Source organism: Frondihabitans peucedani, from assembly GCF_039537585.1.
Classification (GTDB): domain Bacteria; phylum Actinomycetota; class Actinomycetes; order Actinomycetales; family Microbacteriaceae; genus Frondihabitans; species Frondihabitans peucedani.
Map to the genome: position 1 here is coordinate 280,528 of NZ_BAABAU010000003.1, position 57,671 is coordinate 338,198.

Genomic DNA, 57,671 nt, shown 5'->3' on the forward strand with positions numbered 1-57,671 from the left:
GGAACGCGATGTCGATGCTGACGAACACCGGCACCGCCATGCCGAGGAACCCGATGAAGAACAGCGCCGTGCCCGTGATCCACTGGGTCATGATGACGCGGGTGAACCCGAGCTGCTGGTACCACAGGTAGTCGGTCGCGAGGCCCGCGAAGATGAAGAACAGGATGACGAGCGCGGCGAGGATGCCGATCGTCACGAGGATGGGGACGCGCGGCGACCGTCGACCCGGGCGGACCGGACCAGACGACGCTGTGGCAGAGGAAGTCAAGAGGCTGCTCCTGGCTCGGGGAGAGGTGGAACCGCCATCCTATGTGTCGAACCTCCACGGTCCGGCCCCGGTGATCAAGCCTGTGGACAACCTAAGCGGATGGTGAGTGTCAGTTCGACTGGCAGGTCGGGAGCGACGACACGTCGCCCTTCGAGGCGACCGTGTCGAGGACCGTGACCGACTGGTCGAGCGTGCTCACGGCGTACACCGACAGGCCGGACGGGATGTGTCCGGTCACCTCGTTGCAGTTGCTCGCCGGCGCCAGGAAGACCGTCGCACCGGCCGCTCTCGCCCCGTACATCTTCTGCCGGATGCCGCCGATCGCGCCGATGGTGCCGTTGGCGGTGATCGTCCCGGTGCCGGCGACCCTCTTGCCGCCGTTGAGCTCGCCCGGCGTGATCTTGTCGATGATCCCGAGCGCGAACATCTGCCCGGCACTCGGTCCGCCGACGTCGGCGAGCTTGAGCGAGACCGAGAACGGGAAGTCGTACGAGACGCTCGCTCCGATGCCGAGCAGGTACGCGGTCTGCCCGTTGCCCGTCACCTTCTGCGGCGTGATGGTCGCGACCCGGGTCGGGCCGCCCTGGGCCTCCGAGTCGCCGGACCGCGAGTACCGTACCGTCGCCGGCTTCGAGCCGTTCTTCGTCACCAGGGCGCGCAGGGTGTCGACGTCGCTGTTCTGACGGAGATCGACTCCGTTGATCGAGTCGATGACGTCGCCCTTGGCCAGCTTGCCGGAGGCGGGGCTGTCCTTCTCGACGGCGCTGACGGTGATCGAGGTGCCGACGTCGTATCCCTCGTGGTCGAGTGCCGCCGTCACCGCCGACTTCTGGCTCTGCTCCATGTCGAGGGTGTTCTGCTGGTCGACCTGCTTGTTCGAGACGCCCGTCGGGTAGATCTCGTCGACCGGGATGACGGCCTTGGAGGGGTCGAACCAGGCGCCGACGATCTCGGCCCAGTTGGGGCGCTGCGTCTGGTTGCCGACGACGCTCACCGTCAGCAGGTCGAGCGACCCGGCGGTGGCGTAGGTCGGGTGGCCCTCGATCGAGATCAGGGGGGTCTGCTTGCCGTCGAACTCGTTGGTGCCGAGGGTGTCGAAGACCGGGCCGGGCTGCTCGATCAGATACGGGGCGGGCAGGATCGACAGGACGATCCCGATCACGACGGCGACCGCGAGGAACACGAGGCCGACGGTGCTGCGACGCCGCCGCGGCGGAGGGGTCGAGCGCTCGGGAGCGGTGAACAGAGTCACGGGGAGACTGCCTTTCAAGGGGCGTCACGAGGCCGCGCGCCGATCGGAACCACGCTCTTCTGGCCGACCGACGGGAGTGTTCGCCGTGGGCGCAGTGGAGGACCCCCGAGAAGTGGTCGAATCCCAGACTGTTCGAGTGGCCACCGGCTAGCGTAGTTGCCATGTCTGAAGATTCGCAGCCCGGCCCGGAAGACGAGTTCCGCGACATGCTGCGGCAGTTCCTGTCCGGCGACTCCGAGATCGATCCGTCGAAGCTCGTCGGCGCAGCCGGTCTGCCGAACGACCCGGCCTTCATGGCCCGTCTGATGAGCCAGCTGCAGAACGCGGTCAACCGCTCGGGCGACGGGATCGACTGGTCGCTCGCCACCGAGCAGGCGACCAGCATCGGCAACCAGTCCGCCCTGGTCACTCCCCCGGCGAAGGTGAGCTCGCTCGAGCAGGCCTTCCACGTCGCGGCCCTGTGGCTCGACGAGGTCGCGCACGTCGCCGAGCTCACCGTCGAGCCCCGGCTGATGACCCGCGCCGAGTGGGCCCGCGCGAGCATGCCCGTCTGGACCCAGCTCGCCGAGCCCGTCGCCGCGTCGATCGCCGACTCCCTCACGCGCGTCCTCAGCGAGCAGGCTCCGGAGGAGATGCGCGGCATGCTCGCCGAGGCGAGCGAGGTGATGCGCAGCGTCGGCGGCGCCCTGTTCGCCATGCAGCTCGGGCAGGTCGTCGGACAGCTCTCGACCGAGGTCGTCTCCGGCGGCGACGTCGGCATCCCGCTCCTCGACGAGCAGCAGGCCGCCCTCGTCCCTCAGAACGTCGCCGCGTTCGGTGAGGGCCTCGACATCGACGCCGACCAGATCCAGCTCTACCTCGCCGTCCGGGAGCTCGCGCACGCCCGCCTGTTCCGGCACGCCCGCTGGCTCCGCCTGCACCTCATCACGTCGATCCGCGAGTTCTCGCAGGGCATCTCCATCGACACCAGTGCGCTCGAAGAGCTGGCGGTCGACTTCGATCCTGCGAATCCGGAGCAGCTCCAGGACGCCATGCGGAGCGGAGCGCTCATCCCTCCGAAGAGCGACGAGCAGCTCGCAGCGCTCGCCCGCCTCGAGACGACGCTCGCCCTCATCGAGGGCTGGGTCGACGTCGTCACCGCCGCGGCCACCGAGCGCCTCCCGAAGTCGGGCGCCATCGCCGAGATGGTCCGGCGCCGTCGTGCGGCGGGCGGTCCGGCCGAGTCGGCCTTCGCGACCCTGGTCGGTCTCGAACTGCGCCCGCGGCGACTCCGCGAGGCCGCGGCGATGTGGCAGGCCGTGCACGACGCCGTGGGCGGCGAGCAGCGCGACGCGCTCTGGGCCCACCCCGACATCGTCCCGACGAGCGAGGACATCGACGACCCTCAGGCCCTGATCGCGCGACTGACCGCCGGCGAGCCCGAGCTCGACGACGTCGACCGCGCCATCGCCGACCTGCTGAGCGACGACAGCGACGACCGGCCTCACGAGGCGGGAGACGGCTCGGCGGAGGAGCCCCGGGCCTGATCCTGCAGTCCGACGGGGGCGTTCTCTGCCGGGCCGCTTTCACACCGCCTCGGGGGAACGACGAGAGGGCCTGTGGACAACGTCTGCAGGCCTTCCGCCGTTCGGGCATCCTCTCGGCATGGACATCCGATTCGATCCCCGGCTCCCCTTCGTCTGGCGCGACCCGACCGCCCTGCAGGTGGGGGTCGACCGGGTCGTCGCCGTCCTCGACGGCGTCACGGCGAAGCACGAGAGGATCATCTCGGCCATCGCGTCCGGCCACGGGCGAGCGGGTGTCGGCCCCGTGGCGCAGCGGGCCGGCTGCAGTCCGGCCGAGGTCACGGCCCTCGTCGACCGCCTGACCCCGGCGCTGATCCGGCCGCGCGATCCGACGGCCCCGACCGTCCACGTCTCGGGCACGACGGTCCTCGCCGGGGAGGTGCGCGAGCTCGTCGCCTCCCTCGGCGTCGTGGTCGAGCCCACGGACGGCGAGAGCGCCCTGGCCGGCCCGGCGCCGTCGTTCGGCATCGCCGTCGCCGACCACGTGCACGATCCTGTGCTCGCACGGGTGTGGCTCGGCCGCGACGTCCCGCACCTGCAGGTGGTCACGGGCGACCGGACCATCAGGATCGGGCCCGTCGTCCGGCCCGGCCTCACCGCCTGCGCGCACTGCCTCGACCTGCACCGCGCCGACCACGACTCCTCCTGGGGAGTCCTCGCCGCCCAGCTCTGGGGGCGGCGCCAGATCGTCCCGACGCTCCTGGCCGTCCGCGAGGCGGCGACCCGCATCGCCCGACGCGCGATCGTGTCGGCGACGACGCCCGCAGGCTCGGCCGACGACAGCGTCGTCGACCTGATCGACGTCGACACCGGCGAGGTCATGCGGTCGACGACCCGACCGCATCCCGACTGCGGATGCGCAGTTCTTCCACGAACCGGCTCGGTCGGCGATCCGACTGCCCCCGACCCTGGCCCTGGTGGCTCCACGACAGATGCAGCCGTCGCCGTGCCCGCGTGATCCCGACGTAGAGGAGGCGGCGCTCCTCGTCGACGGCCTCGAAGGTCTGCGCGTAGCTGATCGGCAGCAGTCCCTCGCTGAGGCCGACGATATAGACGCTCTCCCACTCGAGGCCCTTGGCGGAGTGGAGGGTGGCGATTGTGACCGCCGACATGGTGGGCTCGTGCTGCCCGGCCTGGCGCGCGAACAGCTCGGCCACGAAGTCGCGGAGCGTCGTCTCGGGCGGCGCCTGCTCGGCCAGGCCCATCAGCGCGTTCAGCGACTCCCACCGGTCGCGCACCGCGCCGCGCTGCTCGGGGGCCTCCTGCGTCCAGCCGAGCGAGCGGAGCACGTCGCTGACGGTCTTGAAGAGGGGCTCGCCGACGATGCTGACGGCCGCGCCCTTCAGCATCATGAGCGCCTGCTTGACCTCGCGCAGCTCGAAGAACCTGGCTGCTCCGTGCAGGCGCGTGCTGATCCCGAGGTCGTCGAGCGCGCGCTCGAGCGCCGCGACCTGCACGTTGACGCGCACCAGGACGGCGATGTCCTCCGGCTTCGCTCCCTGCCGGATCTCCGCCGCGACGCTCTCGGCGACCGCCCGCGCCTCCGCGGAGTCCGAGACGTGGTCGGTCACCTTCGGCTGCGGCCCCGGCACCTGCTCGACCGGGTGGAGGTGGAGCGCACCGGGGCGGCCCCTCATGAGCTCGTTCGCCGTCTCGACGATCGGACGGGCCGACCGGTAGTTCTGCTCGAGACGCAGCACGGTGGCGTCGTCGTAGCGGGAGCCGAACCCGAGGAGGAAGTCTGCCGACGCCCCCGCGAACGAGTAGATTGTCTGGCTCGCATCGCCGACCACGCACACGTCGTTCCGGTCGCCGAGCCAGAGGTCGAGGAGATCCTGCTGGAGGGGCGAGACGTCCTGGTACTCGTCGACGACGAAGAAGCGGTACTGCTCGCGCACCTGCTGTGCGACGCGCGGCTCGAGCTCGAGCATGCCCGCCGTCGCCAGCAGGACGTCCTCGAAGTCGAGCTGACGCCGCGAGTCCTTGATGTCCTCGTAGGCCCGGTGCAGGTCGATCGCCTGCTCGGGCGTGATGCTCTGCGGGAGCGACCGGCTCGGGAGCGCAGCGGCGTACTCCTCGAGGGTGAGCCTCGACACCTTCCGCCACTCGATCTCGGCCGACAGGTCGCGGAGGCTCGGGGTGTCGAGCCGCAGCCGGAGGTTCTCGGCGGCGTGCGCCACGACCTTCGCCTTGCCGTCGAGCAGCCGGGGCATCGTTCCGCCCATCGTCTGGGGCCAGAAGTACGACAGCTGCGAGAGCGCTGCCGCGTGGAACGTCTTCGCCGACACTCCCCCGGCACCGAGCGCTCGGAGCCTGCTGCGGAGCTCCGCGGCGGCCCGCGACGTGAACGTGAGCGCCATGACGCGGTTCGGCGCGTAGACGCCGGTCGCCACACCGTAGGCGATGCGGTGCGTGATGGCGCGGGTCTTGCCCGTGCCGGCACCGGCGAGGAGGCAGACCGGGCCCAGGAGGGTCTGGGCGGCCCGTCGCTGCTGCTCGTCGAGGCCAGCGATCAGATCGGCGGCCTCCACGTCAGTCGGCGATCTCGGAGCCGTACCAGTCCTCGATGATCGCCCTGGCGATCGACGAACGGCCGGGCAGGATCACGGTGTCGCCGGCCTCCGCGGCCAGCTCCTCGCGGGTGAACCAGCGGAGGTCGATGATCTCGGCGCCGTCGGGCTCCAGGGTGCCGGGGTCGACGTCGTCGACGCGGGCGCGGAAGCCGACCATGAGCGACGCCGGGAACGGCCACGGCTGCGAGCCGAGGTACTCCGCGTCGGTGACCCGGACGCCCGACTCCTCGAAGATCTCGCGCTCGACGGCCTGCTCGAGCGACTCGCCCGGCTCGACGAAGCCCGCCAGGAGCGAGTAGCGGTTCTTCTCCCAGAGCGCGTTCGAGCCGAGCAGGAGGCGGTCGTCGGCGTCCGTGACGCCGACGATGATCGCCGGGTCGGTCCGCGGGAAGATCTCGTGGCCGTCGTCGGTGTCGACGCGGACCCAGCCGCCCTTGACGGAGCGGAGCGGCCGGCCGGTGCGGGGAGAGAAGCGGTGGGAGGCGTGCCAGTTGGCGATGGCGAGCGCCTCGGTGGCAAGGCCGGCGTCGCGGTCGCTCAGGCCGGTGGCGAACATGCGGAGGTTGCCCCACTGCTCGTCCGTCGCGACCTCGGACGCCTGCTCGTCGGTGAGGAGGGCGGCCAGGATGGGCGTGCCCACCGGCTCGTCGGCGTCGTCGGCGAGCGACAGGCCGAGGTACACCAGCTCGGCCTGCGGCGGGATCGCCGACGGCGGCAGCAGCTGGAGGCTCGTGTCGGTGCGAAACAGCGCGCGCCCCTTCGACACCGGCAGGATGCGGGTGCTCTCGTCTCCGAGGAGGGCCGGGAAGAGGTCTTCACGCTCTCGTGCCAGGTAGTCGCGGTCGACCTGATGACGCGAGAGCGGCAGCTTGGCGGAGAAGGAGGCCCGGTTTTCGGAGGGACGAGCAGGCATCCGACCACCAATCGTCGTGAGTATTCAGCGTGGCGCACGGCGGGTGGCCGTGATGGGCGGCCTACCCTTGGGGACATGGCCAGAACCCACCTAACTCTAGCCGCGCTGGCGACGGCCGCCGTCGCCGACCTCGACGTCCGACAGGTCGGCCCGCACGGCCGGCTCGGTGCCGGCGACTTCGACTCCGCGCGGCTCGCCGGCCCTCAGGGCGAGCGGTGGATCATCCGCGTCCCGCGCACCCAGCGGGCCGAGGCGCAGCAGTCGGCCGACCTCGTGGCGATCCGCGCGCTCAGCGCCGGCGTCCGCAGCAGGCTCTCGTTCACGGTGCCGTCCTACCGCGGTCAGGCCCCCATCGCCGAGACCCGGGCGATCGTGTACGACTACGTCGAGGGCTCGCCCCTCCGCGCGACCGACGTGCTCGCCGGCACCGGACTCCCCTCCGCCGTGGGTGCGGCCGTCGCTGCGATCCACTCGCTGCCGACGAGCTTCGTCACCGACGCCGGGCTCACGAGCCACACGCCCTTCGAGGCCATGCGCTCCTCGGCGAGCGTCGTCGACCGCGCCGCCGCGACCGGCCTTCTCCCGGCCGCGCTCCTCGAGCGCTGGGAGACCGCCATCCAGGACAGCCTGCTCTGGCAGTTCCAGCCGACCGTCGTCAATGGCTCCCTCGAGGCCGAGTCGCTGCTCGTGACCGGCGACGAGATCAGCGGTGTGATCGGGTGGCACGACCTGCAGATCGCTGATCCTGCGCGGGATCTCGCCTGGGTGCTCGGAGCCCCGACGCCCGACAGCATCGACGCCGTGTTCGAGGCGTACAACGTGGCGCGCGGCACGAGCGACCGGCAGCTGCGGCACCGCGCGACGCTCTACCACGAGCTCGATCTGGCGAAGTACCTCCTGCACGGCACGCACACGAAGAACACCGAGGTCGTCGACGACGCGGTCGCCATGATGTCGAGGCTCGTCGACGCCGTCCAGCTGCACGACGAGCGGCCGCTCGTGGTCGGCACCACCGAGGCGCTCGACCTCGACGGCGTCGAGGACCTCCTCGCGTCGACGGAGCGGCACCGGCCCTAGCGCGTCGGCGTCGCCCGGGCCCTGTCTCGCTCGCCCGGCCCGGCCCGGCCCGGCTCGCCCGACTCACCCAGCCCGACCCGCTCAGCCGCTCGCACCGCCGCTCGACGCGACTCCAGAGCCCTCCACGCCGGCCCAGAGCCGCTCGAGCTCGGCGCGGTCGCTGACGTGCACCGGGCGCAGGATCACGTCGTCGGCCACGAAGTAGAACACGGCGTCGATGCGCTCGGGGTCGATCCCGCGGTAGGCCGAGTAGGCCTCCCGGTAGAGCGCGAGCTGCAGCTGCTTCAGCTCGAGGTCGCGGTCGTCGCGGGGTGCCTTGCCGGTCTTCCAGTCGACCACCTGGTAGCCGCCGTCGCGCTCGAAGACGGCGTCGATCTTGCAGATGACCGTCCGTTCGCCGAGCGGCAGGTGGATCTCGAGCTCGACGTCGACCGCCTCGAGGTCGGCCCACTCCGATGCCTCGAAGGTCGTCTGGAGCTCGGCCAGGCGCCTCGCGTCGTCGGCGTCGACCGGAGCGTCACCGAGACCGAGAGCAGGAGCGCCCGACCCGGCGGTCCCCTCGTCGTCCGCGTCGAAGTCGAGCTCGAAGGGGCTGGCGTCGAGGGTCTCGATCTGTCCGCTCGGTCGGAAGCGCGACTCGACCCAGGCGTGGAAGAGGGTGCCGAGGCGGGTCGCCCGGTACGGCCGCTCGGGGAGCGGGCGCCGGAGCGAGGCCACGACCGCCGCTGGATCGTCGACGTAGTCTTTGAAACGAGACGCGGGGATGCGCTGGGGCAGCCCGACGGCGCCCGAGCGGTCGCGGAGGGCCGCGCTCTCGCGCAGCAGCAGCTCGATGTCGTCCGACCAGCGGCCGGCCTCGCGGGAGCCCGACTCGAGGGCACGCCTGACCGCGTCGGCCGCCTCGTGGACGACTCCCCGGCGCGCGCCCAGCGGATCGAAGGGCCAGGCCGGCGTGCGGTACTCCGCTGCGAGCGGGTTCTCGTCGGACTCGGGCGCCTCAGGCAGCGCCTCGGCGGGGATGAGCCCGGCTTCGGCGAGTTCGGCGAGGTAGGCGCTCGGTCGCCGCGGCCGCTTCTGCGTGGCCCAGAACGAGCCGGTCAGGAGCAGTGCGTCGCGAGCGCGCGTCAGAGCGACGTAGCCGAGCCGGCGCTCCTCGGCGAGGTGCCGGCGCTTCAGCTCGTCGCGGAAGACCTCGACGGCTTCGTGGAACTCGTTCTGATCGTCGGCGCCGCGCCACGCCAGCATCGGGAGCTCGGACGCGTCGCCGCGGAACTCGTAGGGCAGCTCGCCGAAGGCCACCCAGCCGTTGCCGTCGCGGGAGGTTCCCGGGAGCTCGCCCTCCACGAGGCGCGGCACGGCGACGAGCTGCCACTCGAGCCCCTTCGCCCCGTGGATCGTCAGGAGCTGGACGACCCCTGCTTCGCTCGCCTCCGAGCGCGGGCCCATGTCGTCGCGCCGCTCGGCGGCCGACAGCCAGCCGAGGAACCCCGCCAGGCTCGCGTTCTCGTCGGTCGCGACATAGCCGGCGACCTCGTCGTCGAAGGCCTGCAGATAGGCGCCGCCGTGCAGCGACCCGTTGACGGCCGCGACCTCGATGTCGAGGAGCATCTCCTGCTGCACGAGCGCGACGAGGTCGACGAGGTCGAGGCCGATCCTGTTGCGGAGCGATGCCAACTGCCGCGCCAGTCGGCGCAGCCGGTCGAGCCCCTCGGGACTGAACCCGCGGAGCTGCGAGTGCGTGACCGGAGCGGCACCGACGAAGTCGAGCGCGTCGACGATGGAGCCGTCCTCTCCGGCGGCCACCGACGCCCGGAGCCGTTCGCGCACCTGGTCGGGGAGCTTCTGCTGCGCGTGATCGTGCTGGAACAGCCACGACGACACCTCGCGGAGCACCTTGATGTCGTGGAGCCCGACGCGCCACCGGGCACCGGCCAGCAGCCGGATCAGCTCGGAACCCGCGGCGGGATCGTGCAGCACCCGGAGGCAACTGACGAGGTCGACGATCTCGGGTCGCGACAGCAGCCCGCCGACGCCCAGGACGTGGAAGGGCACCCCCCGGGCACGCAGCGCCTCGGCGAAGACCTGCACGTTCTTCTTCGAGCGGAACAGCAGAGCGGCGGTCCGCTTCGACCCGTCGTCGTTCGTCGTGGCGAGGCCGCGCTCGAGCCACTCGGCCACGGCCGCGGCCTCCTCGGGCAGGGTCTCGGGGAACGCCACCTCGACGTGGCCCTCCGGCGCGGACGGACGCGGCCGGAGGCGCCCGACCTCGACCAGGGACGCCCGCGAGAGCTCGTCGACGACGACGTTGGCCGCGTCGAGGACGCGGACGGGGTTCCGCCAGCTCGTCGACAGCGTGTACGACGACTGGTCGCCGGCCCCGAAGTCGCCGGGGAACCGGCCCAGGTTCGCAGCGCTGGCTCCCCGGAACCCGTAGATCGACTGGTGCGGGTCGCCGACCGCCATCACGGCCGTGCCGCCGAACAGCCGCGCCAGCAGGCGGGTCTGCACGACGCTCGTGTCCTGGTACTCGTCGAGCAGGATCACGCGGTACCGGTCTCGGTACTCGGCCACCACCGCCGCGTCGGTCTCGCACACCTCGAGCGCGAGAGCGACCTGGTCGGAGAACTCGACGAAGCCGCGCCGCGCCTTCTCGGCGCTGAACGCGGTGGCCAGGTCGAGGAGCGCCGGCAGCGACGCGACGGCTCCGGTCGCCCGGGTGACGTGCGGGCGGTGAGCCCGACCGGTGAAGGGCAGGGACGCGACGTCGAGGAAGCGCTCGGCCATCCTCGCGACCTCGCCCGCGTCGGCGACGTTCTCGCCGAGAGCGTGGCTCAGCGACAGGACGGCCTCGGTGATCTGGTCGACCGACTTGCCCATCTCGGCCAGTCTGTCGTCGTCGCTCCGCACCACGAGGGAGCGGGCCAGCTGCCAGGCAGACGCCTCGCCGAGGAGCTGCGACTCGCTCTCGCGGCCGACGAGCAGCGCATGATCGCGGAAGATGGCGTTGGCGAAGGCGTTGTAGGTCGAGACGGTCGGCGCGTCGAACGGGTCGAGAGCCACGTCGAGCAACCCCTTGTCGGTCAGGAGATCGATGCGCTTCGCGATGCGCTCGCCGAGCTCGCCCGCCGCCTTGCGCGTGAAAGTCAGGCCCAGGATCTCGGGCACCCGGACGTGCCCGTTCGCGAGCAGCCAGACGACGCGGCTCGCCATCGTCTCGGTCTTGCCGCTGCCTGCTCCGGCGACGACGAGCGCGGGTTCGAGCGGGGCCTCGATGACCCTCTGCTGCTCGGCAGTCGGCTCGGGCAGGCCGAGGACGGCTGCGATGTCGGTCGCCGAGTAGTGCCTGGTGGTGGTCTCGGTCTCGCTCACTGGGTCACCTCTCCGACGACGTGGATCCGGCAGCTGCCGCCGCCCCTCTGCAGGCAGTGCTCGTCGATCCTGGCCTCGAACACGCGACCGGCCATCCCGACGGCGTCGGCGCGGACCCTCTCTCGGAAGGCGTCGACCGCCTGGTCGTCGAAGGGCGCCTGGACCCGCTCGGAGTAGGCCTTCCTGGCCGTCCGCACCGCGACGAACAGCAGCTTGGCACCGCCGCGGGGCGACCCGGCGGGAGCAGCCTCGAGCGCGCCGTCGACGAGAGCGAGCTGGTAGCTGCCGAGCTGCGGGTTCTTCTCCGCCTCGGAACCGGACGGGGCGTACTTGCCGGTCTTGAGGTCGACGATGACCACGCTGCCGTCGGCCTGACGCTCGACCCGGTCGATCTTGCCTCGGAGGGCGGCCTGCCCGACGTCGAGCTCGAAGCCCGACTCGGCGCCGAGGAGGGTCGCCTGGGAGGCCACGAAGTCGGCGAGGTACGCCGCGAGGCTCTCGGTCATGGCGCGGGCGCGCCTCTTCTCGGACGCCGCGATCCAGTCGGACTCGAACTCGAGCTCGCCCCAGCGGGCCTCGACGCCGCGCCAGAGCGACTCGACGTCGATCTCGACGGCGTTCTCCATCACGTCGTGGATGACGGTGCCGAGCCCCATTGCGGTGCTCGAGGCGGATCCGCCGAACCTCTCGACGAACCAGTGCAGCGGGCACTCCTCGAAGGTGCCCATCGACGACGGCGAGACCGCCACGCGGGCCCCGGGGTCGGTGAGGTCGACCAGGTCGTCGGTGGTCGACGGCTCGAGGAGGCCGTACCACTCGTCAGGCGACGCCCCGGCGACACCGGCCTCGGCCAGGCGGGCGAGGCCTCCGGCGGCGTCCGCCGCGTCGAGAGGACCCCGGCCGGCGACCTGGGCGTTGCGGAGGTGGCCGACGAGACCTCGGAGAGACAGGGGCGGCCGGACGTCGACGACCGGGGCGGTCGGCGGCACCAGCCTCAGGAACATCGACGGCGACTCGTCGTCGTTGGAGGTGCACGAGAGGACGACCTGGCGCGTGGCGCGGGAGGCGGCCAGCGCCAGGATCCGGAGCTCGTCGGACAGCACGCCCGCGCGACGCCCGACCGCGGTGTCGGCCGCTCCCCCGGGCGCCGCCGCCTGCGGGCCGTTCTCGAGCGCCTCGACGAGGGCGTCGGGCGCGAGCAGCCCGCCGCGGACCCGCAGGTTCGGCCAGACGCCGTCCTGGAGGCGCGCGATCACGACGACGTCGACCTCGGCTCCGATCGCGGCGGACGGCGTGCACACGAGGACGGACTCGGCGAGCGCCTGCGGCGACAGCGTGTCTTCGGGCACGTCCGCCCCGAGCATCGCGTCGAGGAAGACCACGGCCGACGCCTCGGGCGTCCGTTCGACGAAGCGCTTGGCCGCCGTGAAGAGGGCGACGACGCCGTCGAGGTGCCGGTCGGCCTCGGCCGCGACGATGCCGTGGCCGCGGGACTGCCCGCTCCACTCGTCGGCCAGGCCGCTCCGCTCCCAGAGCCCCCAGAGGACCTCCTCGATGCTGAGACCCGCGGCGGCGTCGACTCGCGCCTGCTCGAGGCTCTTCGAGAACCGGCCCGCCCTCGCCGCGAAGCGGGCGTCGATCGTCGCGAAGCGGCCTGCCCCCGAGAGCGCCTCGACGAGCAGGTCGTCGGCGGAGCGGCTCCCGTCGCCGGCCAGCTCCTCAGCGCGGAGGGCCAGCCGCAGCCGACGCAGGGAGAGCGAGTCGAAACCGGCCAGCGGGCCGCCGAGCAGCTCGGTCGCGACCTCCGCGGTCAGCGGCTCGCGGCCCGTGGCGACCGAGGCGGCCAGGAGAAGATGCCGGGCCCCGAACTCGTCGCGGACGGCGCGGCCGCCGATCGGGGTGCGGGTGGGCACCTCCGCGAGCTGGAGCGAGCGGGCGACGCTCGGGACGAGGGCGCCGTTCCGCACCACGACCATCATCCTCGACCAGGGGATGCCGCCGAACAGGTGGTGCTCTCGGAGGGATCTCGCCACGGCGGCGAGCTCGTGCGCGGGGCTGTCGGACTCGATCCGGAGGAGCGGAGGCAGAGAGGCGTCGTCGTCGGTCGTCGAGCCGGCGGCGTGCTGGCGGCCCGCGCCCGCAGCGCCGATCCGCTCGGAGATGCCGCGGACGAACGACCGCACGGCAGGACCGTGCCGGTGCACGGACTCGAGGTGGACGGTCTCGACGGAGGGGAGGTCGAGGCGGAGGCCCAGCCGCCCGAGCACGTCGGGCGAGCCCCCTCGGAACGCGTTCGTCGCGAGATCGGGGTCGCCGAAGGCGACGATGTCGATGCCCCGCCGGGCGAGCGCACGCAGGAGGGCGAGGGTCGACTCGGTGGCCTCCTGGGCGTCGTCGACGACGACGACCCGGAGCCCCTCGAGCAGCGGCGAGGTCTCGCCGCGGTCGAGCGCGGCCACGGCGTAGTCGACGAGCTCGGCCGAGTCGAGCACGCCGGCCCGCAGACCGTCGACGACCTCGCGGTACTCGTCGATGAAGTCGGCGGCCGCCTGCCATTCGGGACGCTCGGCGGCGACGCCGAGGCTCCGCAGGAGGGACGTGGAGACGGAGTGCTCGGTCGCCCGCATCATCAGCTCGCGGAGCTCGGTGCGGAACCCGCGCAGGCTGCGGACGGCGGGCCCCAGGTTCTCGGGCCACGCCGGACCGGTGCCGTCGTCGAGGTGGCCCTGCAGGAGGTCGCGGATCACGGCGTCCTGCTCGCCGCCGGTGAGGAGCACGGGAGGAGCGCTCGACGACGCGCGAGCCGAGTGGCCGGTGATGTCGAAGGCGAGCGAGGCGATGGTCCGGGCGAGGGGCCCGGGCGTCGGGAGGTCGAGTCGAGCCGCCAGGACGTCGCGGAGGGCGGTCGCCGTCGCCCGCGTCGGCGTCAGCGCCATGACCGAGGTCGGACCCCAGCCCCGCCGGTGCACGCGGTCGAGCACGAAGGAGATCAGAGCCTCGGTCTTGCCGGAGCCGGGCGCGCCGATGACGGCGGCGGAGCGGCCGTCGGCGAGCGCGAGGACGGCCCGCTGCGACGGGTCGAGCGACCCGGGCCCGCGGAGGGCAGGACGGACCGCCGGAGAGGACGACGCGGTGCTGGATGCTGTGGTGACCACGGGACGACGGTAGCGGGTGCCTCCGACAACGGGGGTCGGATCCTGCGCCCCCTCCGCCCTTCGAGACTGCCGCTTCTGCCGACAGTGAACGCGGGACTCCGACGCGTGGGAAGTCGGTTATCGTCGTCCTCGTGGACATTCGCATCGGTATAGCCAACAGCCCCCGTGAGATCTCGTTCGAGTCGGCCGAGACGCCGGCCGACGTCGAGAAGGTCGTCGCCGACGCACTCGACGGCGGCAAGAGCTACTTCACCCTGAAAGACACCAAGGGCAAGGTCTTCCTGGTCCCCACCGCAGGCCTCGCCTACGTGGAGGTCGGCTCCGAGGAGCGCGGCCGCGTCGGCTTCGTCAGCTAGCCGTGGAGCTCCTGTTCGCCGCCCTGGGCGGCGCTCTGATCGGGCTGGTCCTGCACTTCGCGCTGCCCGGCGCCGACACCCGCGGTCTCGTCTGGCTCGCAGGATGGGGCGCGGCCTCGGCCATCGTGGTCTGGGAGCTGTTGACCTGGCTCGAGTGGAAGTCCGACTCCGGCTGGATCTGGGCCGTGACGCTCATCGTCGCGGGCCTCACCGCCGCCGCGGTGGGTCGACTCGGAACGGTGCGCCGGCGCGAGGCGGACAGGGAGCAGCTCGACCGGCTGATCCGGGGCGCTGCGGCCTGAGATCGGCCTTGTCCTGCTGACGCAGGCCTTCTCCTCCTGAGTGGCAGCAGGCGGTCGTGGGGTCAGGCGGTCAGCCCGAGGGCGTCCATCCTGCGCGTGTGGGCGGCGATCAACTCGGTGAACACCGGCTCGAGACGCTCATCGTCAGCCGACTCGTGCGAGGCGGAGATCGCGGCGCGCGCCACCAGCAGGGTGTCGCCCACGAGACGCCTCCCCCAGAGGGCGAGGCGCGAGGCCAGCTTTGGATCGGCTCCGATCGCGAGCGAGAGCTCGGTCACGATCCCCGACTCGTCTCTCGCAGCCCCGGTCTCGAGCGCCGCGACGACGCGGTCGCGGTAGTCGTCGGGGAGCCCCGCGGCCAGCCGGGAGAAGACGTCGTCGAGGAGGCCGGCTCCGACGTAGGTGGCGAGCATGGTCTCGTACCAGTCGCCGCCGCCGGTCCGCTGCTGGAAGTCGTCGATGACGGCCGTGTGCGGCTGCATGACGTCGGCGGCGTCCTTGCCGGCGCGCTCGATCTCCGTCAGGAGGGCCTGATGCCGCTCGAGGGTCGACGTCGCGACCAGCCCGGTCAGGGCCTTGGCCCGAGTCGACGGAGCGATGCTCGAGGCGCGCCCGAGGGACTCGAACAGGGCGAGCTGCAGATAGGCCGCGAGACCGAGGTAGACGTCGAGGTCGGGAGTGAAGTCGCCGAGCTCGACCCGACTGACGACCAGGGGCCGGGAGGCCGCTCGCGGACGCGCGTTCTTCGGCGTCGTCCTCCGAGCACGAAAGCTCCTCCACGAAATCACGGCACCACCTTAGAGGGTCGAGTCTGGGCACTGAGCCAGCTCTGCGGACCGACCGGCTAAACTGCTGGCTTACCCCTACATATGAGACAGGGCCACACTTGACATTCAGCGACCTCTCGATCGACCAGGACATGGTCGACGCTCTGGCGTCCAAGGGGATCATCGAACCCTTCCCGATCCAGACCCAGACCATCCCCCTCGCCCTCGCGGGGCAGGACATCATCGGCCAGGCCAAGACCGGCACCGGCAAGACGTTCGGCTTCGGCCTCCCGATCATCCAGCGCATCGGCCTCCACCCGGCCGACGGCGTGAAGGTCCTCGTCGTCGTCCCCACGCGCGAACTGTGCGTTCAGGTGAGCGAAGACCTCGAGACCGCGACCGCCAACCGCCCCGACACGAAGATCGTGTCGATCTACGGCGGCAAGGCCTACGAGGGCCAGGTCGAGCAGCTCAAGGCCGGCGCTCAGATCGTCGTCGGCACCCCGGGGCGCCTCCTCGACCTCGCCGGCCAGCGCCTCCTCGATCTCAAGAACGTCACCGAGGTGGTCCTCGACGAGGCCGACAAGATGCTCGACCTCGGGTTCCTCTCCGACATCGAGAAGATCTTCGCGCAGATCCCTGCGACGCGGCACACGATGCTGTTCTCGGCGACGATGCCCGGCCCGATCGTCGCTCTCGCCCGTCGCTTCATGACGAAGCCGATCCACATCCGCGCGACCGACCCCGACGAGGGCCTCACGCAGGCCAACATAAAGCACCTCGTCTACCGGGCCCACAACCTCGACAAAGACGAGGTCATCGCCCGCATCCTGCAGTCCGAGGGCCGCGGCAAGACCGTCGTGTTCACGCGCACGAAGCGCGCCGCCGCCAAGCTCGTCGAAGAGCTCAACGACCGCGGCTTCAACGCCGCCGCCGTCCACGGCGACCTCAACCAGGAGCAGCGCGAGCGCGCGATGGCCGCCTTCAAGGCCGGCAAGAAGGACATCCTGATCGCCACCGACGTCGCGGCCCGCGGCATCGACGTGAACGACGTCACGCACGTGATCAACCACACCGTGCCCGACGATCACGACACCTACCTCCACCGCGCCGGCCGCACCGGCCGTGCGGGCAAGACCGGCATCGCCGTGACGTTCGTCGACTGGGACGACCTGCACAAGTGGGCCCTCATCAACCGCGCTCTCGAGATGAACATCCCCGAGCCCGTCGAGACCTACTCGTCGAGCCCGCACCTGTTCGCCGACCTCGACATCCCCGAGGGCACGCGCGGTCGCCTGAAGCCCACCTCGCGCGAGGTCCCACCGCGGTCGGCTGTCGCCGGCACGGGCCGCTCGGGTTCTCGTGACGGGTCCTCGCGCGATGGCTCGACTCGTGAGGGGTCTTCGCGTGACGGCTCGTCTCGTGACGGCTCGACTCGTGACTCGTCGCGGGGCCGCGGTCGTGGCCGCGGCGCCCAGGGCTCTGCGCCCCAGGGTCAGCGTGAAGAGGCCGTCCCCGCTGTCGCCGGCACCTCAGCCCCTGCCGACGGCGAGAGCAGCAGCGCCCCGCGTCGTCGCAGCCGCAATCGTCGCCGTCGTCCCGGTGGCGAGGGTGCAGGATCGGCCGCACCCGCCGCCGAGTAGCACTTCCTCCGGAGCCCCGCCGACCGCAGCCTGGTCGGCGGGGCTCTTCTCTGCCCGCGTGCTGCCCCTGCCTTGCCCCTGCCTTGCGTCGCGTACAAATGGACGGAGATTCTCGCGAAATCACGAAAGTGAGGCGGATCCGAGGGGCATCGCGCGAGAATCTCCGTCCATATGCGCGCTCGGCATTCCTCCTGACCCCGCGCGCTGCTCGTCCGTACAAATGGACGGAGATCCTCGCAGGATCACGAAAGTGAGGCGGATCGGAGGTGCACTCCCCGAGGATCTCCGTCCATATGCGCGCTCGGCTCTCCTCCAGACCCCGCACGCTGCTCGTCCGTACAAATGGACGGAGATCCTCGCAGGATCACGAAAATGAGGCGGATCGGAGGGGCACCGCCCGAGAATCTCCGTCCATATGTGCACGAAGAAGCAAGCAGACAAGCAGGCACGCGCGCACCCACACCCGCACCTCAGCCCGCGACAGGCTCGCTTCCGGTCGCCTGGGCGACGATGCGCTCCAGCTGGTCGGGGGCCGTGCTGTTCTCGGCGAGGCGGTTGGGCTTGCCCTCGCCGTGGTAGTCGCTCGATCCGGTGACGATCAGGTCGTACTGGGCCGCGAGCGCGAGCAGCGTCTCTTTGCCGCCCTCGGTGTTCTCGCGGTGGTTCACCTCGACGCCGCCGAGGCCGGCCTCGACGAGTTCGAGCAGGTGGGTCCGGGGCAGGTTGGTCTCGCGGCCTCGCGTCGCGGGGTGCGCCAGGACGGGGACGCCGCCGGCAGCCCGGATCAACTGCACGCCGGTCAGCGGGCTCGGCGCCTCGTGGGGCTCGTAGTAGCCGCTCCGCCAGTGCAGGATCCCGGCGAAGGCGGCGCTCCGGTCGACGGCGTAGCCCTTGGCGACGAGGGCGTCGGCGATGTGCGGCCGGCCGAGGGTGGCGCCGACGGTGGCCTGCGCGAGGACGTCGTCCCAGGTCAGGTCGTAGTCGACTCCGATGCGCTCGACCATGCGCTCGGCGCGCACCGACCGGTCGTGTCGCAGGCGGTCGGTCGTCGTCACGAGTGCTTCGTCCGCAGGATCGAAGAGGTACCCGAGCATGTGGACGCTGTACACGCCCACGCGGGTCGACAGCTCCATGCCCGGCACGAGGGTCATGCCGGTGCCGAGCACGGCCTCCCGGGCCTCCTGCCAGCCGGCCGTCGAGTCGTGGTCGGTGAGCGCGACGGCGGAGAGGCCGAGGCCTGCGGCCGCACGGACGAGCTCGCCGGGCGTCTCCGTCCCGTCGGACACGCTGGAGTGCGTGTGCAGGTCGATGGGGCCGGAGGTCATCTGCCCATCGTAGGTCCCGGTCGGTCACGCGTCGTTCAGCCGGGGGCGGCCCCGCGTCCCGTAGGCTCTGGGGACCGTGCTCCGCCGATTCGTCTCCTTCGTCCTGCTGCTGGCCATCGCCGCGGCTCTCTTCGTCGTGTGCTTCCCGCAGGTCGTCGGCCTGCAGCGGAGCTACGGGTTCTCCCAGCTGCTGGCGTTCCGCGGCGTGCTGGTCGTCGTCGCGGTCGTGGCGGCGGTCGTGATCCTGCTCCTCGCACTCGTGATCCGGCCGGTCAGGGGCTTCTTCGGCGGGCTCGGCGTGCTGCTGCTGGTCTTCGCGGCGGTCTCGGCCGGCGTCGTGGTGGAGCGCGGCACGGGTTCGACGTCGTTCGACGCCAAGAAGTCGGGCGACATCACGGTCGTCGCGTGGAACACCGAGGGAGGCGCTCCGGGGTCGGCGACGATCGCGCAGCTCGCTCTCGCGCAGCACGCCAACATCGTGAGTCTCCCCGAGACGCAGCGGAAGACGGGCGACGAGGTCGCGGCGATCATGAAGCGGAGCGGGGTCACGATGAGCGTGCTCACCCTCGCGTACGACCAGAGAGACACCGCGCTCTCGACCACCCTGCTCATCTCGGCCAACCTCGGCGAGTACGAGACGTCCGCCGACAAGACGACGACGCCGTGGCTGCCGACGCTGGTCGCGCGTCCGTCCGACGGCGACGGCCCCGTCATCGTCGCCGTCCACCCGGCCTCCCCCGTGAAGTCGCACATGGCCGACTGGCGAGCGGGGCTGAAGTACCTCTCGAAGCTGTGCTCGGGCGAGAGCATGATCATGGCCGGCGACTTCAACTCGACTCTCGATCACCAGTCCGGCCTCGGGGCCACGCCCAGCTCGAGCCTCGGCAAGTGCCGCGACGCGGCCAAGGTGACCAGCAACGCCGGCGTGGGCACCTGGCCGACGAACGTCCCGGAACTCCTGGCGACTCCGATCGACCACGTGATGAACACGTCCGACTACACCGTCACGGGCTTCAAGGTGATCACCAACCAGGACTCGGCGGGAAGCGACCACCGGCCCATCGTGGCGCAGCTGACCCCTCGCGCCAGCGACTAGCCGTCCCGGGCGCAGGGTGCGCAGGATCGCGTCCTCCCCACCGCCAGCGCAGGATCGACTTCTCCACAGCCCGCCACGGACCCCGCTCCTCCGCCGACTCCCGGCCTCATAATGGGTCACATGGCAGATCAGAAGGCACCGCGAGCCACCACCAACCGCTCGACCACGCCGGGCTCCGACACGTTCAAGCAGTACATCTCGTCGCAGTGGGCCGAGCGCCCGGACGAGGAGGTGCCCGCTCGCGAGCAGTCGGCCTTCGCCGCTCGCCGCCGTGCCGCGATCAGTGCCGCGCACCCGGGCACGAGGCTGATCGTCCCCGCGGGCCAGGCCAAGGTGCGGTCGAACGACACCGACTACCCGTTCCGCGCCCACTCCGCCTTCTCCCACCTGACCGGCTGGGGCGCCGACACGGTTCCCGGGTCCGTCCTGGTGCTCGAGCCCACCGCCGACGGCCACGAGGCGACCCTCTACTTCCGGGCCAGCGCGGGTCGTGACTCCGACGAGTTCTACGCGAACCCCGAGATCGGCGAGTTCTGGATCGGGCCGCGTCCGTCATTGGCGCAGGTCGGCACCGATCTCGCTCTGGCGACCCGCGATCTCGCCGACCTCGACGCCGTCATCGCCGCAGCCGGGTCTGCCGAGAGCGACGACGACACGCTGGTCGTCCGCGAGGCCGATCCCGATCTCACGCGCCGTCTCGACGCGCTGCCGACCGGCGCGACCGACAAGACCGTCGACACGGTCGAGACCGTCGACACGGTCGCCGACCGCGCTGCCAGTCTCGACGTCCTGTCGCGCGACCTCAGTGAGCTCCGCCTCGTCAAGGACGACTACGAGATCGCGCAGATGCGCGCTGCGGTCGCGGCGACGAAACGCGGCTTCGACGACATCATCGACGACCTCCCCGAGGTCGTCGCGCACCGTCGCGGCGAGCGGCTCGTCGAGGGCACCTTCAACCGAAGGGCACGGGCCGACGGCAACACGGTCGGCTACGACACGATCGCGGCGTCCGGCCCGCACGCGTGCATCCTGCACTGGACGACGAACGACGGCGTCGTGGCCCCGGGCGACCTCATCCTGATCGACGCCGGCATCGAGCTCGAGAGCCTCTACACGGCCGACATCACCCGCACCCTGCCGATCTCCGGCACCTTCTCCGACGTGCAGCGGCTCGTCTACGAGGCCGTCCTGGAGGCTGCCGACGCCGCCTTCGCGATCGTCAGGCCCGGCATCCGCTTCCGCGAGATCCACGCCACCGCGATGGCCGTGATCGCCGAGAAGACCGCCGAGTGGGGCTTCCTCCCGGTCAGCGCGGCCGAGTCCATCCAGCCCGAGCAGCAGTACCACCGGCGCTACATGGTCCACGGCACCAGCCACCACCTCGGCATCGACGTGCACGACTGCGCGGCGGCCCGACGCGACCTGTACCTCGACGGCGTCCTCGAGCCGGGCATGGTGTTCACCATCGAGCCCGGCCTCTACTTCCAGCCCGACGACCTGACGGTGCCCGAGGCGTTCCGCGGGATCGGCGTCCGGATCGAGGACGACATCCTGGTCACCGCCGACGGGGCGGAGAACCTGTCGATCGCCATTCCGCGCACCGTCGCCGATGTCGAGGCGTGGGTGGCCGTGCAGAAGTAAGCTCGGCAACCACGACGACCGGCCCTTGAGGGCCGGCGTCGACGGCCACCCCTCCTTCGCCACGACGGGTGGTGCGGGCGGCGGGTCCACGCGTATCGGCCAGGGGGGCGATCATTTCAAGCGATGCACAGCGACGCCGGACGGGCGGGCGAGCACTGGCGGGCGGGGGTGCCGGTGCCCGCGGTACCGGCGGCGCCGGTGCGGGCGGCGGTAACGGCGCCCGCGGTGCCGGTGCCGGTGCCGGTGCCGGAGGCGCTGCCCGCGGCAGCCTCGGCCTCGGCACGGGCACGCTGCTCCGACGGCGGGCCCGCCGTCAGCGCGGTCTGCTCGCTGCCCTCGCCGGGGTGCTCGTCGTCGTCGCGGCCTCGCTGATCGTGCTGTCGGGGCTCGCCGGAGCCTCCACCGACGCCGGTGCCGCGGGCTTCCTCGAGGCGCAGCCGCCGGTGGCCCGAGCACTCCAGGTGGTCGAGACGGCGAGCGGGTCCGCCTCCGTCGAGGCGCGCGGGCGTGCTCGTCTGACGTCGCTCTTCCCGGCCGGCACCGTCGAGGTGTCGTCGGCGGGTCGGGCCGCGCCCGCTCAGCTGCTGTCGGGCGGAGCGGCGCCCCAGGCTGCAGAGCCGAAAGGGACGAGTGCGGCCGACGAGGTCGTGGTCGCGGCTCTGTCGACTCACCGCGGTCTCCGGCTCGTCAGCGGCGACTGGCCGAGTGCCGCCCCCGGAGGGGCGTCCCCGACTCCCGCGGCCGTGCAGGAGCAGGCGGCGCGCGAGCTCGGGCTCCGCATCGGAGACACCCTCCGGATCGGGACCACGTCCTCTCCCGTCACCGTCCGGATGGTCGGCACCTGGTCGGCGGACGAGCCCGCGGGCGCACGCTGGTTCGGCGATCCCCTGACGGCCTCGGGGCGGGACGGCACTGCGGCTGGCCCGTTCCTCGTGACGCCCGCCTCCCTCGATCACCTCGCGGACACCCTCGACGTCGACCACTCGTGGACGATCGAGGTCCTCCCGCGTGGAGTGGACAGAGCGCACCTGCAGGCGGTCCAGCAGGCGGCCGCCCGCGTCGACGCCGCCCTGCCCGACGCTCGGATCACGTCACGAGAGGCGACGACCACGTCGGGCCGACTGTCCGACACGCTCGACGCCCTGTCGGCGGCCGAGGCCGTGACGGCGGCCCTGGTCGACGTCGCACTCGCCCTCGTCGCAGCTCTCGGACTCGTCGCGACGCTGCAGCTGGCCGCACTCCTGGCAGCGTCTCGCACTCCCGAGTCGGATCTCCTGCGAGCGCGCGGAGCGTCCACCGCACAGCTCGTCGCCGCGACGACGGTCGAGACGGCGGTCCTGGCTCTCCCCGCGGCGGTCATGGGAGTCGGCGGGGCCGCGGTCGCCCTGCGGCTCGTCGATCCTGCGTCGGTGCCGTCCGCGGGCTTCGCTCTGCTCGTCGCGGGGGTCGTCGTCGGAGGCGCGACCGTCGTCAGCGCGGTCGTCGCCCTGGTCGCGGGGCGCGCGTCGATCGTCGGCCGTCGTGCGGGCATCGCGAGCCTGACCCTCGCGGCGCTGGCAGCGGTGGTCCTCGCCGCGCTCGCGACGTGGCGGGTGGTCCTGTACGGCTCGCCGCTGATCGACGGGATCCACGCCGACCCGCTCGCAGCGTTGAGCCCGGTCCTGCTGCTGCTCGCCGGGGGCCTCGTGGCAGCCGTGGCGACGCGACCGCTGAGCGCCCTGGCCGCGAGGCGCAGTGCCCGGCGGAAGGGGTGGCGCTCCGCTTGGGTGGCGCGGCAGCTGTCGAGACGCCACTCGGCCTTCGTGGCACCGATCCTCGCGCTCGCTCTCGTGTCGGCCGCGGGCGGCTTCGCCTCCGCGTTCGCGGCGACCGCGGCGTCCGTCGACGAGCAGGCGGGCAGCATCGTCCTCGGTGCCGACGCCCGGGTGCACTCCGGGGTGAGCGGCTCGGTGACTCCCGGGTCGACCGCCGTCACAGCGCCACCGATCGCGGGTCTGTCGGGTGTCGGGCACGTTGTCACCGCCCTGGACGACACCGCGGCGCTCGGCGGGTCGACGGTCTCGGTCGTGGCCCTCCCCGAGACCGCCTTCCCGACGAGCATCGCAGCCCTCCTCGCCGGCGACGAGCCCGTCGGCGTCCGGCTGCCGGCGGGCACGCGGCAGCTCTCCCTGCGAGCCTCGACGGATTCCCCGACGACGATCGAGGGCTCCTCGTCGGGCGCCACCGTCTCGCTGGTCGCCTGGCTGAGCGATGCGCAGGGCGCCACGATCGCCGTCCCCCTCCGGACCGGTGACGGGGCCTCAGGCGGCGCAGTCACGAGCGGCACCGATCTCACCCTCGGAGGGTCCGCCTCCCTCCACGCCGTCCTGCCCGCCGGCGCGGGCGCCTGGCGCCTCGTCGCCGTCGAGCCGACGTTCCGGGTCGCCGACGGCTCCAAGCGGTCGGTGCTGCGGGTGAGCGGTCTCCGGGCCTCGAGCGACGTCGGCGACGGTGCGGCCCGGGGCGTCTCGCTCGCGGGCAGCGTCGAGGCCCGACTCGACTCCGACGCCCCGCCCCGCCGTCTCGCCGTCGGTTCGCGGGCAGCAGCGCTCGGCGATGCCGACGCGCCCCTCCGCGTCGTCGTGTCGAACGGCGCGGCCGACGCCCTCGGGCTCCGTCGCGGCTCGAGAATCGACGCGGTGCTCGCCTCGACGGCGCAGTCGACCCCTGCCGTGGTGGCGGGAGTGGTCGACCGGATCCCCGGGTCCGGCTCGCGCGAGGCCCTCGCCGTCGATCTCGTGGCTCTCACGCAGCAGGCCGTGCTCGACGGGACGGCCGTTCCCCAGGCGGACGACGTGTGGGTGACGACGGCTCGGCCGGACGCCCTGCCGGGGCTCGCCGCCCGCGCCTCCGATCATTCGGTCGAGGTCACGACGCGAGCATCCGCGTCGACTGCCGCTGTCGTCGACGCCGCGTCTTCGGCCCTGTGGTCGGCCGCGATCGTCGCGGCGTGCCTCGCTCTCGTCATCCTGTCGGCCGCTGCCGCCGGCCTGGCTCGCAGCCGACGCGACGAGGCGGCGGTCCTCCGCGCGCTCGGAGTCTCCCCCACCCGTCAGGGGGCCCTGCGCGCCTCGGAGCTCGGCGTCGCAGTGACTCTCGGGCTCCTCGGGGGTGTCGTCGTCGGGCTCGTCGTCGTCGGATCCGTCGGAGCCCGCTTCGGAGTGGCCGCGTCGCCGGGCGCGTCGGCTCTGCTGGTCTCGCCGCCGGTCTTCGATCCGCTCTCCTGGGCCCTCTTCGGAGCCGCGACCACAGCGGCCGTCCTGGTCGTCCTGGCCGTCGCAGCCCGCGGGACCGCCCGACGAGCGGCCACGGCTCTCGTGAGAGGGCGTGACCGATGAACTCACCGAAGCCCGGCCGACGCGCACCCCGGGGGCGCAGGATCAGCGGCGCCGCCCTCGCCCTCCGCACTCTCCGCGCCCACGTCTCCTCGGCCCTCGGCATCGCGCTCCTGAGCCTCCTCCTCGCCGCTGCCGGCATCGTCACGCCGCAGGTGACCTCGGCGCTGCTCGCAGCAGGCCTCGACTACGACGTGACGCGGGCCACCGCGGTCGAGCGCGACCTCACGACGACATTCCCCGGGGGTCCGGCCGTCGGGACGGCGCCGACGGCGGGAGACGCCGGCACGAGCTCGGGCCGGAGACTCGATGCTGCCGACGAAGAGGTCTGGGGCGCCTTCGACAGCGAGCTCGCCTCCGTCCGGGCATCGCTGCCGAGTCCGCTCCGCCGGGCCACGGGCCCGGCCGAGTACGCCGCGACGACCTCCTCGATGGACCTCGTCCAGTTTCCCGGAGGACTCCTCGGGAGCGCGCTCTCGCTCACGTCCGGCCCGGGTTTCGCGAGCCGCGTCCGGATCGTGCAGGGGTCCGCCCCCACCGCGGTGACCGTTCCCGGCGACACGATCCCCCTGATGCTCACGAGGAGCTCGGCCGACGTCCTCCGGTGGAGGGTCGGTGCCGTGCACGAGATGACGACGTCCGACGGCGGAACCGCCCGCGCGAGACTGACCGGCATCTTCGTGCCGCGTGATCGGTCCGACGACTTCTGGGGGCACTCCTTCGGCGTGCTCTCCGTGACCTACCGGGCGGCCTCGAAGGGGCCGCCGACACCTGTGGCCACCGGAGTCGTCGCGGGCGCGGGCTATCCCGCGCTCCAGGCGCTGCCGCAGGCGGGCTACCAGGGCGATCTCCAGACCCAGGCGTGGTTCCCGATCCGGTCGAGCGGGCTCGATCCTGCGAATGCGGCCACGATCGCGACCCAGGTGCGTCGCTTCTCGTCGGTGCGTCACTCCGTGCCGTCGGCGGGAGACGCCCCGCTCCCCTTCTCCACGCGGCTCCCCGACGTCGTCGCCGACGCCCAGGCGCGCCTCGCCACGGCCTCGTCGCTCTCCGACTCCGTGCTCGCGGGTCCCCTCGGCGCGGCGCTCGCCCTCGAGATCCTGCTCGCCCGCCTCGTCGTGACCAGGGCGCGCTCGGCGCTCGAGCTGATCGGCGCGCGCGGTGCCGGCCCGGGCTGGCTGCGCCTCCGCGTGATGCTCTTCGCCAGCGTCGCAGCGGTGCCGGGGGCGATCGTCGGCGGTCTCCTCGGCAGCGTCGCGGCGCGGTTCGTCGCCGGCTCCGGTCCCTCCGAATCGCTCTTCGCAGCCGTGGTGCTCGCGGTCGCCCTGCTGCCCGTCGTGGTCTTCGGCCTGTCCCTGCCCCGGCTCGTCCGGCGGGAAGGGCGCGTCCCCCTACGATCGCTCGTCGAAGCGGGCACCGTGCTCCTGACGGTCGTCTCCGCTCTCGTGGTCGCTCGGCGCGGCATCGGCGAGGCACCTCCGGGCGCGGGGCTCGACCCCGTCCCCGCGGCGCTCCCCGTCCTCCTGGGGCTCACCGGCTGCATCGTCGCGCTCCGACTGCTCGGACCCCTCCTCGACGCCGCCCGCGCTCGCGCCAAGCGGCGACGCGGCCCGTCACTCGCGACCGGCCTGGCTCTGGCCCGACGCAACCGGACGGGCACGGCGGCGCCGCTGTTCGCCGCGACGATCGGCATCGCGGTCGCGCTCTTCTGCAGCGTCCTCGGCTCGACGCTCTCCCACGGTCTCGACGAGGCGGCCCACGCGCGGGTGGGCGCCGACGTCTCCGCGGTGACGAGCCCCCTCGACTTCACGACGGAGATCCCCTTCGACACGGTGCCGGGTGAAGCGCACACGGCCTTCGTGAGCGACACGGCGCAGGTGCAGATCAAGGCCGGGACGGCCACCGTCCTCGCCACGGCGGTCGTCGTCGATCCTGCGTCGCTCCGTCGCGTCCAGGCCGGGGTGCCCGGCGCCGTCCCGCTCCCCGCGGCGCTCGGCCGCTCGGCCGCCCGCGGCACGCCCGTCGTCCTCTCGGGAGACCTCGCCGACCGTCTCGCTCAGACGGGCGGCACGATCGAGGGGCAGCGGCTCGAGCCGGTCGAGGTGTCGCGGGCTCCGCTCGGGCTCCTCCCCGACACCGACCTCTGGCTCGTCGTCTCCGAGTCCCGGGCGTCGTCGCTCGGGGTCGACAACGACGCCCCCGACCGCACCCTCCTCCGCCTCGACCAGGGCGCCGACTCCCGGGCCGCAGCCGCGGGCGTCCGCCGTCTGCTCGGCGGCGGGATCGCGGTCAGCACTGTCGACCAGGTCGAGGCGGAGCTCTCCGAGAACCCGCTCGTCCCGGGACTTCAGCGGATCGCCGTCGAGGCCGCCGTCCTCGCCGCGTCGTTCGGACTCCTGTCGCTGCTGGCGGCCACCGTCCTCGAGACCGCCGAGAGACGGCGCAGGATCGACCTCCTCACCCTCCTCGGCATGTCGCGCAGCCAGCGGCGTCGCCTGGTCCTCGCGGAGACGGCACCTCTCGGCGCGACGGCCCTCGCCGCCGGCTGCGTCGTAGCGGCCCTGATGGTCGCGCTCGTGCTGCCCTCAGCCGACCTGAGGTCGTTCACGGGGGCCCAGGCCCGGCCCGCGATCCACCTCGATCCCGTGATCCTGCCCCTGCTCGTGCTCGCCGGGCTCGCCGCCACCGCGGCCGTCTCGGCCGTCGCCGTCGCCCTCTCCCGTCCCCTCGCCCCAGGATCCCACCGCCCGGAAGGCTCAGAATGACCACAGGCACAGCGAGACCGCCGCTCGGCGTCCGCCCGGAACCCGACATCCTCTGCTCCGACCTCGTGCGGATCTACCGGTCGCGCGACGTCGAGGTCCAGGCGCTGCAGGGCCTCGACCTGCGGGTGGAGCGCGGCGAGATGGTGGCGCTGGTCGGCGCCTCGGGGAGCGGCAAGTCCACGCTCCTCGGGATCCTCTCGGGGCTCGACGAGCCGAGCGCGGGGCGGGCCGTGGTGGCCGGGCAGGATCTCGCCGGCTTGACCGTCCGGCAGCGCACGGCCTTCCACCGCAGCCGCGTCGGCTTCGTCTGGCAGCAGACGGCGCGCAACCTGCTGCCGTTCCTCACCGCGGCACAGAACGTCGCGGCCGTGCTCGCCGTCTCCGGGGGCTCTCGCCGCCGCGACGGCGCCAGCCGCGTCGGCACCGGCCGCGCGGACCGCGTCGCCGAGGTGCTCGAGCTCGTCGGCGTTCCGGAGCTCCGCGACCGCTTCCCGTCCGAGCTCTCCGGCGGTCAACAGCAGCGCGTGGCCCTGGCGGTGGCGATGGCGAACCGGCCGACCGTCCTCCTCGCCGACGAGCCGACCGGCGCTCTCGACGAGGAGACGAGCGGGGAGGTGCTGGAGGCGATGGAGCGGGTCAACCGCCAGAGCGGCGTCACGACGCTGATCGTGACCCACGACGCCTCCGTCGCCGAGCACGTCGAGCGCACGATCCAGATCCGCGACGGGCGCACGTCGACCGAGGTGGTCCGGTCCCGGTCGGGAGAAGACGGCGCCGTGACCGCCGAGGAGTACTCGGTGATCGACCGGGTGGGCCGGCTCCAGCTCCCGCAGGCGTTCCAGGAGTCGCTCGGCCTCCACGACCGCGTGCGGCTCTCGCTGCAGTCCGACCACGTGGCCGTGCGGCCGGCGCAGCAGGCGGACGACGCCGACTCGCAGGACCGGGAGGCCGAGCGGGCGCCGAGGCACGCGGGCGGGGCCGGAGAGGGGGGCCGGGCATGAGCGGCCCGATCCTGCGCGCTGTCGGACTCGGACGCGACTTCGTCTCGGCGGGCGAGACGGTCCGTGTCCTGGACGACGTGTCTCTGGAGGTCGCACCGGGCGAGCTCGTCGTCGTCCGCGGCCAGTCGGGCTCGGGCAAGTCGACTCTGCTCAACCTCCTCTCGGGGCTCGACCGCCCCACGCGCGGGGAGGTGCTCCTCGGCGACGAGCGCCTCGACCTCGCCGGCCCCGAGCGCCTCGCCGACCTGCGGCGCGACCGGCTCGGCATCGTCTTCCAGGCGTTCGGGCTCCTGTCGGTGCTGACCGCCGCCGAGAACGTGGAACTCCCGCTCAGGATCTCCCGCACCTCCGGAAGGCGGCGCGATGCCCGGGTCGCGGAGGTGCTCGACCTCGTCGGGCTCTCCGAGCATGCGGCGCAGCGCCCCGAGGAGCTGTCGGGCGGTCAGCAGCAGCGGGTCGGGATCGCCCGCGCCATCGCCGGGCGCCCCGAGGTCCTCATCGCCGACGAGCCGACGGCCCAGCTCGACAGCGTCACGGGCGCGGCGATCCTGGAGCTGCTCGTCTCGATGGTCGAGACCGACGGGATGGCGGCGGTCGTCGCGACCCACGACGAGTCGCTCGCCGCTCGGGCCGACCGGGTGGTGACGCTCCGGGCACGCCGGGTCTGACCCGGTCGCAGGCGTCCGTCGCGAAGGCTGTTGCGAGCTCCGGGCCCGGGCATACGACCCGCACCCGGTTCACGACCGGGCGAGCAGCTCCTGCGCCCGCGCAGCGAACTCCGACTCGACGATCACCTGGTAGTTCGACGCGAGCACCTGGTTCGTCGACGTGAAGTCGCGGCGCCTCCGGGTGATGCCGTAGCTCGCGACCCCGTAGAGCATGCCGAACCCGGCTCCGATCACCGCGGCCGCGACGATCAGGCCGAAGCCCGACGATCCGTCGCCGAAGAGCGTCACGACGATGCCGAGGAACACCCCGAGCCACAGCCCGCTCACGGCGCCGGCCAGCGCGACGCGCCCGTAGCTGAGCGCGCCCGTCACCCTCTCGACGGTCTTGAGGTCGTTGCCCACGATCGACACGCGGGCGACCGGGAAGTCGCCCTGGGCGAGCTTCGCGACGACGGCCTGGGCCTCCGGGTAGGTCTCGTAGGTGCCGAGCACGTCGCCCCTCGGCAGGGTCGGATACTGCGGACCCCGCCGGCCGAGAGGCGTCTGGCTGCTCATTCGGACATTAAACACGGTGGGCTCAGCGCGACAGGCTAAATTGGGTCCGTGAGCGCCACGAGAGTCTTCGTCGCCCGTCTGGCCGGGTGCTCCGTTTTCGACCCCGCGGGCGATCGCGTCGGCAAGGTCCGCGATGTCCTGATCGTCTACCGCTCGACCGAGTCCCCGCGCGTCGTCGGCTTCGTCGTCGAGGTCCCGGGCAAACGGCGCGTCTTCGTCAGCATCGGCCGCGTGACCAGCATCGGCTCGGGTCAGATCATCACCACAGGCACCGTCACGCTCCGCCGGTTCGAGCAGCGCGGCGGCGAGGTCCGCGTCATCGCCGAGCTCCTCGGGCGGCGCGTGCGCCTGCGTCACGACAACTCCGCCGCCACGATCGAGGACGTCGCGATCGACGAGGTCGGCGAGGGCGACTGGGAGGTCTCGCAGGTCTTCGTCAGGAAGCCGAAGACGAGCCCGTCGCCGTTCGGCAAGGGCGCGACGGTGTTCGCCGCCTGGAGCGACGTCCGCGAGGAGGACGCCGACGGCGAGGCCCAGAGCGCCGAGCACGTCATCGCGGCATACGCCGACCTCCTGCCCGCCGACCTCGCGAACACCCTCCTCGACCTCTCGGAGGAGCGCCGCTTCGAGGTCGCCGGCGAGCTGTCCGACGGCCGTCTCGCCGACGTGCTCGAGGAGATGCCCGAAGACGAGCAGGTCCACATCCTGAACCGGCTCGAGGACAGCCGCGCAGCCGACGTCCTCGACCAGATGCAGCCCGACGACGCAGCCGACCTCATCGCGCAGCTCTCCGACGAGCGCGGCGAGGCCCTGCTCGAGCTCATGGAGCCCGAAGAGGCCGAAGACGTCCGGATGCTCCTGAGCTACGACTCCGACACCGCCGGCGGTCTCATGACCACCGAGCCCGTGATCGTGTCCGGCGACGCGACCGTCGCCGAGGGCCTGGCGATGATCCGCCGCCACGAGATCGCGCCTGCGCTCGGGGCCGCGGTCTGCGTCGTCCTGCCGCCCTACGAGCCGCCGACCGGCCGCTTCCTCGGCATGGTGCACTTCCAGCGGATGCTCCGGTATCCGCCGAACGAGCGGCTCGGCACGCTGATCGATCAGCAGCTCGAGCCGGTCAACGTCGGCGCCTCGGCGCTCGAGGTCACCCGGGTCATGGCGAGGTACAACCTCGTCTCCGTCCCCGTGGTCGACGACAACCACCGACTTGTCGGGGTGGTGACAATCGACGACGTCCTCGACCATGTGCTCCCCGACGACTGGCGCAGCCAGGATCCCGAGGGGCCCCTCGGCAGAACCCGGCCCCGGCTCAGAAGAACCCCCGTGACAAGCACCGGAAGGAGGACGACCAATGGCACGCGATAGCCGCAGCGACGTCCGTCTCGATTCACCCAAGGGCCTCCGCGTCCGCGTCCTCCCGGGCCGCGGCCGACAGAGTCGCGACAGCTTCGGGCGGGCCACCGAGGCCATCGCCCGCGGCATGGGCACCCCCTACTTCCTGATCGCGCTGACGCTGTTCTGTCTGCTCTGGATCTTCTGGAACACGTCTCTTCCGGCGTTCCTGCGCTTCGACTCGTCGGCGAACGGCTTCACGGCCCTGACGCTGGTGCTCTCCCTCCAGGCCTCGTACGCCGCGCCCCTGATCCTGCTCGCGCAGAACCGTCAGGACGACCGCGACCGCGTGCAGGTGGAGCAGGATCGCCAGCGCGCCGAGCGCAACCTCGCCGACACCGAGTACCTCGCCCGCGAGGTCGTGGCCCTGCGGCTCGCGATCAAGGACATGGCCTCGAAGGACTTCATCCGAGACGAGCTCCGGTCACTGCTCGAAGAGATCGACCGCCGCGAAGACCGCTCCGCCTCCGAGACCGTCGCCCGGGGCCTGAAGCGTGACTGACGCTCCCGAGACGGCCGCTCTGGCCGCTCGGGTGCGGCGCGCTCTCGAGCGCGTGATCGACCCCGAGATCCGCAAGCCCATCACCGAGCTCGACATGGTCGGTGAGGTGAGGGTGGCGCAGGATGGCGTGGCCAGCGTCGACGTGAAGCTCACGATCGTGGGCTGCCCCGCCGCCGACACGATCGAGCGCGACGTCCGCGAGGCGACGCTCGGTGTCGACGGGGTGTCGGCGGCCGACGTGCGCGTCTCGGTGATGACGCGCGAGGAGCGCGCCGCCCTCACCTCCAAGCTGAGGGGCGGGCGCGCGAAGCGGGCCATGCCGTTCGGCCCCGACTCGCTGACGCGCGTGTACGCGGTCACGAGCGGCAAGGGCGGGGTGGGCAAGTCGACCGTGACGGCCAATCTCGCCGTCGCACTCGCGCGCCGAGGCCTGGCGGTCGGCGTCGTCGACGCCGACGTCTACGGGTTCTCGATCCCGGGGCTGCTCGGCCTCGTCGACTCGGCGGGAGCCGCCGTGAAGCCGACGCAGGTCGACGACATGATCCTGCCGCCGGTCGCTCACGGGGTGAAGGTCATCTCGATCGGGATGTTCGTCGACGACACCTCGACCGCCGTCGCCTGGCGGGGACCGATGCTGCACCGGACCATCCAGCAGTTCCTGACCGACGTCTACTTCGGCGACCTCGACGTGCTGCTGCTCGACCTGCCGCCCGGAACCGGCGACGTCGCCATCTCGGTCGGGCAGCTGCTCCCCCACGCCGAGGTGCTGGTCGTCACCACGCCCCAGCCGGCGGCCGCCGACGTCGCCGAGCGCTCGGGCCTCGTCGCCCGGCAGACCGGTCAGACGATCCTCGGCGTCGTCGAGAACATGGCGGGGCTCGTGCAGCCCGACGGCTCGGTCCTCGAGCTCTTCGGCTCGGGCGGCGGGGCCGAGACGGCCAGGCGCCTCTCCCGAGGGCAGGATGCCCGGGTCGAGCTGCTCGCGAGCGTCCCGCTGAGCATGGGGTTGCGCCAGGGCGGCGACAGCGGTGTGCCGGTGGTCGAGGGTGCGCCCGCGGATCCTGCGGCCGTCGCGATCGAGGCTCTCGCCGCGCGGCTCGCCGTGCGTGAGCGGGGCCTGGCGGGCCGGAAGCTCGGCCTCAGCGTCGGCTAGCCGGCCTGGGTCGCTGCGTGCGCCCGGCTCGTGACGCGCATTCCGGCTCGCAGCGCCGGTTGTATCGCGTGTCTCGAGCCGGACTGCGCGTCTCGAGCCGGACTGCGTGTCACCGGCGGGGAGGCGCCGCCGGCCGCGAGCAGCAGAGGGACGCCAGCAGCAAAGGCCCCGCGAGCAGCAACAGCCCGCGAACAGCAACAGCCGCGAAACGCAGTTCGGCCCGAGACACGCGCATCACTGCGTGTCTCGGGCCGAACCGGGTGTCGCGAGCTCGAGCCCCGTCAGCGGACTGCGAGGCGAGCAGGCGGGGGCGCTCAGTCGAACGAGCGCGTGGGCTGACGGTGGTAACCGTCGCGAGCGGTGCTGATGACCGTGCCGGTGATGGCTGCGATCGACGCGACCGCGAGGACTCCGAGTCCGATGAACATGACTGCCTGTTTCTCTGGTGGGTTGTGGTTGATATATCTATGATGTGGGCTGCAATAGAGAAGCACAATCGATCTTTTCTTGGCTGACCCTGTAGTTTTTCTACATGGATGTCAAACGACTCGAGCTGCTCCGCGAACTGGCCGAGCGGGGCAGCATCGCCGCCGTGGCGAAGGCCACGCACCGCACGCCGTCGGCCGTCTCGCAGCAGCTCAAGGTGCTCGAGAAGGAGGCCGGCACGCGCCTCACCGAGCGCGTCGGCCGCGGCCTCGTGCTCACGGGCTCGGGCCGCGTCCTGGCGCAGACGGCCACCGACGTCGCCGTCGCCCTCGAGCGGGCCCAGGCTGTCTGGGACGACTTCGTCGTCGCTCCGCAGGGCGAGGTCACCCTGGCGGTCTTCCCGACAGCCGGACAGATGCTGCTGCCGGGGCTCCTCCGGACCATCTCGGAGACTCCCGGCCTCGTCGTCCGCGCGACCGACCACGATCCTGCGACGCTTCTCTTCGCCGACCTCACCGGCGACTACGACGTCGTCGTGGCCCACTCCCCCGACGGCGCCCGGAGCTGGCGCGGACGCGGCCTGACGACGGTGCCGCTCCTGCGCGAGCCGCTCGACATCGCCCTGCCCGCCGACCACCGTCTGGCTGGCCGGGCATCCCTCGCGCTGGAGGACCTCGAGGGCGAGAGCTGGATCGGCGTGCCCGCGGGCTACCCGTACGACTGGGTCTACCGCGAGATCGAGCGCAAGACAGGAACGGCGCCCAGGATCACGCAGCGCTTCAGCGACACCCGCATCACCGAGGCCCTGGTCGGCGCGGGCCTCGGCATCGCCGTGCTGCCGAGGTTCACGTCGACCGGCGTGCGCGATGACATGGTCCTGCTGCCGCTCGAGGGCATGCGGGCTGTGCGCCACCTGTCGGTGCTGCTGCGGCCGGATCGCGCGGAGCGGCCGAGCGTGCGGCGCGTGGTGGATGCGCTGCGTGCCGAGGCGTCGCGGGTCGCCGCGCTGCACGGGACGGCGTGAGCTGCCGTCGGACGGCGGCGCACGGCCGTTCGGCGCAGCGACCGCTCAGCGCTCGGCCTGCGGCTAGGTGGCCTCGTTGTCGTAGGGAGGAGCCTCGCCCGCGGCGAGAGGCACGACGGCCACTCGCTGGCGAGCAGCCGGGAGACCGGCGGTCACGGCCGCAGCCGCGGAGGCCTCGGCACTCGCGGACGCCGGCGTCGTGATCGCGGTGGTGGGCTCTTCGAGCAGGGCGTCGCGGATGATGCGGCGCGGGTCGTACTGGCGGGGGTCGAGCTTCTGCCAGTCGACGTCGGAGAACTCGTCGCCCATCTCGTCGCGCATGCGGTCGCGAGCGGTGTCGGCCATGCCGCGGACGGTCTTGACGAGCTGAGCCAGTTTCTGGGCGTAGATCGGCAGCCTCGCCGGGCCCAGCAACAAGACCGCGATCAGCGCGATCACGAAGAGCTTGTCGAAGTTCTGGAACACGTGAGAAGACTAACCGGTCCGAGCCGGAAACGGGCCCTAGAGTTGACCGACGAGGAGTACGAGTGCCACACAGAGAGTCCAGTTGGAAGTTCGCCGAAGAACTGGTCACCGAGAGCGACGCCATCGGTCTCGCCCGCCAGCATTCGCTGGAGGCGGGTGTCGAGACGGTGTCGCCCGGCGTGGGAGCACAGCTCGCCGTCACCACAGCTCTCCTCGGCGCCCAGAACATCATCGAGATCGGCACGGGGCTCGGCGTGTCCGGTCTCTGGCTCCTGGCCGGCTCCCCGAACGCCACTCTCACCTCGATCGATGTCGAGGTCGATCACCAGCAGGCCGCGCGCGAGAGCTTCGCCCTGGCCGCGGTGCCGGCGAACCGCGTCCGCCTCATCACGGGGCGGGCGTCCGACGTGCTGCCGCGGATGAACGAGAACTCCTACGACGTCGTCCTGGTGGACGCCGACCCCGAGGGCGTCATCGAGTACGTCGAGCACGGGCTCCGGCTGGCTCGCACCGGCGGCGTGGTGCTCGTCGCCCATGCCCTGGTGAACGGCCGGGTCGCCAATCCGGCGGCGCGAGAGCCGATCACGACCGGCTACCGGTCGCTCCTGACCGAGGTGTCGACGTCGCCCGCCGTGATCAGCGCGCTCGCGACCGCCGGCGATGGGCTCCTGCAGCTCGTCAAGCGCTGAGCGCAGCTCGTCAAGCGCTGAGCGCGCCACATAGCGCGTCTCGCCTCACGCACCGCGTCAAGCCATGACGAGACGCCCTGCGTGATGCGAGACGCCCTGCGGAGCGAGCCATGCGAGACGCCCAGCGGAGCGAGACAAGCGAAACGCCCCTCCCCAGCGCGTGATGCGCGGGGCGGGGCGTCTCGGTCGGGTCGTCAGGAGGCTGCGGAGACCACACCCGCGAGCGCGTCGTGCAGCTCTTTGGCTTCGTCATCGTTGACCGAAACCACGAGGCGGCCGCCGCCTTCGAGCGGAACGCGCACGATGATGAGCCGCCCCTCCTTCACGGCCTCCATTGGTCCGTCGCCGGTCCTCGGCTTCATGGCTGCCATCAGATAGTCCCCTTTCGCGGAATGCTCATGACTATTATCCGTGATTTGTGCGTCAGCCCCTAAACGACGGCGTCTGCCCGGCGGGTGATTTCAGGCCGCGGGAGGTCACGGCGGGGTCCAGTCGTAGCCGTCGACCCACCAGCAGTAGTAGAGCCAGACCCACTGCAGCAGGATCGCGATCACCACGAGACTCACCCGCCATACCCGCGACCTCGGCACGGCCAGTGCCCCGAGCAGCGGGAACATCGGCATCAGCACCCTGAACGTGCTCGACTGCGGGAAGAACACGGCCAGGAGGTAGAGCGCGTACGACGCGACCCAGAACCGAAGGTCGATGGGGAGCCGCCGGGCCCACGGTGAGACGAGGAAGAGCCCGAAGCCCACCACGACGACGGCGAGGAAGAGCAGCCCGGAGCCGCCCGGCAACCACCAGTTCGCCCCCTGGATCCATGACGTGAACGGCAGCAGGTGCCCGTAGCCGATGTAGTCGGCGCGCCAGGACAGCTCGGTCGCGGTGTAGGCGTCGAGGCGGCCGGTCGCGACCGCGGCGACGATCGGCCAGGCGAAGCCGAGGACCGCCGTCAGCACGGCGACGACGCCCACGGTCACGCGTTCTCTCACGTCGAAGGGCTCGCTGCTCCTGGTCAGCCACCGGTGGCCCCAGTGCAGCGCGAGCGCCAGGCCGAACGCGACGACGCCGGGTCTCGTGAACGAGGCGACGGCCAGCGCGGCGAGCATCAGCCAGTACTGCCGCCGGAGCAGGAGCAGCAGGGCGACCGCGAGCAGCAGCAGGAACAGCGACTCGGCGTACGCGACCTGCAGGAGCGGCGAGAGCGGCGCGACACAGAGGAGCACGACGCCGAACAGGGCTGACCCCTCCGGCAGGAACCGGCGCAGGATCCGGAAGAACACCAGCGCGGTCAGAGCCGCCGCCGCCACCGACACGAACACCGCGGTCGGGGCGAAGGGCGCGCCGGTGAGCACCATGAGGCCTCGGACGAGAACCGGGTACACGGGCAGGAACGCCCACTGGTTCTGCGCGACGTGACCGTCGGCGGTCATCGGGAGGACGCTCGGATACCCGAGCTGCGACACGATGTAGTACCACTGGCCGTCCCACATCTTGGCGAAGCTGCCGTAGTCGGGCTGGGCCACCGTCCAGGCGTTCGTTGCCTGCACGCGCGCGAAGCCCAGCAGGAGGGCAGTGCTCACGACGCGAGAGAGCACGAAGACCGCGAGCACCCTCGCCCACCACGGGGTGAGCCGGTAGCGCAGGAGGAGGGTCTGCCGCCACGGTCGGCGCACGTCGCCGGCGCCCTCGCCCCCGCCACCGCGGCCGGCGACCGGCCGCGTGATCAGGCCGTCAGCCACGCGCGGAGCCCCCGCTCGCACTCCGTGATCTGGTCGACCGCGACGCGCTCGTCGTCAGCGTGCGCCTTGAGGGGGTCGCCGGGGCCGTAGTTGACGGCGGGGATGCCGAGACCGGCGAACCGCGCCACGTCGGTCCAGCCGTACTTGGGCTTCGCCTCGCCGCCGACGGCCGCGAGGAACTCCTGCGCGAGGGGCGCGTCGAGGCCCGGCCTGGCGCCCTGCGCCAGGTCGACGATCTCGACCTCGAAGTCGCCGAACAGCTCGTGGATGTGGGCCACGGCCTCGTAGGTCGAGCGGCTCGGCGCGAACCGGTAGTTGATGTGGACCATGCACTCGTCGGGGATCACGTTGCCGGCGACGCCGCCGGTGATGCCGACGGCGTTGAGCCCCTCGCGGTACACGAGCCCCTCGACCTCGACCTCGCGGGCCTCGTAGGCGGCGAGGCGGTCGAGAATCGGCGCCGCACGGTGGATCGCGTTGTCGCCGATCCAGGATCGCGCGCTGTGCGACCGCAGGCCCCGCGTGCGGATCTCGGCGCGGAGGTTGCCGTTGCACCCGCCCTCGACGCTGGAGTTCGAGGGCTCCATCAGGATCGCGAAGTCGGCCGCCAGGAGGTCGGGGTGCATGCGCGCCAGCCGCCCCAGCCCGTTGAGGGCGTCGGAGACCTCCTCGTGGTCGTACCAGACCCAGGTGATGTCGACGGTGGGCTCGGCCAGCTCGACGGCCAGGGTCAGCGCGACGGCGCACCCGGCCTTCATGTCGACGGTGCCGCGGCCCCAGAGGAAGTCGACGCCGTCGATCGTCTCGAACCGCGTCGGGACGTTGCCGTTGATCGGGACCGTGTCGATGTGACCGGCGATGACCACCCTCTTCGAGCGCCCGAGGTTCGTCCTCCCCACGATCGCGTCGCCGTCGCGGACGACCTCGAGGTGCGGGGAGGCCGCCAGCACGGCCTCGATCTGGTCGGCCACGGCCTTCTCGTCACCCGACACCGACGCGATGTCGCAGAGCTGCCTGGTGAGGTCGATCGAGGACACCGAGAGGTCGAGGACTGCCATGCGGACAGCCTAGCCGCGGGCCTCCGGGGCCTCGGAGTTCTCCACAGGCGGACGCCCCGATACGCTCGGGGGATGAGTCTCGACGACACCGCACCGACCAGCGCCTGGGGCTACGGGCTCGCCACGATCAGCGACGGGGGCACGGTCCTCGACACGTGGTTCGCCGAGCCGCACCTCGGCGCGTTCCCGGCCGATCGCGATCCTGCGCTGGCCCCCGCCGCGATGTCGCAGCTCGCCGGCCCGGACGCCCGCCGGTCGGTCCGGCTCGAGCCGGTCACCGTGCAGATCGACCTTCAGGCAGCGCCCGCGTCGACCCCCGACGCGTACCTGCGGCTGCACCTGCTCAGCCACCTGCTCGTCAAGCCGAACACGATGAACCTCGACGGCCTCTTCGCCCACCTGCCGATCGTGGTGTGGACGAATGCCGGGCCCGTGCATCCTGACGACTTCGCCCGGCTGCGTCCGCAGCTGCAGCGGGCCGGCATCACGACGACGGGCATCGACAAGTTCCCGCGCATGCTCGACTACGTGGCACCCGACCGGGTCAGGATCGCGGACGCCTCGCGGGTGCGGCTCGGCGCGCACCTCTCCCCCGGCACCACGGTGATGCACGAGGGCTTCGTGAACTACAACGCCGGCACGCTCGGCTCGTCGATGATCGAGGGCCGCGTCTCGCAGGGCGTCGTCGTGGGCGACGGCTCCGATATCGGTGGCGGTGCCTCGATCATGGGCACGCTCTCGGGCGGCGGCACGCAGCGCGTCGAGATCGGCGAGCGGGCGCTGCTCGGCGCGAACTCGGGCATCGGCATCTCGATCGGCGACGACACGGTCGTCGAGGCGGGCCTCTACGTGACGGCCGGCACCAAGGTCGTCGTCGTCGGGTCGGCGCACGACACGAACGGCCGCTCGCAGACGGTGAAGGCCATCGAGCTGTCGGGGCGGCCCGGGCTGCTCTTCCGGCGGAACTCGCTGACCGGCGCCGTCGAGGTGCTCACGCGGAAGGGCGCCGGAGTGACGCTCAACGAGGCGCTGCACGCCTGAGCGCACCCGCCGCGAACGCGACTAGCGCTCGGTCGGCCAGTCGCGCGCCGGCGACCCGATGTACAGCTGCTGCGGCCGGCCGATCTTCGTCGACGGGTCGAGGTTCATCTCGCGCCAGTGCGCGATCCAGCCGGGCAGGCGCCCGATCGCGAACAGCACCGTGAACATGCGGGGCGGGAAGCCCATCGCCTTGTAGATGATGCCGGTGTAGAAGTCGACGTTCGGGTACAGGCGCCGCGAGATGAAGTACTCGTCGGACAGCGCGACCTGCTCGAGCTCGAGCGCGATGTCGAGCAGCTCGTCTTTGACGCCGAGGGCGGCGAGCACCTCGTCGGCGCTCTCCTTGACGAGCTTCGCACGCGGGTCGTAGTTCTTGTAGACCCGGTGCCCGAAGCCCATCAGCTTCACGCCCTCTTCTTTGTTCTTGACGCGCTCGACGAAGCGGGCGACGCCCTGCCCGGAGTCGCGGATCTCGGCGAGCATCTTCAGCACCGCCTCGTTCGCGCCGCCGTGGAGCGGGCCGTAGAGCGCCGAGATGCCGGCGGAGATCGAGGAGTACATGTTCGCCTCGGTGGAGCCGACGAGGCGGACGGTCGACGTCGACGCGTTCTGCTCGTGGTCTTCGTGCAGGATCAGGAGGCGCTCGAGGGCCTTGGACAGCACCGGGTTCACGACGTACGGCTCGGCCATGGTGCCGAAGTTCAGCTTCAGGAAGTTGTCGACGAAGCTGAGCGAGTTGTCGGGGTAGAGGAACGCCTGGCCGAGGCTCTTCTTGTGCGCGTACGCCGCGATGACCGGCAGCTTCGCGAGCAGCCGGATCATCTGGATCTCGACCTTGGCCGGATCGTGGACGTCCATCGTGTCCTCGTAGAACGTCGACAGGGCGCCGACGGCCGACGACAGCACCGACATGGGGTGCGCGGAGGCGGGCAGCGCGTCGAAGAAGCGGCGGAGGTCTTCGTGGAGGAGTGTGTGGCGCCGGATCCTGGCGTCGAACGAGGCGAGCTCGTCGGCCGTGGGCAGCTCGCCGTAGATGAGGAGCCAGGCCGTCTCGAGGAACGTCGAGTTGGCCGCGACCTGCTCGATCGGATAGCCGCGGTAGCGCAGGATGCCCTGGTCGCCGTCGATGTACGTGATGGCGCTCTTGGTCGCGGCGGTGTTCACGAAGCCGGTGTCGAGAGTGCTGAAGCCGGTCTGCTTCATGAAGGTCGAGATGTCGACGCTCGATGCCCCGTCGGTGGCGGGGACGACCGGGAACTCGGCGGTCTGGCCGCCGATCTCGAGAGTCGCCTTCTGCGTCGTGGCCTTCTGGGCGTCGTTGGCAGTGTCAGTCACTCGATCAGCCTAATAGGCGAGGGACTCCGTCGCGGAACGGGTGCTGCCGGCCGCCTCGAGACGCGTCGCCGCGGCCTCGATGCGCTCATCGGTCGAGGTGAGCGCGATCCGGACGTGCTGAGCGCCGTCGGAACCGTAGAAGGTGCCGGGGGCGGCCAGGATCCCGCGCTCGGCCAGCCACTCCAGGGTGGCCCAGGCGTCCTCCTGCCGGCTCGCCCAGAGGTAGAGCCCCGCCTCGCTCCGGTCGATCGTGAATCCCGCACCCTCGAGCGCTGCGGCGAGCCGGGTGCGGCGCGCCCGGTAGCGCTCCTTCTGCTCGCGGACGTGCGCCTCGTCGCCGAGCGCTGTGACCATGGCCTGCTGGACGGGAGCGGGCGGCATCAGGCCGGCGTGCTTCCGGACGGCGAGGAGCTCGCCGAGGACGTCGGCGCAGCCGGCCACGAAGCCGGCGCGGTAGCCGGCCAGGTTGGACTGCTTCGACAGCGAGTAGACCGACACGACCCCTCGGCGGCTGTCGCCGACGACCCGGGGGTCGAGGATGCACGGTGTCGCCGTCTCGTCGTACTCCGGGGTCCAGCCGAGCTCGGCGTAGCACTCGTCGCCCGCGACGACGGCACCGAGCTCGCGGGCGCGGTCGACCGCGGCCTTGAGAGCGTCGAACGACAGGATGCTGCCGTCGGGGTTGCCGGGGCTGTTCAACCAGACGAGCCTCGTCGACTCGGGCCACTCGGCGGGGTCGTCGGAGGCGAGGGCCGTCGCGCCGACGAGGGCGGCTCCGAGCTCGTAGGTGGGGTAGGCGTTCCGCGGGTAGACGACGGTGTCGCCCGGGCCGAGCCCCAGCCACAGGGCCATGCCCGCGATGAGCTCCTTGGAGCCGATGGTCGGCAGGACCTCGGCCTCGCTCAGGCCCGGCACCCCGCGACGTCTGCCGTACCACTCGCCGATCGCGCGGCGGAGCGCCGGCGTGCCGGCGACCTGCGGGTAGGAGTGCGCGTCGGTCGCGTCGCGCAGGGCGTCGCGGATGACGCCCGGCGTCGGATCGACCGGAGACCCGACGGACAGGTCGACGATGCCGCCCTCGTGCGCTCTCGCGGTCTCGGTGAGGGCCGCCAGGCTGTCCCAGGGGAAGTCGGGCAGGTCGAGGGGCATCGGACGCGGCCTAGTGGGCCGCGGCCTGGGGCGGCAGCGCCGCGATGACCGGGTGGTCTTTCGGGATCACGCCGACCTTGGCCGCGCCCCCCGGGGAGCCGACCTCGTCGAAGAACTCGACATTCGCCTTGTAGTAGTCGGCCCACTTGTCGGGCAGGTCGTCTTCGTAGTAGATCGCCTCGACGGGGCAGACCGGCTCGCAGGCACCGCAGTCGACGCACTCGTCGGGGTGGATGTAGAGCGAGCGTTCACCCTCGTAGATGCAGTCGACCGGGCACTCGTCGATGCAGGCGCGGTCTTTGACATCGACACAGGGGAGGGCGATCACGTACGTCACGGGTCAGTTCTGCTCTTTCGCGTCGGGCGCGACAGCGTCGCGCGGCGAGGCTCCCATCTTATCGCCTGCCCGCCTGGGCATCCTCGGCCACGCCAGCACGAGGACGGCCGCCACGACCGGCCCGAAGATCCACGCGTAGCCGGTCGGCGTGCCCGCGATGAGGACGGACCCCGAGTGCGGCAGCGACAGCAGGGCGACGACGGCCGTGAGCCCGATCGCCGCCATCAGAGCGATCAGCCGCGAGTCGAACAGCCAGCGGAGCCCGACGAGGAGCGCCGCCGTCATGGCGAGCGCCAGCACGATCCCCAGAGGGAAGGAGCCGACCGTGTCCTGGTGGGCGATCGTGCCGATGGCGCCGAAGAGGCCGCCGGCGAGGAGCGCCAGCACGCTGGTGACGATGCGGCCGCTGATTTCGAGCTCGTCGAGACCGGGCGCGGACGCAGGATCGGCGACCGGCTCGGGCACCAGACGGAACGTCTCGACCACGGTCACCGGCTCCACCGCGCCGTGGGGGAACTCGAGGGCCGGGCCGCCGGCGGTCTGGAGCAGCCGCACCTGCGAGCGGTAGGCGGCGAGCGCACGGACCTTCCGGTCGAACACCGGGGCGCCGTCGACGACGACGTCCGCGTCGGCGAGGGGGGCCTCGGGGTGGGCAGAGCCGCCGGTGATGGCGAAGTAGGGCAGCCCCGCGAGCCGGGCCGTGCGGAGGGCGGCGCGGTTCACGCGGACGTGGTCGGGGTGGCCGTAGCCGCCGTCGCTGTCGTAGCCGATGATCGCGTCGGGGCGCACATCGGCGACGACCGCGGCGAGGTCCGAGACGATCTCGCCGAACTCGGCGTGGCAGAAGGCCGCAGGATGCAGGTCGCTGACGGGGACAGGGGTCCCGGCCGGGCCCCACTCCATGCCCGAGTCGCGGTAGGGACGAGGGAGGAGGCCGGCTGTCCGTGCATCCTGCTCGCCCAGGAAACGGTGGTCGGTGACGCCGAGCTGCCGCATGGCCTCGGCGATCTCGGTCTCGCGGTGCGCCCCGAGCGCCGCGGCGTCCCCTCGCAGCGAGGCGAGGTCGTCGGGCATGACCTCGCCGAGCTCGCCGCGGGTGCAGGTGACGACGGTGACGTGCGCTCCGCGGTCGACGAGGGTCGCGAGCGTGGCCCCGGTGACGATGGTCTCGTCGTCGGGGTGAGCGTGCACGACCAGCACCCGCTCGAGGTCGCTCGGGATCGAGAGAGAGGGGTCGTTCTGGGCTGTTTCAGAGGAGGACATCACTGGACAGGATAGGCGAGCCGCCGTTAGGGTCATCTCTGGTTAGGCAAGGCTTACCAACATGAGCCGACCCTCACTCGGGCCCGTCGACACGACGGCTCGACCCCCTGAATCAAAGGCATCCCCGTGCTCGCCAACTACCTCATCGGTCTCCGCGAAGGCCTCGAGGCCTCCATCGTCGTGGGCATCCTGATCGCCTACCTCGTGAAGGTCTCGCGCCGCGACGTGCTCCCCCGCATCTGGGTCGGCGTCGCTCTGGCCGCCCTCCTCTCGCTCGGTCTCGGCGCCCTGCTGACATTCGGCGAGTACGGGCTGAGCTTCCAGGCGCAGGAGGCGATCGGCGGCGGCCTCTCGATCGTGGCGGTCGGGTTCGTCACCACGATGGTGTTCTGGATGGCCAAGACCGCCAGCCACATGAAGCACGACCTCCAGTCGAGCCTCGCGAAGGCGCTCCAGGGCGGCGCGTGGGCCATCGTCGGCCTCGCCTTCCTGTCGGTCGGCCGCGAGGGCATCGAGACCGCCCTCTTCGTCTGGGCCACGGTCGCGACGGCCGGCGGCACGGCCGTCCCCGCCATCGGCGCGCTCCTCGGGATCCTGACCGCCATCGTCATCGAGGTCGGCATCTACCGCGGCTTCGTGCACATCAACCTGTCGCGGTTCTTCACCGTGACCGGGTTCTTCCTGGTGATCGTCGCGGCGGGCGTCCTGCTCTACGGCGTCGGCGACCTGCAGGAGATGGGCTTCCTCCCCGGAGCCGCCGTCCACACCTTCGACCTCTCGGGCGCCATCCCGCCCACCAGCTGGTACGGCACTCTGCTGCAGGGCGTCGTCAACTTCACCCCGCGGCCGACGGTGCTGCAGTCGGTCGTCTGGGTCGCGTACCTCGCGGTCGTCCTCCCCCTCTTCCTCCGTGCGACGCGGCGTCGCCCCGCGGCCGCTGCCGCACCTGCCGCTGCTGCACCGTCCGCCGCTGCACCGTCCGCCGCCGCACCTGCCGCATCCGCCCCCGCGCCCGCCGTCTCCGGCGACCGCGAGCCCGTCCTCACCCCAGGAGCCACCGAATGATCCTCCGCCCTCTCGGCATCACCGCAGGAGTCGCGCTCGCGGCCGTCGCCCTCACCGGCTGCGTCGCGAACAACCCCGGCGGCACGACCGCGGCGAAGACCGGCACCACGATCACCGTCGCGGCCACCGACAGCACCTGCAAGCCGTCCGCGACCAGCGCTCCGAGCGGCGCCGTGACGTTCACCATGACGAACAAGGGCTCCGACAACAGCGAGTTCGAGATCCTCGCCGCCGACGGCCTCCGCATCGTCAGCGAGAAGGAGAACATCGGCCCCGGCACGACCGGCTCGCTGACGGCACAGCTGACGCCCGGCGACTACTTCGCCGCCTGCATCCCCGGCCTCGTCGGCGAGGGGCAGCGCTCGAAGTTCACCGTGACCGACTCCGGGAAGACCGTCTCGGCCAGCGGCACCGAGAAGCAGCAGATCGCCGCCGCCGACAAGGCCTACGTCGGCTACATCAAAGACCAGACCGGGCAGCTCGTCGAGGGCACCAAGACGTTCCTCGCCGCCTACCTCGCGGGCGACACCGCCGCCGCGAAGAAGCTCTACCCGAGTGTCCGCGCCCACTACGAGCGCATCGAGCCCGTCGCCGAGTCGTTCGGGGCTCTCGACCCGAAGCTCGACAACCGCGCCGCCGACCTCGACAAGGGCGAGGCCTGGACCGGGTGGCACCGCATCGAGAAAGACCTGTTCGCGCCGACCGCGGCCGTTCCCGGCTCCACGACCTCGTACGGCCCGCTGACGCCTGCCGAGAAGAAGGAGCTGGGCGCGAAGCTGACCGAGAACACGCAGGAGCTCTACACCGAGGTCACCGCGCCGTCCTTCACGGTCGGCCTCGACACGATCGCCAACGGCGCCGTCGGCCTGATGGACGAGGTCGCCACCTCGAAGATCACCGGCGAGGAGGAGACCTGGTCGCACACCGACCTCTACGACTTCCAGGCCAACCTCGAGGGCGCGCAGGTCGCGTACGAGGGTGTCCGCGCGATCCTGCTCACCAGAGACAAGGCCCTCGCGAAGGAGCTCGACACGGAGTTCGCCTCGCTCGACAAGCTCCTCGCCGGCTACGGCAGCCTCGACACCTCCTACCCCTCGTACACGACCCTGACGACGGCCGACAAGAAGGCCCTCTCCGACGGCGTCAACGCGCTGAGCGAGCCCCTGAGCAAGCTCACCGCCGCCCTGCTGGGATGACCGACGACGAAGTGACCGACGACACCTCCGCTCGCAGCGGCCTCTCGCGCCGCGGGCTGCTCGGCCTGGCCGGCCTGGGAGCCGGCGTGCTCGGCGCGGGCATCGGCGTGGGAGCCGACCGTGCCGTGCAGGCCTCGGCGACCGGCTCGTCGGGAGCCCAGGCGACCTACCCCTTCTACGGGAAGCACCAGTCCGGCATCGTGACGGCCGCGCAGGATCGCCTCCACTTCGCAGCCTTCGACGTCTCCGAGGGCACGACCCGCGACGACCTGGTCGGCCTCCTGAAGGACTGGAGCTACGCGGCGGCGCGCATGACCCGCGGCGAAGAGGTCTCGAAGTCGGGAGCCACCGGCGGGTCGCTCTACGCTCCCCCGGACGACACCGGTGAGGCCCTCGGGCTTCCCGCGGCCGGTCTCACGATCACCATCGGCTTCGGGCCGTCGCTCTTCGACGACCGCTTCGGCCTCGCCTCGAAGCGTCCGCCGCGGCTGATCGACCTGCCCTCGTTCGCCGGAGACAACCTCGACGACGCGATGAGCGGCGGCGACCTCTGCATCCAGGCCTGCAGCGACGACCCGCAGATCGCCGTCCACGCCATCCGCAACCTGTCGCGCATCGCCTTCGGGCGCGCCGGCCTCCGCTGGTCGCAGCTCGGCTTCGGCCGCACCTCCTCGACGACGCGCGGTCAGGCGACACCCCGCAACCTGTTCGGCTTCAAGGACGGCACGGCCAACCTGAAGGCCGAGGACTCCGCCCTCGTGGCCAAGGACGTCTGGGCGTCCGCGTCGCACGGCGCCGACTGGATGGACGGGGGCTCGTACCTCGTGTCGCGGAAGATCCGCATGCAGATCGAGACCTGGGACCACCAGTCGCTCAAAGAGCAGCAGACCGTCGTCGGGCGCGACAAGGGCGCGGGCGCCCCGCTCTCCGGCGGCACCGAGTTCTCCGCCATCGACTTCCACGCGAAGCGCGACGGTGCTCCGGCCGTCCCCACGACCTCGCACGTGTCGCTGGCGCACCCCGACCACAACGGGGGCGCGCAGCTGCTCCGCCGCGGCTACAACTTCGTCGACGGCAACGACTCGCTCGGACGCCTCAACGCCGGCCTGTTCTTCATCTGCTACCAGAACGACCCCGAGAACCAGTTCGTCAGGATCCAGACGGCCCTCGCCGCGAACGACGCCATGAACGAGTACGTGCAGCACGTGTCGTCGGGCATCTTCGCGGTGCCGCCGGGTGCCTCCCGGGGCGGCTACGTCGGCGAGACGCTCTTCGCCTAGCCCCCTGCTGCTGCTGCTGCGGCTGCGGCGCGCGCGGCCTGGTGCCGCCTGACGTCTCGCGGACAGAGCACCCTGCCGCGGCGGGGTGCACAGTCCGTGAGACGTTGCGCGGCAGAGGGACTCAGGCGAGCAGCACTCACCAGAGCGGGTTGCCGCGCCCCCGGTCGATGTCGCGCTGCAGCCGCTGCATGGCCTCCGCCGACTCGCGGTCGCACGTGGCGCGGTAGTACGCCTCGAGCTGCCGGCGACCGGCGTAGCCCTGCGAGTTGCCGACGATGAGGGCCGCGGAGACCACGACCACCGCGATTCCTATTCCGAGTGCCACGAGCATCCTGCGCCTCCTGCCCGCACTGTACGCCGCTCCCCTGCCGAGAGCCAGGCCGTTCCGGCGCAGGATGCGGGCGGCCCCGCAGACGAGGAACGCCCCCGACTCGAGAGAGCCGGGGGCGTTCTGCTGCAGACGGTGCCTACGCGTTGGCCTTCTTGAGGCGAGCGGTCGAGCGCTGACGCGCGGACGCGTCGAGCTCCACCTTGCGGATGCGGATCGCCTCGGGGGTGACCTCGACGCACTCGTCGTCGCCGGCGAACTCGAGGGCCTCTTCGAGCGAGAGGACGCGCGAGGGCGTCATCGACTCGAAGTTGTCGGCCGTCGACTGACGCATGTTGGTCAGCTTCTTCTCTTTGGTGATGTTGACGTCCATGTCGTCGGCGCGCGAGTTCTCGCCCACGACCATGCCCTCGTAGACCTCCTCGGTGGGCTGCACGAAGAAGGTCATGCGCTCCTGGAGGTTGATGATGGCGAACGGCGTGACGACGCCCGAGCGGTCGGCGATGATCGAGCCGTTGGTACGGGTCGAGATCTCGCCGGCCCAGGGACCGTAGCCGTGGCTGATGCCGTTGGCGATGCCGGTGCCGCGCGTGTCGGTGAGGAACTGCGTGCGGAAGCCGATGAGGCCTCGCGACGGGACGACGAACTCCATGCGGACCCAGCCCGAGCCGTGGTTCGCCATGTTCTCCATGCGGCCCTTGCGAGCGGCCATGAGCTGCGTGACGGCGCCGAGGTACTCCTCCGGCACGTCGATGGTCATGTGCTCGAACGGCTCCTGAAGCTTGCCGTCGACGCGCTTCGTGACGACCTGGGGCTTGCCCACGGTCAGCTCGAAGCCCTCGCGGCGCATCTGCTCGACCAGGATGGCCAGCGCGAGCTCGCCGCGGCCCTGGACCTCCCAGGCGTCCGGACGCCCGATGTCGACGACCTTGAGCGAGACGTTTCCGACCAGCTCGCGGTCGAGACGGTCTTTGACCATGCGCGCGGTCAGCTTGTGGCCCTTGACCTTGCCGATGATCGGCGAGGTGTTGGTGCCGATGGTCATCGAGATCGCGGGGTCGTCGACCGTGATGGTCGGCAGCGGCCGGACGTCGTCGGGGTCGGACAGCGTCTCGCCGATGGTGATGGTGTCGAAGCCGGCGACGGCGACGATGTCGCCGGGGCCCGCGCTCTCGGCGGGGTAGCGGCTCAGCGCCTTCGTGATGAGCAGCTCGGTGATGCGGGCGTTCTGGACGGTGCCGTCGTGCTTGACCCAGGCGACGGTCTGGCCCTTCTTCAGCGTGCCGTGGAAGACGCGCAGGAGGGCGAGGCGGCCGAGGAACGGCGACGCGTCGAGGTTCGTGACGTGCGCCTGGAGGGGGTGCTCGTCGTCGTAGGTCGGCGCCGGGACGTGCTTGAGGATCGCGTCGAACAGCGGCTCGAGGTCGTCGTTGTCGGGCAGGGTGCCGTTCTCGGGCTTGTTCGTCGACGCGGCACCGGCGCGGCCGGAGGCGTAGACGACGGGCACGTCGAGGATGGCGTCGAGGTCGAGGTCTTCCACCTCGTCGGCCAGGTCGGAGGCGAGACCGAGAAGGAGGTCCTGCGACTCGGCGACGACGTCGTCGATGCGCGCGTCGGGGCGGTCGGTCTTGTTGACCAGCAGGATCACCGGGAGCTTGGCGGCCAGCGCCTTGCGCAGCACGAAGCGTGTCTGGGGCAGCGGGCCCTCGGAGGCGTCGACGAGGAGGACCACGCCGTCGACCATCGACAGGCCGCGCTCGACCTCGCCACCGAAGTCGGCGTGGCCGGGGGTGTCGATCACGTTGATGGTGATGGGACCGTCGGTCGCGTGATCGCCGTTGTAGAGCACCGCGGTGTTCTTCGCGAGGATCGTGATGCCCTTCTCGCGCTCGAGCTCGTTGCTGTCCATCATGCGGTCTTCGGTGTCGAAGTGCGCGTCGAAGCTGTTCGTCTGCTTGAGCATCGCGTCGACGAGCGTCGTCTTGCCGTGGTCGACGTGGGCAACGATTGCCACGTTGCGCAGGTCACTGCGAATGGCAGTCGCCATAGTTGTACGTCCTTCAGGAGAGGGGATGGGAGAGAAGTCTCGATGGGGGCGGCCGTGGCCCCGACCTACAGAGTCTACCCGGAGTCGGGTGAACAGCGGGATTCGTCCTCTGTGGGCGTACGAGACAGCCCCGGAGGGGCGGACCCTCCGGGGCTGTCTCGTGAGCTACGGCCCCCTGTGCTGGCCTGGTTCGTCGCTACGCTCCGAACGCGAAGTTCGCGCCGGGGATCGCCTCGAGCAGGTCGCGCGTGTACGCCTGCTGCGGGTTCGAGAACACCTCGTCGGTGGTCGCCCGCTCGACGACGCGGCCCTTCTGCATCACGCAGACGTTGTCGGCGACCAGACGGACGACGGCGAGGTCGTGGGTGATGAACAGGTAGGTCAGCCCGAGCTCGGCCTGGAGGTCGGTGAGCAGGCTCAGGATCTGGCCCTGCACCAGCACGTCGAGCGCCGACACCGCCTCGTCGAGCACGATCACGTCGGGCTTGAGCGCGAGCGCGCGAGCCACGGCGATGCGCTGACGCTGACCGCCGGAGAGCTCGTTCGGGTAGCGGTTGATCGTCGACAGCGGCAGCGAGACCTGGTCGAGGAGCTCGCGCACGCGAGCCGCCCGGCTGGCCTTGTCGCCGACGCCGTGCGTCGTGAGCGGCTCGGCGATCGTGTTGCCGACGGAGTACATCGGGTCGAGCGAGCCGTACGGGTCTTGGAAGACCGGCTGCACGCGACGGCGGAAGTCGAACAGCTCGCGCCCCTTGAGAGCGCCGATCGACTGGCCGCCGACCGACACGGTGCCGGACGTGATCGACTCCAGCTGCAGGACGAGCTTCGCCACGGTGGACTTGCCGGAGCCCGACTCCCCCACCAGCGCCATCGTCGTCCCGCGCGGGATCTCGAACGACACGTCGTCGACGGCCTTCAGCTCGAGCGACTTGAAGCCGCCCTGGCGGATGTTGTAGATCTTCGTCAGGTTCTCGACCTTGATGAAGTCCTTCGCCGTGGCGGCCGCCTCGCGCTCGTGCGCCTGCTTCAGGAGGTGCGCGTCTTCCGATCCTGCGCTCGCCACCGTCACGCCGTGCGTGACGTTCGGGGAGATCTGCGACTGGATGCGGCGGCTCGCGAGGCTCGGCGCCGCGGCGACCAGACGCTGCGTGTAGGGGTGCTGCGGGTTGGCCAGGATCTCCTGCGACGGGCCGGACTCGACGACGCGGCCCTTGTACATGACGACGAGCTTCTCGGCGCGCTCGGCTGCGAGGCCGAGGTCGTGCGTGATGAAGAGCACCGAGGTGCCGTAGTCGCGGGTGAGGGTCTCGAGGTGGTCGAGGATCCGGCGCTGCACCGTCACGTCGAGAGCCGAGGTCGGCTCGTCGGCGATCAGGAGCTTCGGCCGTGACGACAGGCCGATGCCGATCAGCACGCGCTGGCGCATGCCGCCGGAGAACTGGTGCGGATACTGCTTGAGCCGCTTGTCGGCGTCGGAGAGGCCGGCGTCGCGGAGCACCTGGATCGCGTGCTCGCGGACCGCCTTGCGACCGGTCGCTGCTCGGTTGGCGCGGATGGTCTCCTCGACCTGCCAGCCGATCGAGAGCACCGGGTCGAGGTTCGACATCGGGTCTTGCGGGACGTAGCCGATGTCGCGACCGCGGATCTCGGCCAGCTCGGGCTTCGAGACCGTGGTGAGGTCGCGGCCGTCGAACCAGATCTCGCCCGCGGTGACCGCGCCGGTGCCCGGCAGCAGGTCGATGATGCTGGTCGCGGTGGTCGACTTGCCGGAGCCCGACTCGCCGACGATCGCCAGGGTCTCGCCCTGGCCGAGCGTCAGGTCGACGCCGCGGACGGCCTCGATGTAGCCGCTCTGCGTCTTGAAGCCGATGTTGAGGCCCTTGATCTCGAGGAGGGGCTGGCCCTTCCTGGAGGCGACGTTCTGTGCGGTGGTGGTCTGTGTGGTGGTGGTCATCGGCGGGCCCTCGCCTTCGGGTCGAGCGCGTCGCGGACGACGTCGCCCATCATCAGGAACGAGAGGACGGTGATGCTCAGCGCGATGGCCGGCCAGAGCAGCGGCAGCGGCGCCGTGCGGAGGTAGGTCTGCGCGCTGGAGATGTCGCCACCCCACGAGATCGCACCGTCTCCGAGGCCGATGCCGAGGAACGACAGCGTCGACTCGGCGACGATGAACGTGCCGAGCGAGACGGTCGCGATCACGATCACGGGGTTGATCGCGTTCGGCAGGACGTGGCGGACCAGGATCCGGAACCGCGAGACTCCGAGGGCCGTGGACGCCATGACGTAGTCGGTCGCCGCCGCGCTGATGACGGCGCCGCGCATCTGCCGGGCCACCTGCGGCCAGGCGAAGATCGCCAGGATGATCGCGACAGAAAGGGGTGTGCGGTCCTGGATCGTCGTCATGATCACGATCGCGCCGAGCACGGTCGGGATCGAGAAGAAGATGTCGCCGATGCGGGAGACGACGGCGTCGAGCCAGCCGCCGTAGTAGCCGGCGAGAGCACCGATGATGATGCCGAGCGCCGTGCAGATGAGTGTGGCCAGGATTCCGACCGTCAGCGAGGCGCGCGTGCCCACGATGACCCGGGCGTACACGTCGTAGCCCTGGAAGGTGTACCCGAAGGGGTGTCCGGCACGAGGCGACGCGTTGCTGTTGTCCAGGCTGTTGGCCTTGGGGTCCACGTGCGTGAAGATGCCGGGGAAGACCGCCACCAGGATGACCAGGATGATGAGGACGCCCGAGATCCAGAACAGCGGGCGGACCCGCATGCTGTCCCACGCGTCCGTCCAGCTGCTGCGCGGCTTCTCGGACTCGTCGATCGCGTCGACGGCCCGGATCGGCGTCTCTTCGAGGTCGGCGACGAAGTGGTCGGCCGACAGCTGACTCGGGTTACTTGGCATAGCGGATCCTGGGATCGAGGAGGGCGTAGAGGAGGTCGACGAGGAGGTTGGCCAGCATGAAGATGATCACCATGACCGCCACGAACGAGACGACGGTGGGGCCCTGGCCGAGCTGGATCGCCCGGTACACGGTGCCTCCGACGCCCTGGATGTTGAAGATGCCCTCGGTGACGATGGCGCCCACCATGAGCGACCCGATGTCGACGCCGAGGTAGGTGACCACGGGGACGAGCGAGTTGCGCAGGATGTGGACGTAGATGACCTCGCGGCGCTTCAGCCCCTTCGCCGTCGCGGTGCGGACGAAGTCGGCGTTCATGGTCTCGGCGACCGAGGAGCGGGTGAGCCGGACGATGTACGCGAACGACACTGTCGCGAGCACGATCGCCGGCAGGGCGAGCTCTCGCCAGGAGGCGGCCGCGCTCACCGTGGTGGCGAACAGTCCCCACTTGACGCCGAAGAAGTACTGCAGCAGGAAGCCGATGACGAAGGTCGGCACGGAGATGAGCAGCAGGCTCACCACGAGGGCCGAGTTGTCGAAGATCCTGCCGCGGCGGAGGCCGGAGACGAGACCGACCAGGATGCCGGCGACGGCCTCGAAGAGGAGGGCGAGCATCGAGAGGCGGAACGTGATCGGGAAGGCCTGCTTGAGCTGGTCGATCACCGGGATGCCCGAGTAGGTCGTGCCGAGGTTGCCCTGGAAGACGTGGCCGATCCATATGAGGTACTGGACGATGAAGGGCTTGTCGAGGTTGAACTGCGCCCGCACCTGGGCGATGACCTCGGGGCTCGGCTGCTTGTCGCCGTAGAGCGCGGCCACGGGGTCGCCGGGCAGAGCGAACACCATGAAGTAGATGAGGAAGGTGGCCCCGAAGAAGACGGGGATGAGCTGGAGGAGTCGCCGACCGGCGTACCAGGCCATCAGGCCACCTCGCGATTCTGCGAAAACATACTGGTCGCAATCATGATTCAGATAGGGAACTCACCAAAAGGTCCGGGGTGAAAACCCACCCCGGACCTTTCAGTTTTGTTTCAAGAGAGATTACGCGAACTTGCTAGTTCTTCGAAACCTCGTAGTAGAGCGGCACGCTGTCCCAGCCGAACTGGACGTTGTTGACCTTGGTGCTCCACACGCCGGTCACGTTGGAGTACCAGAGCGGGATCGCCGGGAGGTCCTTGAACAGGAGCGCCTGAGCCTTCTGGTAGACCTTGTTCGCCTCGGCGACGGTCGACTTGGCCGAGCCCTCGGTCATGTAGTCGTCGAACTCCTTCGACGAGTACTGGCCGTAGTTCGAGCCCTGGCCGGTGCCGTAGAGCGGGGCGAGGAAGTCGTACAGCGACGGGTAGTCGGCCTGCCAGCCGGAGCGGAACGCACCGGTCATCTTGTGAGCCGACTCGTCGGCGAGGAGAGCCGAGAAGATCGGGTACGACTTGCCCTGCGCCTTGATGCCGAGCGTGTTCGAGATGCTGTTCGCGACCGCGTCGACCCAGGTCTTGTGGTCGCCGTCGGCGTTGTACGAGATGGTGAAGGTGCCGGTGTAGGGCGAGATGGCGTCGGCCTCTGCCCAGAGCTTCTTGGCTTCCTTCTTGTTGTAGTCGAGGACGTCGCTGCCCTTCACGTTGGCCGAGTAGCCGTCGATGGTCGGCGAGGTGAAGTCCTTCGCCGGGGTGCGGGTGCCCTGGAAGATGACCTTGGTGACCTGCGCGCGGTTGATGGCGAGCGAGATGGCCTGGCGGCGCAGCTTGCCCTCCTTGTCCTCCTTGAAGTGCGCGAGGTAGCCGGGGATGGTCATCGACTGGAAGATCGCGGCCGCCTGGTTGGCGTTCGTGTTCGGGAAGTCCGACTTGTAGTTAGCGAAGTCGGCGGCGGGCACGGCGTCGAGGATGTCGAGGTTGCCGGACTGCACGTCGGCGTAGGCGGCCTCGGTGGTCGTGTAGAACTTGATGTTCAGACCGCCGTTGACCGGCTTGCGCTTGCCCTGGTAGTCGGAGTTCGTGACGAGGTTGATGCCCGTGTTGTGCGTCCAGGCGGTGGCGTTGGCCAGCTTGTACGGGCCGTTGCCGATCGGGTCCTCACCGAAGGCCTTGGTGTCCTTGTAGAAGGAGTCGGGCAGCGGGTAGAAGGCCGAGTAGCCGAGGCTCAGGGGGAAGTCCGCCTGGGGTGCCGAGAGGGCGACCTTGAACTCGGTCGGGCTCACGACGGTGAGGTCGAGGTCGGAGTCCTTGGTGGCGCTGAAGCCCTTGAAGTTGGAGTAGAAGTAGCCGCCGCTCTGCGCGTTGGAGAACTGCGCGGCCCAGTTCCAGGCCTTCGTGAACGACTCGGCGGTGACCGCGGTGCCGTCGGTGAACTTCCATCCGCTGTTGAGCGTGATGTCCCAGTTCTGCTGGTCGGTCGACTTGATGCTCTTCGCGACCTCGTTGACCGTGCCGCCCTTGGCGTCGTAGCTGACGAGTCCTTCGAAGATGGAGGTGACGATCTTGCCGCCGCCGGTCTCGGTGGTGTTGGACGGGATCAGCGGGTTCTGCGGCTCGCTGCCGTTCGTCGAGATGATGGCCGTCTTGTCGCCAGCGGCCGCCGACTTGGTGGGGCTCGTGCTGCTGGACGAGCTGCAACCGGCGAGGACGACGCTGGCCGCTCCCACGATCGCAATGGCGCCGAACAGCGGGCGCAGCCGCTTACCAGTGATTTTCACTGAATGTTCCTCCTGTGGAATGTGACGCACAGCGGCACTCTGCGATGGCAGGGCTATCCGCTCTGGATAAGAAGACCATAAGTAAACCGCTCGGAAACGACAAACCACGGGCGAAAGCGTTACGACTTGGAAACACGATGTGCAGATTCTTTGCAGCTACGACTGCTTTTCGGCGTCCATCCTGGGCGACGCGCAAGAATCGTGCGTTTCTATGGAATTGCTGAGGCAGGGTGCTCGAACGGCCTCTCTGACAGGAGCGTGACATCATTGCCTGGACCAGGAGGACGAATGCTCGAATTCCCCCGCGCCGAGGCTCTCCCGGGCGACATGTCGCGCGGTCGCGTGCGCGCCGAGATCCTGCTGGTCCTCGGTCTGTCGCTCGGCGCGAGCGCCGTCTACTCCCTCGTGCAGCTGGCCGACCTCCTCACGAGGTCGAAGTCGCTCTCGAGTCAGACGGCGACCCTGAACTCGTCTCTCGACGACCGGGAGTTCTTCGACTTCCTCTATCAGGTGCTCGAGAACGCGTTCGACCTGGTGCCGGTCGTGCTGGTCGGGTTCCTGCTCTGGACGGCCGCGGCGCCGCATCTGGTCCGGCTGGGGATCGACTTCTCCCGCGTCGGTCGCGACGCACTCGGAGGTGCAGGCCTGGCCCTGGCCATCGGCATCCCCGGGCTGGCGCTCTACTTCGTCGGCCGCGCCGTCGGCATCACCGTCGACGTCGTGCCGACGAACCTCGCCGCGCACTGGTGGACGGTCCCCGTGCTGCTGCTGTCGGCCCTGCGCTCGGGCGTGACCGAGGAGGTCATCGTGGTGGCCTACCTCTTCGCGCGGCTCCGCGACCTCGGCTGGAGGACCTGGCCGATCCTGCTGTCTGCCGCCCTGCTCCGCGGCACGTACCACCTGTACCAGGGCTTCGGCGCGTTCATCGGCAACGCCGTGATGGGGATCGTCTTCGGGTGGCTGTACATGCGGTTCGGCAGGATCCTGCCGCTCGTCATCGCCCACTTCTTCATGGACGCGGCCGTGTTCGTCGGCTACCCGTGGGCGGCGGCGGCCTTCCCCGCGCTGTTCGGCGCGAAGTAGGCCCGCCCGCCGGCACGGGTCTTACGCGAACGCCTCCACCGGCGGGCACGCGCAGAACAGGTTGCGGTCGCCGTAGGCCTGGTCGACCCGGCGCACCGGCGGCCAGTACTTCGACCGGACCAGCGACCGCACCGGGTAGACGGCCTCCTCGCGGGAGTAGCCCTCCGACCACTCCCCCGCGATGACGGCCTCCGCGGTGTGCGGGGCTCCGCGGAGAGGCGACGCGTCGGCCGCCCACTCGCCGGATGCGACGCGGTCGGCCTCGTGCTTGATCGCGATCATGGCGTCGACGAACCGATCGATCTCGGCGAGGTCCTCGCTCTCGGTCGGCTCGACCATGAGGGTGCCCGCGACCGGGAACGACATCGTCGGCGCGTGGAAGCCGTAGTCGATGAGCCGCTTGGCGACGTCGTCGACCGTCACGCCGGTCTCGTCGCGGAGCGGCCGCAGGTCGAGGATGCACTCGTGCGCGACGAGTCCGCCCTCGCCGGCGTAGAGCACCGGGTAGTGGTCACGGAGCCGCACGGCGACGTAGTTCGCGGCCAGCACCGCAGCGCCGGTCGCCTCCTTCAGACCGGTCGTGCCCATCATGCGGACGTAGGCCCACGAGATCGGCAGGATGCTCGGGGATCCGTAGGGCGCGCCGCTCACGGGGACGCCGGCGTGCGCCAGCCGCTCGCCCGCAGCCGCCGCGGCAGCACCCGTGCGGCGGTCGGCCTGCTGGGCGAGCGGGTGCCCCGGCAGGAACGGTGCCAGGTGCGCCTTCGCCGCGACCGGGCCGACGCCGGGGCCGCCGCCGCCGTGCGGGATGCAGAACGTCTTGTGCAGGTTGAGGTGCGACACGTCGCCCCCGAACTCGCCGAAGCGGGCGAAGCCGAGGAGGGCGTTGAGATTCGCGCCGTCGACGTACACCTGGCCGCCGGCCTCGTGCACCGCGTCGGTGATCTCGCGGATGTCGTGCTCGTAGACGCCGTGGGTCGACGGGTACGTGACCATGAGCGCTGCCAGCTCGGACGCGTTGTCGCGGACCTTGGCGCGCAGGTCGTCGAGGTCGACGTTGCCCTGCTCGTCGCAGGCGACGACGACCACGCGGAGTCCGGCCAGGACCGCGCTGGCGGCGTTCGTGCCGTGCGCCGACTGCGGGATGAGGCAGACGGTGCGGGCCGCGTCGCCGCGGTCGAGGTGGTAGCCCCGGATCGCGAGAAGGCCGGCGAGCTCGCCCTGGCTTCCGGCGTTCGGCTGCAGCGAGACGGTGTCGTACCCGGTGACCTCGGCGAGCCAGCCCTCGAGCTGGCCGATGAGCGACAGGTAGCCGTCGACGTCGGACGCGGGCGCGAACGGGTGGATGTTCGCGAACTCGGGCCAGGTGACGGCGGCCATCTCGGTCGCGGCGTTGAGCTTCATCGTGCACGAGCCGAGCGGGATCATGCCCCGGTCGAGCGCATAGTCTTTGTCGGCCAGGTGCTTCAGGTAGCGCATCATGCTCGTCTCCGAGCGGTGCGTCCGGAACACCGGGTGCGTGAGGAAGTCGCTGGTGCGGAGCGCCTCGGCGGGCAGCGGCGACGCCTGGCCCGTGGGCACCTCGAAGCCGAGCAGCTCGCCGAGCACGACGAGATCGTCGCGCGTCGTCGTCTCGTCGGTCGAGACCGCCACCTCGTCGGCCGAGACCTCGAGGAGCAGGTAGCCGCGGTCGTGGGCCGCGCCGACGACCTCGGCCGCGCGACCGGGCACGCGGAACACGACGGTGTCGAAGAACGTGGCGGAACCGGTCTCGATGCCGGCCGCCTCGGCTCCTGCGGCGAGGTCGACAGCGTGCTGGTGCGTTCTCTTCGCGATG

General features: G+C 71.1%; 45 protein-coding genes and 1 pseudogene (2 of these 46 only partly in view). 22 read left to right on the forward strand and 24 right to left on the reverse strand.

The genetic code is table 11. From position 1 onward, the window contains the following. On the reverse strand, positions 1-196 hold the 5' end (the start) of the coding sequence (locus tag ABD733_RS12770) for a UPF0182 family membrane protein (RefSeq protein ID WP_344796779.1). 2,681 nt of this gene lie to the left of the window's left edge; only the first 196 of its 2,877 coding nucleotides appear in the window; its start codon is at positions 194-196; the stop codon falls past the left edge of the window. A 181-nt stretch (positions 197-377) separates the two neighbouring features. Then, positions 378-1,520 carry a YlbL family protein gene (locus tag ABD733_RS12775; RefSeq protein WP_344796781.1) on the reverse strand — a complete coding sequence of 381 codons (1,143 nt, stop codon included), beginning with the start codon at positions 1,518-1,520 and terminating at the stop codon, positions 378-380. A gap of 161 nt (positions 1,521-1,681) precedes the next feature. On the opposite strand from ABD733_RS12775, the gene ABD733_RS12780 reads away from it, so the two are divergent. Both ABD733_RS12780 and ABD733_RS12785 read left to right on the forward strand, forming a co-directional pair. Then, positions 1,682-3,046: a zinc-dependent metalloprotease gene (locus ABD733_RS12780; RefSeq protein WP_344796783.1), complete on the forward strand. Its 1,365-nt coding sequence runs from the start codon at positions 1,682-1,684 to the stop codon at positions 3,044-3,046. A gap of 118 nt (positions 3,047-3,164) precedes the next feature. Beyond that, positions 3,165-3,899: pseudogene (locus tag ABD733_RS12785) on the forward strand (TOMM precursor leader peptide-binding protein); the annotation flags it as partial. A 4-nt stretch (positions 3,900-3,903) separates the two neighbouring features. On the opposite strand, the gene ABD733_RS12790 reads toward ABD733_RS12785, so the two are convergent. Continuing rightward, a complete protein-coding gene (locus tag ABD733_RS12790; RefSeq protein WP_344796785.1) occupies positions 3,904-5,616 on the reverse strand; it encodes an ATP-dependent helicase in 1,713 nt (570 codons plus the stop codon). Between the two features lies 1 nt (position 5,617). Further along, positions 5,618-6,571, reverse strand: coding sequence for an NAD(+) diphosphatase (nudC, locus tag ABD733_RS12795; protein ID WP_344796787.1), 954 nt, complete (start codon positions 6,569-6,571; stop codon positions 5,618-5,620). A gap of 75 nt (positions 6,572-6,646) precedes the next feature. Between nudC and ABD733_RS12800 the strand changes: the two genes are divergently transcribed. Further along, the gene (locus ABD733_RS12800; RefSeq protein WP_344796789.1) at positions 6,647-7,648 is read left to right on the forward strand and encodes a phosphotransferase; all 1,002 of its coding nucleotides are present in this window, start codon (positions 6,647-6,649) and stop codon (positions 7,646-7,648) included. 81 nt (positions 7,649-7,729) lie between these two features. On the opposite strand, the gene ABD733_RS12805 is transcribed toward ABD733_RS12800, so the two are convergent. Beyond that, on the reverse strand, positions 7,730-11,017 hold the full coding sequence (locus tag ABD733_RS12805; RefSeq protein WP_344796791.1) for an ATP-dependent DNA helicase: 3,288 nt from the start codon (positions 11,015-11,017) through the stop codon (positions 7,730-7,732). After that, positions 11,014-14,172 carry a PD-(D/E)XK nuclease family protein gene (locus tag ABD733_RS12810; RefSeq protein WP_344796793.1) on the reverse strand — a complete coding sequence of 1,053 codons (3,159 nt, stop codon included), beginning with the start codon at positions 14,170-14,172 and terminating at the stop codon, positions 11,014-11,016. The genes ABD733_RS12805 and ABD733_RS12810 overlap by 4 nt, the downstream gene beginning before the upstream one ends. Positions 14,173-14,303: 131 nt before the next feature. On the opposite strand from ABD733_RS12810, the gene ABD733_RS12815 reads away from it, so the two are divergent. Further along, positions 14,304-14,528: a DUF3107 domain-containing protein gene (locus ABD733_RS12815; RefSeq protein ID WP_344796796.1), complete on the forward strand. Its 225-nt coding sequence runs from the start codon at positions 14,304-14,306 to the stop codon at positions 14,526-14,528. Positions 14,529-14,530: 2 nt separating this feature from the next. Next, the gene (locus ABD733_RS12820) at positions 14,531-14,830 is read left to right on the forward strand and encodes a hypothetical protein (protein WP_344796798.1); all 300 of its coding nucleotides are present in this window, start codon (positions 14,531-14,533) and stop codon (positions 14,828-14,830) included. A 62-nt stretch (positions 14,831-14,892) separates the two neighbouring features. Here the strand turns inward: ABD733_RS12820 and ABD733_RS12825 are convergent, their stop codons facing one another. Then, positions 14,893-15,618, reverse strand: a complete 726-nt coding sequence (locus tag ABD733_RS12825; protein ID WP_344796800.1) for a ferritin-like fold-containing protein — start codon at positions 15,616-15,618, stop codon at positions 14,893-14,895. A gap of 98 nt (positions 15,619-15,716) precedes the next feature. Between ABD733_RS12825 and ABD733_RS12830 the strand changes: the two genes are divergently transcribed. Then, the gene (locus ABD733_RS12830; RefSeq protein WP_344796801.1) at positions 15,717-17,240 is read left to right on the forward strand and encodes a DEAD/DEAH box helicase; all 1,524 of its coding nucleotides are present in this window, start codon (positions 15,717-15,719) and stop codon (positions 17,238-17,240) included. Between the two features lie 470 nt (positions 17,241-17,710). On the opposite strand, the gene ABD733_RS12835 is transcribed toward ABD733_RS12830, so the two are convergent. Further along, positions 17,711-18,565: a PHP domain-containing protein gene (locus tag ABD733_RS12835; protein ID WP_344796803.1), complete on the reverse strand. Its 855-nt coding sequence runs from the start codon at positions 18,563-18,565 to the stop codon at positions 17,711-17,713. A 76-nt stretch (positions 18,566-18,641) separates the two neighbouring features. On the opposite strand from ABD733_RS12835, the gene ABD733_RS12840 reads away from it, so the two are divergent. The 6 genes from ABD733_RS12840 (at position 18,642) to ABD733_RS12865 (ending at position 29,110) form a co-directional block, all read left to right on the forward strand. Continuing rightward, positions 18,642-19,661 carry an endonuclease/exonuclease/phosphatase family protein gene (locus ABD733_RS12840; RefSeq protein WP_344796805.1) on the forward strand — a complete coding sequence of 340 codons (1,020 nt, stop codon included), beginning with the start codon at positions 18,642-18,644 and terminating at the stop codon, positions 19,659-19,661. Between the two features lie 120 nt (positions 19,662-19,781). Next, positions 19,782-21,302, forward strand: a complete 1,521-nt coding sequence (locus ABD733_RS12845) for an aminopeptidase P family protein (RefSeq protein ID WP_344796807.1) — start codon at positions 19,782-19,784, stop codon at positions 21,300-21,302. Between the two features lie 344 nt (positions 21,303-21,646). Further along, positions 21,647-24,679, forward strand: coding sequence for an FtsX-like permease family protein (locus ABD733_RS12850; protein WP_344796809.1), 3,033 nt, complete (start codon positions 21,647-21,649; stop codon positions 24,677-24,679). Next, positions 24,676-27,441, forward strand: a complete 2,766-nt coding sequence (locus ABD733_RS12855; protein WP_344796811.1) for an FtsX-like permease family protein — start codon at positions 24,676-24,678, stop codon at positions 27,439-27,441. Before ABD733_RS12850 ends, ABD733_RS12855 begins: the two co-directional genes overlap by 4 nt. Then, positions 27,438-28,442: an ABC transporter ATP-binding protein gene (locus tag ABD733_RS12860; RefSeq protein WP_344796813.1), complete on the forward strand. Its 1,005-nt coding sequence runs from the start codon at positions 27,438-27,440 to the stop codon at positions 28,440-28,442. Before ABD733_RS12855 ends, ABD733_RS12860 begins: the two co-directional genes overlap by 4 nt. Further along, positions 28,439-29,110 carry an ABC transporter ATP-binding protein gene (locus ABD733_RS12865; protein WP_344796815.1) on the forward strand — a complete coding sequence of 224 codons (672 nt, stop codon included), beginning with the start codon at positions 28,439-28,441 and terminating at the stop codon, positions 29,108-29,110. Before ABD733_RS12860 ends, ABD733_RS12865 begins: the two co-directional genes overlap by 4 nt. A gap of 69 nt (positions 29,111-29,179) precedes the next feature. Here ABD733_RS12865 and ABD733_RS12870 read toward each other — a convergent pair whose 3' ends face one another. Next, positions 29,180-29,665, reverse strand: coding sequence for a YflT domain-containing protein (locus ABD733_RS12870; protein WP_344796817.1), 486 nt, complete (start codon positions 29,663-29,665; stop codon positions 29,180-29,182). A gap of 48 nt (positions 29,666-29,713) precedes the next feature. Between ABD733_RS12870 and ABD733_RS12875 the strand changes: the two genes are divergently transcribed. The 4 genes from ABD733_RS12875 (at position 29,714) to ABD733_RS12890 (ending at position 34,165) form a co-directional block, all read left to right on the forward strand. Next, positions 29,714-31,033, forward strand: a complete 1,320-nt coding sequence (locus tag ABD733_RS12875) for a magnesium transporter MgtE N-terminal domain-containing protein (RefSeq protein WP_344796819.1) — start codon at positions 29,714-29,716, stop codon at positions 31,031-31,033. Next, positions 31,020-31,562, forward strand: a complete 543-nt coding sequence (locus tag ABD733_RS12880) for a DUF1003 domain-containing protein (protein ID WP_344796821.1) — start codon at positions 31,020-31,022, stop codon at positions 31,560-31,562. The genes ABD733_RS12875 and ABD733_RS12880 overlap by 14 nt, the downstream gene beginning before the upstream one ends. After that, positions 31,555-32,715, forward strand: a complete 1,161-nt coding sequence (locus ABD733_RS12885; protein WP_344796823.1) for an Mrp/NBP35 family ATP-binding protein — start codon at positions 31,555-31,557, stop codon at positions 32,713-32,715. The genes ABD733_RS12880 and ABD733_RS12885 overlap by 8 nt, the downstream gene beginning before the upstream one ends. A 532-nt stretch (positions 32,716-33,247) precedes the next feature. Continuing rightward, positions 33,248-34,165, forward strand: coding sequence for a LysR family transcriptional regulator (locus tag ABD733_RS12890; protein ID WP_344796825.1), 918 nt, complete (start codon positions 33,248-33,250; stop codon positions 34,163-34,165). A 63-nt stretch (positions 34,166-34,228) separates the two neighbouring features. Here the strand turns inward: ABD733_RS12890 and ABD733_RS12895 are convergent, their stop codons facing one another. After that, the gene (locus ABD733_RS12895; RefSeq protein ID WP_344796827.1) at positions 34,229-34,630 is read right to left on the reverse strand and encodes a twin-arginine translocase TatA/TatE family subunit; all 402 of its coding nucleotides are present in this window, start codon (positions 34,628-34,630) and stop codon (positions 34,229-34,231) included. A 62-nt stretch (positions 34,631-34,692) separates the two neighbouring features. On the opposite strand from ABD733_RS12895, the gene ABD733_RS12900 reads away from it, so the two are divergent. Next, positions 34,693-35,319, forward strand: a complete 627-nt coding sequence (locus ABD733_RS12900; RefSeq protein WP_344796829.1) for an O-methyltransferase — start codon at positions 34,693-34,695, stop codon at positions 35,317-35,319. 194 nt (positions 35,320-35,513) lie between these two features. On the opposite strand, the gene ABD733_RS12905 is transcribed toward ABD733_RS12900, so the two are convergent. The 3 genes from ABD733_RS12905 to dapE form a co-directional block, all read right to left on the reverse strand. Then, entirely contained in the window at positions 35,514-35,690 is a 177-nt protein-coding gene (locus ABD733_RS12905) for a DUF3117 domain-containing protein (RefSeq protein ID WP_119868011.1), read from the reverse strand. Positions 35,691-35,795: 105 nt separating this feature from the next. Next, entirely contained in the window at positions 35,796-37,061 is a 1,266-nt protein-coding gene (locus ABD733_RS12910) for a hypothetical protein (protein WP_344796832.1), read from the reverse strand. Further along, positions 37,046-38,119 carry a succinyl-diaminopimelate desuccinylase gene (gene dapE / locus ABD733_RS12915; protein WP_344796834.1) on the reverse strand — a complete coding sequence of 358 codons (1,074 nt, stop codon included), beginning with the start codon at positions 38,117-38,119 and terminating at the stop codon, positions 37,046-37,048. Before dapE ends, ABD733_RS12910 begins: the two co-directional genes overlap by 16 nt. A 72-nt stretch (positions 38,120-38,191) precedes the next feature. On the opposite strand from dapE, the gene dapD reads away from it, so the two are divergent. Then, the gene (gene dapD, locus ABD733_RS12920) at positions 38,192-39,160 is read left to right on the forward strand and encodes a 2,3,4,5-tetrahydropyridine-2,6-dicarboxylate N-succinyltransferase (RefSeq protein WP_344796836.1); all 969 of its coding nucleotides are present in this window, start codon (positions 38,192-38,194) and stop codon (positions 39,158-39,160) included. Between the two features lie 21 nt (positions 39,161-39,181). Here the strand turns inward: dapD and ABD733_RS12925 are convergent, their stop codons facing one another. From ABD733_RS12925 to ABD733_RS12940, 4 genes are read right to left on the reverse strand one after another with little or no spacing between them, the layout of a single operon-like run. Then, the gene (locus ABD733_RS12925; RefSeq protein WP_344796838.1) at positions 39,182-40,495 is read right to left on the reverse strand and encodes a citrate synthase; all 1,314 of its coding nucleotides are present in this window, start codon (positions 40,493-40,495) and stop codon (positions 39,182-39,184) included. 9 nt (positions 40,496-40,504) lie between these two features. Next, positions 40,505-41,644 carry a succinyldiaminopimelate transaminase gene (gene dapC, locus ABD733_RS12930; RefSeq protein ID WP_344796840.1) on the reverse strand — a complete coding sequence of 380 codons (1,140 nt, stop codon included), beginning with the start codon at positions 41,642-41,644 and terminating at the stop codon, positions 40,505-40,507. A 10-nt stretch (positions 41,645-41,654) separates the two neighbouring features. Then, on the reverse strand, positions 41,655-41,981 hold the full coding sequence (gene fdxA, locus ABD733_RS12935) for a ferredoxin (RefSeq protein WP_344796842.1): 327 nt from the start codon (positions 41,979-41,981) through the stop codon (positions 41,655-41,657). A gap of 3 nt (positions 41,982-41,984) precedes the next feature. After that, positions 41,985-43,244, reverse strand: coding sequence for a PIG-L family deacetylase (locus tag ABD733_RS12940; RefSeq protein WP_344796844.1), 1,260 nt, complete (start codon positions 43,242-43,244; stop codon positions 41,985-41,987). Between the two features lie 126 nt (positions 43,245-43,370). On the opposite strand from ABD733_RS12940, the gene efeU reads away from it, so the two are divergent. Genes efeU through efeB form a run of 3 tightly spaced genes read left to right on the forward strand, consistent with a single transcriptional unit; the run spans position 43,371 to position 46,785 of the window. After that, positions 43,371-44,309, forward strand: a complete 939-nt coding sequence (gene efeU, locus ABD733_RS12945; RefSeq protein ID WP_344796846.1) for an iron uptake transporter permease EfeU — start codon at positions 43,371-43,373, stop codon at positions 44,307-44,309. Then, positions 44,306-45,505: an iron uptake system protein EfeO gene (gene efeO / locus ABD733_RS12950; RefSeq protein WP_344796848.1), complete on the forward strand. Its 1,200-nt coding sequence runs from the start codon at positions 44,306-44,308 to the stop codon at positions 45,503-45,505. Before efeU ends, efeO begins: the two co-directional genes overlap by 4 nt. Then, on the forward strand, positions 45,502-46,785 hold the full coding sequence (gene efeB, locus ABD733_RS12955; RefSeq protein WP_344796850.1) for an iron uptake transporter deferrochelatase/peroxidase subunit: 1,284 nt from the start codon (positions 45,502-45,504) through the stop codon (positions 46,783-46,785). The genes efeO and efeB overlap by 4 nt, the downstream gene beginning before the upstream one ends. Before the next feature lie 136 nt (positions 46,786-46,921). On the opposite strand, the gene ABD733_RS12960 is transcribed toward efeB, so the two are convergent. From ABD733_RS12960 to ABD733_RS12985, 6 genes are all read right to left on the reverse strand, one after another. Then, positions 46,922-47,116 carry a hypothetical protein gene (locus ABD733_RS12960; RefSeq protein WP_344796852.1) on the reverse strand — a complete coding sequence of 65 codons (195 nt, stop codon included), beginning with the start codon at positions 47,114-47,116 and terminating at the stop codon, positions 46,922-46,924. Positions 47,117-47,252: 136 nt separating this feature from the next. After that, entirely contained in the window at positions 47,253-49,160 is a 1,908-nt protein-coding gene (gene typA, locus ABD733_RS12965; RefSeq protein ID WP_344796854.1) for a translational GTPase TypA, read from the reverse strand. A gap of 196 nt (positions 49,161-49,356) precedes the next feature. Next, positions 49,357-51,114, reverse strand: coding sequence for a dipeptide ABC transporter ATP-binding protein (locus tag ABD733_RS12970; RefSeq protein ID WP_344796856.1), 1,758 nt, complete (start codon positions 51,112-51,114; stop codon positions 49,357-49,359). Then, the gene (locus ABD733_RS12975; protein ID WP_344796858.1) at positions 51,111-52,061 is read right to left on the reverse strand and encodes an ABC transporter permease; all 951 of its coding nucleotides are present in this window, start codon (positions 52,059-52,061) and stop codon (positions 51,111-51,113) included. Before ABD733_RS12975 ends, ABD733_RS12970 begins: the two co-directional genes overlap by 4 nt. Further along, the gene (locus ABD733_RS12980; protein WP_344796861.1) at positions 52,051-52,980 is read right to left on the reverse strand and encodes an ABC transporter permease; all 930 of its coding nucleotides are present in this window, start codon (positions 52,978-52,980) and stop codon (positions 52,051-52,053) included. Before ABD733_RS12980 ends, ABD733_RS12975 begins: the two co-directional genes overlap by 11 nt. 133 nt (positions 52,981-53,113) lie before the next feature. Beyond that, positions 53,114-54,751: a peptide ABC transporter substrate-binding protein gene (locus tag ABD733_RS12985; protein ID WP_344796863.1), complete on the reverse strand. Its 1,638-nt coding sequence runs from the start codon at positions 54,749-54,751 to the stop codon at positions 53,114-53,116. Positions 54,752-55,039: 288 nt separating this feature from the next. Here ABD733_RS12985 and ABD733_RS12990 point away from each other — a divergent pair, with 288 nt between their 5' ends. After that, complete coding sequence (locus tag ABD733_RS12990) at positions 55,040-55,834, forward strand: CPBP family intramembrane glutamic endopeptidase (RefSeq protein WP_344796864.1); 795 nt, start codon at positions 55,040-55,042, stop codon at positions 55,832-55,834. 21 nt (positions 55,835-55,855) lie between these two features. Here ABD733_RS12990 and gcvP read toward each other — a convergent pair whose 3' ends face one another. After that, positions 55,856-57,671 carry the 3' portion of an aminomethyl-transferring glycine dehydrogenase gene (gene gcvP, locus ABD733_RS12995; RefSeq protein WP_344796865.1) on the reverse strand. It continues 1,097 nt past the right edge of the window, so 1,816 of the gene's 2,913 nt are visible here — the last part of the coding sequence; the start codon falls outside the window, past its right edge; its stop codon occupies positions 55,856-55,858.

Excerpts from the sequence above, each read along its gene's own strand:
- ABD733_RS12940 (WP_344796844.1), bottom strand. The coding sequence starts at position 43,244 with ATGTCCTCCTCTGAAACAGCCCAGAACGACCCCTCTCTCTCGATCCCG.
- ABD733_RS12800 (WP_344796789.1), top strand. The coding sequence starts at position 6,647 with ATGGCCAGAACCCACCTAACTCTAGCCGCGCTGGCGACGGCCGCCGTC.
- dapD (WP_344796836.1), top strand. The coding sequence starts at position 38,192 with ATGAGTCTCGACGACACCGCACCGACCAGCGCCTGGGGCTACGGGCTC.
- typA (WP_344796854.1), bottom strand. The coding sequence starts at position 49,160 with ATGGCGACTGCCATTCGCAGTGACCTGCGCAACGTGGCAATCGTTGCC.
- ABD733_RS12905 (WP_119868011.1), bottom strand. The coding sequence starts at position 35,690 with ATGGCAGCCATGAAGCCGAGGACCGGCGACGGACCAATGGAGGCCGTG.
- ABD733_RS12890 (WP_344796825.1), top strand. The coding sequence starts at position 33,248 with ATGGATGTCAAACGACTCGAGCTGCTCCGCGAACTGGCCGAGCGGGGC.
- dapC (WP_344796840.1), bottom strand. The coding sequence starts at position 41,644 with ATGCCCCTCGACCTGCCCGACTTCCCCTGGGACAGCCTGGCGGCCCTC.
- nudC (WP_344796787.1), bottom strand. The coding sequence starts at position 6,571 with ATGCCTGCTCGTCCCTCCGAAAACCGGGCCTCCTTCTCCGCCAAGCTG.
- ABD733_RS12960 (WP_344796852.1), bottom strand. The coding sequence starts at position 47,116 with ATGCTCGTGGCACTCGGAATAGGAATCGCGGTGGTCGTGGTCTCCGCG.
- ABD733_RS12980 (WP_344796861.1), bottom strand. The coding sequence starts at position 52,980 with ATGGCCTGGTACGCCGGTCGGCGACTCCTCCAGCTCATCCCCGTCTTC.
- ABD733_RS12780 (WP_344796783.1), top strand. The coding sequence starts at position 1,682 with ATGTCTGAAGATTCGCAGCCCGGCCCGGAAGACGAGTTCCGCGACATG.
- ABD733_RS12990 (WP_344796864.1), top strand. The coding sequence starts at position 55,040 with ATGCTCGAATTCCCCCGCGCCGAGGCTCTCCCGGGCGACATGTCGCGC.
- dapE (WP_344796834.1), bottom strand. The coding sequence starts at position 38,119 with ATGGCAGTCCTCGACCTCTCGGTGTCCTCGATCGACCTCACCAGGCAG.
- ABD733_RS12835 (WP_344796803.1), bottom strand. The coding sequence starts at position 18,565 with ATGACCTCCGGCCCCATCGACCTGCACACGCACTCCAGCGTGTCCGAC.
- ABD733_RS12845 (WP_344796807.1), top strand. The coding sequence starts at position 19,782 with ATGGCAGATCAGAAGGCACCGCGAGCCACCACCAACCGCTCGACCACG.
- ABD733_RS12865 (WP_344796815.1), top strand. The coding sequence starts at position 28,439 with ATGAGCGGCCCGATCCTGCGCGCTGTCGGACTCGGACGCGACTTCGTC.
- ABD733_RS12870 (WP_344796817.1), bottom strand. The coding sequence starts at position 29,665 with ATGAGCAGCCAGACGCCTCTCGGCCGGCGGGGTCCGCAGTATCCGACC.
- ABD733_RS12970 (WP_344796856.1), bottom strand. The coding sequence starts at position 51,114 with ATGACCACCACCACACAGACCACCACCGCACAGAACGTCGCCTCCAGG.
- ABD733_RS12880 (WP_344796821.1), top strand. The coding sequence starts at position 31,020 with ATGGCACGCGATAGCCGCAGCGACGTCCGTCTCGATTCACCCAAGGGC.
- efeO (WP_344796848.1), top strand. The coding sequence starts at position 44,306 with ATGATCCTCCGCCCTCTCGGCATCACCGCAGGAGTCGCGCTCGCGGCC.
- efeB (WP_344796850.1), top strand. The coding sequence starts at position 45,502 with ATGACCGACGACGAAGTGACCGACGACACCTCCGCTCGCAGCGGCCTC.
- ABD733_RS12975 (WP_344796858.1), bottom strand. The coding sequence starts at position 52,061 with ATGCCAAGTAACCCGAGTCAGCTGTCGGCCGACCACTTCGTCGCCGAC.
- ABD733_RS12855 (WP_344796811.1), top strand. The coding sequence starts at position 24,676 with ATGAACTCACCGAAGCCCGGCCGACGCGCACCCCGGGGGCGCAGGATC.
- ABD733_RS12860 (WP_344796813.1), top strand. The coding sequence starts at position 27,438 with ATGACCACAGGCACAGCGAGACCGCCGCTCGGCGTCCGCCCGGAACCC.